Origin of the sequence: Hoeflea sp. TYP-13 (assembly GCF_040932035.1) — a bacterium.
Taxonomy (GTDB): Bacteria; Pseudomonadota; Alphaproteobacteria; order Rhizobiales; family Rhizobiaceae; genus Hoeflea_A.
Window position 1 is genome coordinate 231,758 of sequence record NZ_JBFRBB010000003.1, and the last position, 57,671, is coordinate 289,428.

The 57,671-nt window shown below is 55.3% G+C and carries 51 protein-coding genes, 1 tRNA gene and 2 pseudogenes (2 of these 54 running past the window's edge); 33 read left to right on the forward strand and 21 right to left on the reverse strand.

Annotated features, from left to right (window positions below; genetic code table 11):
• Both ABVT35_RS18210 and serA read left to right on the forward strand, forming a co-directional pair.
• Positions 1-1,119 carry the 3' portion of a phosphoserine transaminase gene (locus ABVT35_RS18210; protein WP_368468245.1) on the forward strand. 57 nt of this gene lie to the left of the window's left edge, so only the last 1,119 of its 1,176 coding nucleotides appear in the window; its start codon lies off the left edge, out of view; its stop codon occupies positions 1,117-1,119.
• Between the two features lie 72 nt (positions 1,120-1,191).
• A complete protein-coding gene (serA, locus tag ABVT35_RS18215; RefSeq protein WP_368468247.1) occupies positions 1,192-2,787 on the forward strand; it encodes a phosphoglycerate dehydrogenase in 1,596 nt (531 codons plus the stop codon).
• An 88-nt stretch (positions 2,788-2,875) separates the two neighbouring features.
• On the opposite strand, the gene ABVT35_RS18220 is transcribed toward serA, so the two are convergent.
• Positions 2,876-3,766 carry a DMT family transporter gene (locus ABVT35_RS18220; protein WP_368468249.1) on the reverse strand — a complete coding sequence of 297 codons (891 nt, stop codon included), beginning with the start codon at positions 3,764-3,766 and terminating at the stop codon, positions 2,876-2,878.
• A 234-nt stretch (positions 3,767-4,000) separates the two neighbouring features.
• Here ABVT35_RS18220 and ABVT35_RS18225 point away from each other — a divergent pair, with 234 nt between their 5' ends.
• Positions 4,001-5,299, forward strand: a complete 1,299-nt coding sequence (locus ABVT35_RS18225; protein WP_368468251.1) for an adenylosuccinate synthase — start codon at positions 4,001-4,003, stop codon at positions 5,297-5,299.
• A 130-nt stretch (positions 5,300-5,429) separates the two neighbouring features.
• Entirely contained in the window at positions 5,430-6,860 is a 1,431-nt protein-coding gene (locus ABVT35_RS18230) for a hypothetical protein (RefSeq protein ID WP_368468253.1), read from the forward strand.
• 43 nt (positions 6,861-6,903) lie between these two features.
• Here ABVT35_RS18230 and rpoH read toward each other — a convergent pair whose 3' ends face one another.
• A complete protein-coding gene (gene rpoH / locus ABVT35_RS18235; protein WP_368468255.1) occupies positions 6,904-7,806 on the reverse strand; it encodes an RNA polymerase sigma factor RpoH in 903 nt (300 codons plus the stop codon).
• Between the two features lie 217 nt (positions 7,807-8,023).
• Positions 8,024-9,052 carry an RluA family pseudouridine synthase gene (locus ABVT35_RS18240; RefSeq protein ID WP_368468256.1) on the reverse strand — a complete coding sequence of 343 codons (1,029 nt, stop codon included), beginning with the start codon at positions 9,050-9,052 and terminating at the stop codon, positions 8,024-8,026.
• Positions 9,053-9,084: 32 nt separating this feature from the next.
• Here ABVT35_RS18240 and ABVT35_RS18245 point away from each other — a divergent pair, with 32 nt between their 5' ends.
• Positions 9,085-9,465, forward strand: coding sequence for a hypothetical protein (locus tag ABVT35_RS18245; protein ID WP_368468257.1), 381 nt, complete (start codon positions 9,085-9,087; stop codon positions 9,463-9,465).
• Complete coding sequence (locus ABVT35_RS18250; protein ID WP_368468259.1) at positions 9,462-10,289, forward strand: TrmH family RNA methyltransferase; 828 nt, start codon at positions 9,462-9,464, stop codon at positions 10,287-10,289. The genes ABVT35_RS18245 and ABVT35_RS18250 overlap by 4 nt, the downstream gene beginning before the upstream one ends.
• Here the strand turns inward: ABVT35_RS18250 and ABVT35_RS18255 are convergent.
• Both ABVT35_RS18255 and ABVT35_RS18260 read right to left on the reverse strand, forming a co-directional pair.
• Positions 10,286-12,364 carry a hypothetical protein gene (locus tag ABVT35_RS18255; RefSeq protein WP_368468261.1) on the reverse strand — a complete coding sequence of 693 codons (2,079 nt, stop codon included), beginning with the start codon at positions 12,362-12,364 and terminating at the stop codon, positions 10,286-10,288. The genes ABVT35_RS18250 and ABVT35_RS18255 overlap by 4 nt on opposite strands.
• A gap of 188 nt (positions 12,365-12,552) precedes the next feature.
• Positions 12,553-13,101 (reverse strand): DUF1134 domain-containing protein, encoded by a 549-nt coding sequence (locus ABVT35_RS18260; protein ID WP_368468846.1) that lies wholly within the window; start codon positions 13,099-13,101, stop codon positions 12,553-12,555.
• 236 nt (positions 13,102-13,337) lie between these two features.
• Between ABVT35_RS18260 and chpT the strand changes: the two genes are divergently transcribed.
• Positions 13,338-13,973 (forward strand): histidine phosphotransferase ChpT, encoded by a 636-nt coding sequence (gene chpT, locus ABVT35_RS18265; RefSeq protein WP_368468263.1) that lies wholly within the window; start codon positions 13,338-13,340, stop codon positions 13,971-13,973.
• A gap of 191 nt (positions 13,974-14,164) precedes the next feature.
• Positions 14,165-14,530, forward strand: a complete 366-nt coding sequence (locus tag ABVT35_RS18270; RefSeq protein WP_368468264.1) for a PleD family two-component system response regulator — start codon at positions 14,165-14,167, stop codon at positions 14,528-14,530.
• Positions 14,531-14,899: 369 nt separating this feature from the next.
• On the opposite strand, the gene ctrA is transcribed toward ABVT35_RS18270, so the two are convergent.
• Entirely contained in the window at positions 14,900-15,601 is a 702-nt protein-coding gene (ctrA, locus tag ABVT35_RS18275) for a response regulator transcription factor CtrA (protein WP_136660945.1), read from the reverse strand.
• A gap of 434 nt (positions 15,602-16,035) precedes the next feature.
• On the opposite strand from ctrA, the gene ABVT35_RS18280 reads away from it, so the two are divergent.
• Positions 16,036-16,392 (forward strand): flagellar export protein FliJ, encoded by a 357-nt coding sequence (locus ABVT35_RS18280; protein ID WP_368468265.1) that lies wholly within the window; start codon positions 16,036-16,038, stop codon positions 16,390-16,392.
• A 144-nt stretch (positions 16,393-16,536) separates the two neighbouring features.
• Complete coding sequence (locus ABVT35_RS18285; protein WP_368468267.1) at positions 16,537-17,040, forward strand: paraquat-inducible protein A; 504 nt, start codon at positions 16,537-16,539, stop codon at positions 17,038-17,040.
• 93 nt (positions 17,041-17,133) lie between these two features.
• Here ABVT35_RS18285 and ABVT35_RS18290 read toward each other — a convergent pair whose 3' ends face one another.
• Positions 17,134-17,409 carry a DUF1153 domain-containing protein gene (locus ABVT35_RS18290; RefSeq protein ID WP_267988611.1) on the reverse strand — a complete coding sequence of 92 codons (276 nt, stop codon included), beginning with the start codon at positions 17,407-17,409 and terminating at the stop codon, positions 17,134-17,136.
• A gap of 253 nt (positions 17,410-17,662) precedes the next feature.
• Between ABVT35_RS18290 and mnmA the strand changes: the two genes are divergently transcribed.
• The gene (mnmA, locus tag ABVT35_RS18295) at positions 17,663-18,862 is read left to right on the forward strand and encodes a tRNA 2-thiouridine(34) synthase MnmA (RefSeq protein WP_368468269.1); all 1,200 of its coding nucleotides are present in this window, start codon (positions 17,663-17,665) and stop codon (positions 18,860-18,862) included.
• Here mnmA and ABVT35_RS18300 read toward each other — a convergent pair whose 3' ends face one another.
• The 4 genes from ABVT35_RS18300 to ABVT35_RS18315 form a co-directional block, all read right to left on the reverse strand.
• Positions 18,863-19,354 (reverse strand): hypothetical protein, encoded by a 492-nt coding sequence (locus ABVT35_RS18300; RefSeq protein WP_368468270.1) that lies wholly within the window; start codon positions 19,352-19,354, stop codon positions 18,863-18,865.
• Between the two features lie 33 nt (positions 19,355-19,387).
• Entirely contained in the window at positions 19,388-19,861 is a 474-nt protein-coding gene (locus tag ABVT35_RS18305) for a hypothetical protein (protein WP_368468272.1), read from the reverse strand.
• Positions 19,862-20,090: 229 nt separating this feature from the next.
• Positions 20,091-21,230, reverse strand: a complete 1,140-nt coding sequence (locus ABVT35_RS18310) for a DegT/DnrJ/EryC1/StrS family aminotransferase (protein WP_368468273.1) — start codon at positions 21,228-21,230, stop codon at positions 20,091-20,093.
• A gap of 267 nt (positions 21,231-21,497) precedes the next feature.
• Positions 21,498-22,457, reverse strand: coding sequence for a Gfo/Idh/MocA family protein (locus ABVT35_RS18315; RefSeq protein WP_368468274.1), 960 nt, complete (start codon positions 22,455-22,457; stop codon positions 21,498-21,500).
• Between the two features lie 146 nt (positions 22,458-22,603).
• On the opposite strand from ABVT35_RS18315, the gene ABVT35_RS18320 reads away from it, so the two are divergent.
• Both ABVT35_RS18320 and ABVT35_RS18325 read left to right on the forward strand, forming a co-directional pair.
• A tRNA-Met gene (locus tag ABVT35_RS18320) sits at positions 22,604-22,680 on the forward strand.
• Positions 22,681-23,117: 437 nt separating this feature from the next.
• Positions 23,118-23,213 (forward strand): annotated as a pseudogene (locus ABVT35_RS18325) (IS6 family transposase); the annotation flags it as partial.
• A 78-nt stretch (positions 23,214-23,291) separates the two neighbouring features.
• Here the strand turns inward: ABVT35_RS18325 and ABVT35_RS18330 are convergent.
• Entirely contained in the window at positions 23,292-24,521 is a 1,230-nt protein-coding gene (locus ABVT35_RS18330) for an ROK family protein (RefSeq protein WP_368468275.1), read from the reverse strand.
• Between the two features lie 129 nt (positions 24,522-24,650).
• On the opposite strand from ABVT35_RS18330, the gene ABVT35_RS18335 reads away from it, so the two are divergent.
• The 13 genes and pseudogenes from ABVT35_RS18335 to ABVT35_RS18395 form a co-directional block, all read left to right on the forward strand.
• Positions 24,651-25,406: a glucosamine-6-phosphate deaminase gene (locus ABVT35_RS18335; protein ID WP_368468277.1), complete on the forward strand. Its 756-nt coding sequence runs from the start codon at positions 24,651-24,653 to the stop codon at positions 25,404-25,406.
• Positions 25,399-26,607: an N-acetylglucosamine-6-phosphate deacetylase gene (locus tag ABVT35_RS18340; RefSeq protein WP_368468278.1), complete on the forward strand. Its 1,209-nt coding sequence runs from the start codon at positions 25,399-25,401 to the stop codon at positions 26,605-26,607. Before ABVT35_RS18335 ends, ABVT35_RS18340 begins: the two co-directional genes overlap by 8 nt.
• A gap of 35 nt (positions 26,608-26,642) precedes the next feature.
• A complete protein-coding gene (locus ABVT35_RS18345; RefSeq protein ID WP_368468281.1) occupies positions 26,643-27,620 on the forward strand; it encodes a TRAP transporter substrate-binding protein in 978 nt (325 codons plus the stop codon).
• A gap of 57 nt (positions 27,621-27,677) precedes the next feature.
• A complete protein-coding gene (locus ABVT35_RS18350; protein ID WP_368468282.1) occupies positions 27,678-28,202 on the forward strand; it encodes a TRAP transporter small permease in 525 nt (174 codons plus the stop codon).
• Entirely contained in the window at positions 28,199-29,491 is a 1,293-nt protein-coding gene (locus ABVT35_RS18355) for a TRAP transporter large permease (protein WP_368468283.1), read from the forward strand. The genes ABVT35_RS18350 and ABVT35_RS18355 overlap by 4 nt, the downstream gene beginning before the upstream one ends.
• A 31-nt stretch (positions 29,492-29,522) precedes the next feature.
• The gene (uxuA, locus tag ABVT35_RS18360; RefSeq protein WP_368468284.1) at positions 29,523-30,722 is read left to right on the forward strand and encodes a mannonate dehydratase; all 1,200 of its coding nucleotides are present in this window, start codon (positions 29,523-29,525) and stop codon (positions 30,720-30,722) included.
• A 314-nt stretch (positions 30,723-31,036) separates the two neighbouring features.
• Positions 31,037-32,473: a mannitol dehydrogenase family protein gene (locus ABVT35_RS18365; protein WP_368468286.1), complete on the forward strand. Its 1,437-nt coding sequence runs from the start codon at positions 31,037-31,039 to the stop codon at positions 32,471-32,473.
• A gap of 549 nt (positions 32,474-33,022) precedes the next feature.
• The gene (locus tag ABVT35_RS18370; protein WP_368468287.1) at positions 33,023-33,943 is read left to right on the forward strand and encodes a LysR family transcriptional regulator; all 921 of its coding nucleotides are present in this window, start codon (positions 33,023-33,025) and stop codon (positions 33,941-33,943) included.
• Positions 33,944-34,213: 270 nt separating this feature from the next.
• The gene (locus ABVT35_RS18375) at positions 34,214-35,380 is read left to right on the forward strand and encodes an alpha-hydroxy acid oxidase (RefSeq protein ID WP_368468848.1); all 1,167 of its coding nucleotides are present in this window, start codon (positions 34,214-34,216) and stop codon (positions 35,378-35,380) included.
• 290 nt (positions 35,381-35,670) lie between these two features.
• Positions 35,671-36,711, forward strand: a complete 1,041-nt coding sequence (locus ABVT35_RS18380; protein ID WP_368468288.1) for a TRAP transporter substrate-binding protein — start codon at positions 35,671-35,673, stop codon at positions 36,709-36,711.
• A gap of 84 nt (positions 36,712-36,795) precedes the next feature.
• Positions 36,796-37,329, forward strand: coding sequence for a TRAP transporter small permease (locus ABVT35_RS18385; protein WP_368468290.1), 534 nt, complete (start codon positions 36,796-36,798; stop codon positions 37,327-37,329).
• On the forward strand, positions 37,326-38,594 hold the full coding sequence (locus ABVT35_RS18390; protein ID WP_368468292.1) for a TRAP transporter large permease: 1,269 nt from the start codon (positions 37,326-37,328) through the stop codon (positions 38,592-38,594). Before ABVT35_RS18385 ends, ABVT35_RS18390 begins: the two co-directional genes overlap by 4 nt.
• Positions 38,595-38,766: 172 nt before the next feature.
• Positions 38,767-39,412, forward strand: a pseudogene (locus tag ABVT35_RS18395) (IS6 family transposase); the annotation flags it as partial.
• A 58-nt stretch (positions 39,413-39,470) separates the two neighbouring features.
• On the opposite strand, the gene ABVT35_RS18400 reads toward ABVT35_RS18395, so the two are convergent.
• The 8 genes from ABVT35_RS18400 to ABVT35_RS18435 all read right to left on the reverse strand — a co-directional run bounded on the left by ABVT35_RS18400 (position 39,471) and on the right by ABVT35_RS18435 (position 48,902).
• Positions 39,471-40,499, reverse strand: a complete 1,029-nt coding sequence (locus tag ABVT35_RS18400; RefSeq protein ID WP_368468293.1) for a YeiH family protein — start codon at positions 40,497-40,499, stop codon at positions 39,471-39,473.
• Positions 40,500-40,650: 151 nt separating this feature from the next.
• Positions 40,651-42,894, reverse strand: coding sequence for a molybdopterin guanine dinucleotide-containing S/N-oxide reductase (locus ABVT35_RS18405; RefSeq protein ID WP_368468294.1), 2,244 nt, complete (start codon positions 42,892-42,894; stop codon positions 40,651-40,653).
• A gap of 132 nt (positions 42,895-43,026) precedes the next feature.
• Positions 43,027-44,115: a 3-hydroxyacyl-CoA dehydrogenase NAD-binding domain-containing protein gene (locus ABVT35_RS18410; RefSeq protein WP_368468296.1), complete on the reverse strand. Its 1,089-nt coding sequence runs from the start codon at positions 44,113-44,115 to the stop codon at positions 43,027-43,029.
• Positions 44,112-45,305: a beta-ketothiolase BktB gene (bktB, locus tag ABVT35_RS18415; protein WP_368468297.1), complete on the reverse strand. Its 1,194-nt coding sequence runs from the start codon at positions 45,303-45,305 to the stop codon at positions 44,112-44,114. The genes ABVT35_RS18410 and bktB overlap by 4 nt, the downstream gene beginning before the upstream one ends.
• Before the next feature lie 32 nt (positions 45,306-45,337).
• Positions 45,338-45,790, reverse strand: a complete 453-nt coding sequence (locus tag ABVT35_RS18420; protein ID WP_368468299.1) for an OsmC family protein — start codon at positions 45,788-45,790, stop codon at positions 45,338-45,340.
• A 46-nt stretch (positions 45,791-45,836) separates the two neighbouring features.
• Positions 45,837-46,634 (reverse strand): enoyl-CoA hydratase, encoded by a 798-nt coding sequence (locus ABVT35_RS18425; protein ID WP_368468300.1) that lies wholly within the window; start codon positions 46,632-46,634, stop codon positions 45,837-45,839.
• Positions 46,635-46,648: 14 nt separating this feature from the next.
• The gene (locus tag ABVT35_RS18430; protein WP_368468849.1) at positions 46,649-47,764 is read right to left on the reverse strand and encodes an acyl-CoA dehydrogenase family protein; all 1,116 of its coding nucleotides are present in this window, start codon (positions 47,762-47,764) and stop codon (positions 46,649-46,651) included.
• Positions 47,765-47,969: 205 nt separating this feature from the next.
• Entirely contained in the window at positions 47,970-48,902 is a 933-nt protein-coding gene (locus tag ABVT35_RS18435) for a LysR family transcriptional regulator (protein ID WP_368468301.1), read from the reverse strand.
• A 239-nt stretch (positions 48,903-49,141) separates the two neighbouring features.
• Here ABVT35_RS18435 and ABVT35_RS18440 point away from each other — a divergent pair, with 239 nt between their 5' ends.
• From ABVT35_RS18440 to ABVT35_RS18470, 7 genes are all read left to right on the forward strand, one after another.
• Entirely contained in the window at positions 49,142-50,119 is a 978-nt protein-coding gene (locus ABVT35_RS18440; protein WP_368468302.1) for a tripartite tricarboxylate transporter substrate binding protein, read from the forward strand.
• A gap of 48 nt (positions 50,120-50,167) precedes the next feature.
• Positions 50,168-50,668 (forward strand): tripartite tricarboxylate transporter TctB family protein, encoded by a 501-nt coding sequence (locus ABVT35_RS18445; RefSeq protein WP_368468303.1) that lies wholly within the window; start codon positions 50,168-50,170, stop codon positions 50,666-50,668.
• A 4-nt stretch (positions 50,669-50,672) separates the two neighbouring features.
• Positions 50,673-52,190 (forward strand): tripartite tricarboxylate transporter permease, encoded by a 1,518-nt coding sequence (locus ABVT35_RS18450; protein WP_368468304.1) that lies wholly within the window; start codon positions 50,673-50,675, stop codon positions 52,188-52,190.
• A 41-nt stretch (positions 52,191-52,231) separates the two neighbouring features.
• On the forward strand, positions 52,232-53,962 hold the full coding sequence (locus ABVT35_RS18455; protein WP_368468305.1) for a thiamine pyrophosphate-binding protein: 1,731 nt from the start codon (positions 52,232-52,234) through the stop codon (positions 53,960-53,962).
• Complete coding sequence (locus tag ABVT35_RS18460; RefSeq protein WP_368468307.1) at positions 53,962-54,315, forward strand: hydroxyisourate hydrolase; 354 nt, start codon at positions 53,962-53,964, stop codon at positions 54,313-54,315. The genes ABVT35_RS18455 and ABVT35_RS18460 overlap by 1 nt, the downstream gene beginning before the upstream one ends.
• 34 nt (positions 54,316-54,349) lie before the next feature.
• On the forward strand, positions 54,350-55,780 hold the full coding sequence (locus ABVT35_RS18465) for an FAD-binding oxidoreductase (protein WP_368468308.1): 1,431 nt from the start codon (positions 54,350-54,352) through the stop codon (positions 55,778-55,780).
• Positions 55,781-56,028: 248 nt separating this feature from the next.
• Positions 56,029-56,646, forward strand: coding sequence for a LysE family translocator (locus tag ABVT35_RS18470; RefSeq protein ID WP_368468310.1), 618 nt, complete (start codon positions 56,029-56,031; stop codon positions 56,644-56,646).
• A gap of 607 nt (positions 56,647-57,253) precedes the next feature.
• On the opposite strand, the gene ABVT35_RS18475 is transcribed toward ABVT35_RS18470, so the two are convergent.
• Positions 57,254-57,671, reverse strand: the end of a protein-coding gene (locus ABVT35_RS18475; RefSeq protein ID WP_368468312.1) for a sensor histidine kinase. 992 nt of this gene lie beyond the right edge of the window; only the last 418 of its 1,410 coding nucleotides appear in the window; the start codon falls outside the window, past its right edge — the gene reads right to left on this strand; the stop codon is at positions 57,254-57,256.

Consider the following 57,671-nt stretch of genomic DNA (forward strand, 5'->3'; position numbering starts at 1 on the left):
CCTTGCACCAAGCGCCCCGGCTGGACGCCGGACGCTCTGCGCGACGCGGCTCTCGGCCGTTCACACCGCGCAAAGGTCGGCAAGGGAAAACTCAAACAGGCCATCGATCTGACGCGAAAGGTACTGCGCGTGCCGCAGGACTATCGCATCGGCATCGTCCCGGCATCCGATACCGGTGCGGTCGAGATGGCGCTGTGGTCGATGCTGGGCGCCCGCGGCGTTCACATGCTGACCTGGGAATCCTTCGGTTCGGGCTGGGTGACCGATGTGGTCAAGCAGCTCAAACTCGATGATGTGAAGGTGCTGGAGGCCGATTACGGGCTGCTGCCGGATTTGGGCCGGGTTGAATTTGACCGCGATGTTGTCTTCACCTGGAACGGCACGACGTCAGGGGTGCGTGTACCGAACGGCGATTTCATCCCGGCGGATCGTGAAGGCCTGACGATTTGCGATGCGACCTCCGCCGCCTTTGCGCAAGACCTGCCTTTCGACAAGCTCGATGTGGTGACGTTTTCCTGGCAGAAAGTGCTCGGCGGCGAAGGTGGGCACGGTGTGCTGATCCTCAGCCCGCGCGCAGTCGAGCGGCTTGAAAGCTATACGCCGGCTTGGCCGCTGCCGAAAATATTCCGCATGACCAAGGGCGGCAAGCTGATCGAGGGCATCTTCGAGGGCGCCACGATCAACACCCCGTCGATGCTGTGTGTCGAGGACTATATTGACGCGTTGTCATGGGCCGAAGAGGCCGGCGGGCTGGAAACCCTGCTTCGCAGGGCCGATGACAATGCCGGTGTTATTGCCGATTTTGTCGAAAAAACCGCCTGGGCAGACTTCCTTGCGGAAGAGCCTGACACACGGTCGAATACATCCGTCTGCCTCAAGATTGTCGATCCGCAGGTAGCGGCGCTGACACAAGACCGGCAGGCAGCCTTTGCCAAGGGACTTGCCGCACACCTCGAAAAAGAGGGCGTTGCGCTAGATATCGGCGCTTACCGCGATGCACCCGCGGGGCTGCGGATCTGGACCGGCGCCACGGTCGAAAAACCCGACCTCGAGGCGCTGATGCCCTGGCTCGACTGGGCCTTTAACGAGCAGTTTTCGACATTCGAGTCAGCTGCCTGACTTAGTTCTCGGGCCGCCGGATTGAGCGGCCCGCTTCAAGACAGAGATTTGCGACCCAAAGGGAGGCCTTTCATGGCACCGCGCGTACTTGTATCAGACAAACTTTCCGAAACCGCTGTTCAGATATTCCGCGACCGCGGCATTGACGTAGACTTCATGCCTGATGTCGGCAAAGACAAAGAGAAGATGCAGGAGATCATCGGGCAATATGATGGCCTTGCTATTCGCTCGGCAACCAAGGTCACAGCCAAACTGATCGAGGCCGCAGACCGGCTCAAGGTCGTTGGCCGTGCCGGTATCGGCGTTGATAATGTCGAGATTCCGGCCGCTTCACGGCGCGGCATCATTGTCATGAATACGCCCTTCGGCAATTCCATAACCACCGCAGAGCATGCCATTGCCATGCTGATGGCAGTCGCCCGCCAGATCCCTGCGGCTGATTGTTCGACGCAGTCCGGCAAATGGGAGAAGTCCCGCTTCATGGGCGTCGAGATAACCGGAAAGACATTGGGTGTCATAGGTTGTGGCAACATCGGATCGGTTGCCGCCGCACGGGGGATTGGGCTCAACATGAGGGTCGTCGCGTTCGATCCGTTCCTGTCCGCTGAGCGCGCGGAAGAAATCGGCGTCGAAAAGGTCGATTTGGACGAGCTCTTCACCCGTGCTGATTTCATCACGTTGCATGTGCCGCTGACCGACAAAACCCGCAACATTATCAATGCCGACGCGATTTCAAAAATGAAGAATGGCGTGCGCATCATCAACTGCGCACGCGGCGGGCTGGTCGTCGAGGCAGATCTTGCCGAAGCACTCAAATCCGGCAAAGTCGCCGGTGCGGGGTTCGATGTCTTTGAGGAGGAACCTGCCAAGGAAAGTCCATTGTTTGGTCTGCCAAACGTCGTGTGCACACCGCATCTGGGCGCTTCAACAAGTGAAGCCCAGGAAAATGTCGCCATTCAGGTTGCCGAACAGATGTCGGACTATCTGATCAAGGGTGCGGTTACCAACGCTATCAACATGCCGTCCATCAGCGCCGAAGAAGCGCCGCGCCTCAAGCCCTTCGTCAAGCTCGCCGAAGTGCTCGGCGCTTTTGTCGGGCAGGTGACCGAGAGCGCCATCAAGGAGGTGGAGATCCTCTATGACGGCTCGACTGCGCAAATGAACACCAGCGCGCTGACGAGTGCCGCATTGGCCGGTCTCATCCGCCCGCAGGTCCAGGACGTCAATATGGTTTCGGCGCCGGTGATGGTGAAGGAGCGCGGTATCATTTTATCGGAAGCACGCCGCGACAAATCCGGTGTTTTCGATGGCTATATCAAGCTGACCGTCAAGACCGACAAACAGACCCGCTCCATCGCTGGAACCTGCTTTTCCGACGGCAAGCCGCGCTTCATCCAGATCAAGGGAATCAACCTGGATGCGGAGGTGGGTGCCAACATGGTCTACACCACCAATGCGGATGCGCCTGGCATCATCGGTCTGCTGGGCACGGTTTTCGGAACGGCGGGTGTCAATATCGCCAACTTCTCGCTTGGCCGCAACAAGCCGGGCGGCGATGCGATTGCACTGCTTTATGTGGACGAGCCGGTGGACGAAAAGGTTCTCGATATGGTTCGCAGCCACGCGGAAATCGAATCGGCCAAACCGCTGGTCTTCGACGTCGCGTAGGCTGTTTTTCCGGCCTCCCAAGGCCAGACCGGGCTTTGGAGCGGGGTATGTCAGGTCGTATCCCGCTCCAGGGTCCGTTTTCTGTGTTCTAGATCTGTGCCCGCTGCGGCTTGCGTTCGGCCAGCGTGATGCCGCCGAGCACCAGCGCCAGAGCGATCAGGTGGAACATATGCAGTTCCTCGCCGAGCAGCGTAACCGCGAAGAAAGTACCGAATATCGGCACGAGGTTGATGAACAGACCGCCGCGATTGGGGCCGATCAGCTCAACGCCGCGTATGTAGCAGGCCTGGGACACGATTGACGGGAAGACGGCGGCATAGGCAAGCACGAGCCAGCCCTGCGTGTCGGGAAGGATGAGGCTGCCGGAGGCAAATTCCACAAAGGTGAATGGCAGCCCGCCGATGATTGCGCCGGTCGCAAGAACCGTCATCGAGCTGAGCCAGTGCAGTTTTGGCATCCAGCGAAGCGCAACCGTATAGGCGCCGTAGAAGGCGATCGATAACATCAAAAGCGCATCGCCATAGCCGATATCCAGCCGCAGAATGCCTAAAAGATTGCCGTTGGATGCGACCAGTGAAACGCCGACCAGCGATATGAAGAAGCCGACAATCTGCCCGGCACTCACGCGCTGTCCGAACAGCAGGAAGTTGGCGATGAAGACCAGAAGCGGCATGGACGCCTGCTCGATCGCGCCATTGATGGCGCTGGTATGATTCAGGGCCAGATAGTAGAAATTGTTGAACAGCGCGAAGCCAACGATGCCCATCCCAAGCAGGAAAAGAAGCTGCATGCGGATCGTCTGCCACTCGCGGCGCAGATGCGGCAGGGCGAAGGGAAGCAAAATGCCAAGTGCAATGATCCAGCGGCCGCTGGTCAGCAGCGCAGGACTGATGTGCCCGGCAGCAAGCTTGCCGGCAATGGCGTTTCCGCCCCAGCCAAGCGTCGTAATTGTAAGCAGCAGATAGGCTTTGGCCGCCATCGGTTATTCCAATTGGAAAAGGTGAAATCGGAAAAGAGGCCGCAAGATGGGCGCAGGAGGCGTGTGATGTCAATGCACAATAGGGATTGCTTCGCCTGCATCGGTACCGCGCTAAAGCTCTGTATGGGTGTCAAAAATCCGGCCAGGTGATTTCACTTGGATATAACATGCGCTATAGATGCGCCGGTTTGAAACGGAGGCGGCGCACAGCCGCCGCACAGGCAAGGGGAAATCATGACGAATGTCGTGGTGGTCGGCTCACAGTGGGGCGACGAAGGTAAGGGCAAAATCGTTGACTGGCTGTCGGAGCGCGCCGATGTGGTGGTGCGTTTTCAGGGCGGGCACAATGCCGGCCATACGCTGGTAATCGATGGCGTCAGCTACAAGCTGTCCCTGCTGCCTTCGGGGGTTGTTCGTCAAGGCAAACTCGCCGTTATCGGCAATGGCGTTGTCATCGATCCCCATGCGCTGGTTGCCGAGATCGACAGGCTGGGCGAGCAGGGCGTGGTTATATCGCCGGACAATTTACGCATTGCTGACAATGCGACGCTGATTTTGTCCCTGCACCGGGAACTTGACGGCATCAGGGAAGATGCGGCCTCGAATTCCGGCACGAAGATCGGCACCACTCGCCGCGGTATCGGCCCCGCCTATGAGGACAAGGTCGGGAGGCGTGCGGTGAGAGTTATGGACCTTGCCAATATGGAAACGCTTCCGGCCAAGGTCGACCGGCTGCTAACGCATCATAATGCGTTGCGGCGCGGACTTGCCCAGGAAGAAGTCTCCCATGACACGATCATGAACGAGCTCAAAGAGGTTGCCGGCCGAATTTTGCCGTTCCGCGAGACTGTGTGGCGGTTGCTCGACACAAAACGCCGAAAGGGCAAGCGCATCCTTTTCGAAGGCGCACAGGGCACATTGCTTGATATCGACCACGGCACTTACCCGTTCGTCACATCGTCAAACACCGTCGCCGGGCAGGCCTCTGCCGGATCCGGTATGGGGCCAGGCGCGGTCGGCTATGTGCTTGGCATTACCAAAGCATACACGACGCGCGTCGGAGAGGGGCCATTTCCGACGGAGCAGGACAATGAAGTAGGGCAATTTCTGGGCGAGCGGGGCCATGAGTTCGGCACCGTGACGGGGCGAAAGCGCCGCTGCGGCTGGTTCGACGCGGTCCTTGTGCGCCAGGCGGTAGCGACGAACGGCATAACCGGCATTGCCCTGACCAAGCTGGACGTGCTTGATGGTCTGGATGAACTGAAAATCTGTGTCGGATACAAGCTTGATGGCAAGGAAGTGGATTTTTTCCCGGCAAGCCAGGGTCAGCAGGCGCGCGTGGAACCGATTTACGAGACCCTCGAGGGCTGGAAAGGCTCGACGGTGGGTGCCCGCAGCTGGAATGATCTTCCTGCACAGGCGGTCAAATATGTGCGTCACATCGAGGAACTGATCGGCGCGCCGGTGGCGCTTTTGTCGACAAGTCCCGAGCGCGATGACACAATCCTTGTGACCGATCCGTTTGAAGACTAGGCTTAGGCCCGATAAAGAAGAATGAACGGGTTCGGGCTCACCGGACCGATATGTACAGAGCGGTTATATGGTGGATTTTGTAGCAGTTATTGAAAAAGCTGTTAACGGGTTGAGTGAAAATACGCCTGAGATGCGTGAAAAAGTCTACGACAAGGCTCGTGGAGCAATTCGCCGTCAACTGGAAAATATCGAACCTCCCGTATCCGAGGCAGTGCGGCACAAGCAACTGGCCAAGCTCGAGGAAGCCATACAGGAGATTGAGGACCGCAACACCGAAGCCCTGCCCGACATCGACGAGGATGCCTTTGCCGATATCCTTTCGGAGGGGCAAATCGACGAGGACGACATCGGTGAAGAAGAGGAAGTCGATGTTGCTCCGGCCGCTAAACGGCGAGCGCCGGCACCCGGGCCGGTCCGCGGACCGGAAATGGACGAACACGGGGACGATGAATCCTATGACGAAATCGGCGTCGATGATGCCGTAAAACCCGATGCACCGCGAATGCGCGAGGCCGAGGTCTCCGACTATCTGATGCCGCGCAAAAGCAGACCCGCCGGTCCGCTGATCGGTGCCGCCGCCGCTCTTGTGGTGATTCTGGTTCTGGGAATTGGCATTTGGACATTCGGCGGCAGCATAACGGCACTTGTGTTTGGCCCCTCCGATACAACCGAAACTGCGGGCGCCGTTTCTACCGGCCAACCATCGACCGAAAGCGGCGGACAGGAGGCTGCGACCTCCAGCCGGACGGCCGGAAGCAACTCCGAATCCGGATCTGGCGGGAATGTTTCCGAAGGGCCGCAGAAATTCACTCAGCGGCTGCTTCAGGACGGATCGGAAGTTGATGAAGGACCCGGTGGCAGTGCGGCGCCTGCCGGCGATACCGAGGGTAAATCCGTTGCCGCACTCGACCTGTCGCAACCCCAAACCGCGACATCCAGTCAAGCGCCGTCCGGCAATGAAGGCGCCGCAGCCACAGCCGGTCAGGCGAGCGCGCCGGTCGTCGGCCAGAAAATGTTCCTCTATGAGGAACGCCTTGGACAGCAGGCCCCAACGGCGGAGCAGGGTACGGTCGTGTGGAGTATCGTGCGCGAATCGCCAGGTGACAATCTGCCGCCGGAGCCGGCAATCGAGGCGCAAATCAACGTGCCGCAAAAGGGTATCAGCGCGATCATGACGATCAAGCGCAACGCCGACCAGTCGCTGCCGGCCAGCCACCTCATCGAGATTGTGTTTGCTCTGACGGAGGGATTCGAAGGCAATGGCATCGGAGCCATTCAGAATTTCGCCATGAAGCAGACCGAACAGGATACCGGAGATTCGCTGATCGCGGTGCCGGCAAAGATAACCGACAGCTTCTTCATGATCGCGCTCAACGACTATGTGGAAGCCGTTCAGCTTAATCTAAAGCTGCTGCGGGAACGAAACTGGATCGATCTGCCGATTGCTTACGGAAACGGCAGACGCGCGCTTCTGACCATGGAAAAGGGTTCGTCAGGTGCGGAGGTGTTCGATCAGGTGATCAGGGCCTGGGAGGCCCGTACGGCCAGCAGCACACAGTAATCTAGCGGCCGCCGGCCGTTATTCCGGGATCATGGCAAGGATATTACTGGGAAACCGTCTGCAGGGCACTGGCGCGTTCGAGCGCCGCCTTGCGAACGGCATTCTGGACCTTTTCGAATGCGCGCACTTCGATCTGGCGCACTCGCTCGCGGCTGATGTCAAACTCGCCGGACAGTTCTTCAAGTGTCAGCGGGTTTTCCGATAGCCTGCGTGCTTCGAAAATCCGCTTTTCCCGGTCGTTGAGGACATCCATTGCAGAGGCTAGCATTGCGCGCCTGTTTTCAAGCTCATCCTGCTGAATCAGCAATGTTTCCTGATCGTCGCTGTCGTCGACGAGCCAATCCTGCCACTGGCCGGACTCGCCTTCGGCTGCCTTTATCGGGGCATTCAGCGACGCATCGCCCGAAAGGCGGCGGTTCATCGAGACAACCTCTTCCTCGCTGACATTCAGCTTGGTGGCGATTTCCGATACCTGGTCAGGCCTCAGATCGCCTTCTTCGAGCGCCTGGATCTTGCCTTTGAGCTTGCGCAGGTTGAAGAACAGGCGCTTCTGGTTGGCGGTTGTGCCCATTTTAACGAGTGACCATGAGCGCAGGATATATTCCTGGATGGAGGCCTTGATCCACCACATGGCGTAGGTTGCCAGGCGGAATCCTCTTTCCGGGTCGAATTTCTTCACGGCCTGCATGAGGCCGACATTGCCTTCTGAAATGACTTCGCCAATGGGCAGGCCGTAGCCGCGGTAACCCATCGCGATTTTTGCGACGAGGCGAAGGTGACTCGTGACCAGCTTGTGGGCTGCGCCCGTGTCTTCATGTTCGTGATAGCGTTTCGCCAGCATGTATTCCTGCTGAGGCTCCAGCATGGGAAAACGGCGAATTTCTTCGAGATATCGGTTAAGACCGCCTTCTCCGGCGGTTACAGTCGGTAAGGTGTTTCGGGCCATGACAGCACCCCCCTTTCAATTTGTTTGAGGCTCCCTCTTGGAGGCAAGCCCGCTATGCCCCTTGTCTTCCAGGCATATACTAGTCTCAAATAGTCACGAATAATGGCGATATCAAGCCAGTACCGCATAAATCGATTTATGCGCCTGTTTTCAGGCGGTTTTCCGGCAAAATCGGAAATTTCAGCGCCCGTGGAGGAGCGCCTGCGGACTATAGGCGTTAAAGCGTTGAAAAAGCGGTAATAATTTTGCTCATATCCTCCGGAATCGGCGCCTCGAAACGCAATGTGCGGCCATCCCGAGGATGTTCAATCTGCAGTAGATAGGCATGCAGTGCCTGCCGGTGAAGTTGTTTCACGGCGGTGCCGGCCGGTTCGGGCAGGATATTGACCTTGGTTTTGAACGCAGAGCTATATTCCGGGTCGCCGATCAGCGGATGGCCGATATGTTCCATGTGGACGCGGATCTGGTGGGTGCGCCCGGTTTCAAGCCGGCATTCGACCAGCGATGCCAGGGCACCGGACCCATCTGTTTCACCGTATCGCTCGCGCACCTGAAAATGGGTGACTGCGTGACGGGTATCGGCGGTATCGCCGGTTCGAACCGCTCTTTTGGTGCGGTCGGCGCCGGCGCGGCCAAGCGGGGCGTCGATTGTGCCCTTCAGCTGCGCCGGGCGCCCCCATACAAGTGCAAGATAGGCGCGTTGCAGTGGCCCCGTGCGGCCATGATCCGCAAACTGGTCGGACAGATGGCGATGGGCAAAGTCATTTTTTGCCACGACCATCACACCGCTGGTGTTCTTGTCGAGACGGTGCACGATGCCTGGGCGCTTGACGCCGCCGATACCGGATAATGTCGAGCCGCAATGATAGAGCAGCGCATTCACCAGGGTTCCGGACCAGTTTCCGGCACCCGGATGCACGACGAGCCCCGCGGGCTTTGCTATGACAATGAGATCGTCATCCTCAAATAGAAAGTCGAGCGGAATGTCCTCTGCCTGCGGCTCTGCTTCCTCCGCTTCGGGCACAGTGATCTCAACCCGGTCACCCGGCGCAATTTTGTGCTTTGCCTCGTGAACCGGACTGCCGTTCACATTTACCACACCATCCCTGATCAGCGACTGGATGCGGTTGCGCGAAATCTGACCGCTCAATGCGGCCGCAATCCACGCATCGAGGCGGCCTGAAGCATCGTCATCTGCAGTGAGCACTTTCTTCTCGCCCGCTGCTTGGGTAAAGGGTTCAGTCATGAAACTGCAATCCGCTCGAAATAGGGGTCATAATGTCTAAGGTGGAACTGGACCAGGAAGAGGAAAAACCGCTCGATCCTGAAATGGAGAAGGTGCGGCGCAAGATGGTTCGGCTTCTGGTCGTTTCCATCGGCATTATGATTTTGGGTGTTATGGCGGTCCTTGCGAGTGTTGTCTACAAGGTCGTCGAACCCGGTGAAGAGCAACCGGCAGCAATGGCTGATACATTTTCAGTGCCGTCCGGCGCGCCGCTGCAGATGGCGGCCACGCTGCCAGCCGGCTTCACGGTTGAGACTGTGGCTCTCGACGGCTCACGGGTGCTGTTTTACGGGCGCTTGGCTGATGGTTCCAGCAGAGCGATCGTTCTGGATTATTCAACCGGCAACATCATTGCGGAAATCGATTTGAAATGACGATTTCGCCTGACCGCCTGATCCAAATTTCGGATGCGGACGATGACCGCATTGCGGATTTCCGCAAAATCCGGGAGCGCGATCTCGTCGGGCGCGAGGGGCGGTTTATTGCCGAGGGGACCGTGGTGCTTCGCATGCTGGCGCGTTCAAGTACATTCGAGGCCGAAAAAATTCTGCTGCTGGAAAACCGCGTTGATGGCGTTGCCGATCTCCTGGAGGAATTCGGAACCGACGTACCGATCATGGTTTGCAGCCGCGGGGTGATCGATGCCGTTGCCGGATTTCCGATGCATCGCGGCGTGCTGGCCGTTGGCAGGGCCCACAAACCGCCTGGCCTGCATGAAGCCGTCGACGGTCTTGGGGAGGATGCGCTTGTGCTCGTATGCAATGCGATTTCCAATCACGACAATCTGGGCGGCCTGTTGCGCAATGCGGCGGCATTCTCGGTCGACCTCGTGTGCCTCGACGCACAGTGCTGTGATCCGCTCTACCGCAAATCCATCCGTGTATCGGTCGGTACGGCACTCACCGTTCCCTATGCCCGTGAAGGCAATATCGAGGAGATCGTTCGCGTGCTTGACGGGGCGGGTTTTGACATTCTGGCGCTGTCACCCGAAGGTCGCGTGCCGATACAGCAGGTTCAGCCCGCGCGGCGTACGGCGTTGCTGGTCGGAACGGAAGGTGAGGGGCTTCCCAAACCGCTGTTGGAAAAGCTCAATACGGTGCGTATTCCGCAGGCTGGTGACCTCGACAGCCTCAATGTCGCGACGGCAGCCGGTATAGCCCTGTTTTGCGCAGCAAGCGCACAGGGGCGAGTGGATTAGCTCTCAAGCTCCGACTTGGCGCGACTTGCGAGGCTAAGGCGTTCGGAAGCGGTTTGCCGCTTAGCGCCGGCATCTGAAATGATCTTGTGAATGGGAGACGATTTTCCCTCACGCTGGCCCGACAGGCCGACGACGGCGGCCGCTATGGCGGCGATCTCTTCCCGCATGCCGGGATCGGCGCTTGAATCGCTTGTGTTTTTCAGCTTGTCGACAAGTGCTGTGTGGCGCTGGCGAAGATCTTCCATTCGTCCCCTGACTGCGCCGTTCAGGTCTCTTTTGGCCGGGTCGGCCTGCTGAGGAACCTGCTGTTCGGCGCCGTTGCTGTGCCTTGCAGAATCGTTGCGGTGCAATTTGCTGATTTCGTTGCGCATCTTTTTCAGCTGCTCTTTGAACTGTACCGATGTCGCGTGGCTCTGTTGGAGTTCGGTTTTCAATGTGTCAATCTGGTCTTCAAGTTCGGTGCCGCGCTTTTCGGCGGAGCTTCGAACCTTGTCCTTTTCAGCCTTGGCCCTGTGCAGCGCGTTCTCATGCGCGGAGACTTCGCCGAGCGCATCTTCCAGTTGACGGCCTCTTGCTGCCAGTTCCTGTTCCTTAGCCTTGAGCGCGGATTTGAAGTTCGTGGACTGCTCGCGTTCCTGGTTCAGGTGCTGTTCAAGTGTGCTGGCCAGCGTTGTTGCGGTCTTGATTTCCTTGTGCAACTGCTTGCTTTCCGCCTTGAGCTCGCTGAGCTTTTCGCGGCTTGCGCGTTCAGCGGTTCGGCTCTTTTCCAGAGCCGCCTTGGTGTTTTCGACGCGGCCGGCAAGGGCTTCTCCATAGCGCTGGGCTTTTCTCAGCTCCTGCAGGCTTACGCGGTTTGCCTCGTTTGCTTCGCGAAGCTGCTGGCGGTGCTCCTCGATTTGCTCATTGGCCTGGGCGATCTGCTTGATCCGATCTTCAAGCAGCGACTGCCTTGCCGTCAGCTCGATGCGCGTGGCCTGGTGGTCCTTTTGTTCCTGCTGCATGTCCTGTTCGAGTGAGCGGGTGTTTTGGGCTGCGACCTCTATTTCGCGCTCAAGGCGTTTGCGCTCAAGGTTCAGTGACTCGATTTCGATACCGAGCTGACGCCGCTGCTCTTCCATTTCGTCGCGGGCCTGTACCAGCTGTGTTTCGCGATCTGCCAGTGAAGACTGGACTGCCGCAAGTTCGGTGCGGGTCGCGTCATGTTCCTGCTGTTCCTGTTGAAGGCTCTTTTCAAGATCCCGGGCCGTTGCGGCTGCCGCTTCGATGTCACCGAGCAGCTTGTCGCGTTCCTGAAGATGCGATTTGATTTCGGTGTCCAGTTGGGCCTTTTGCTGCTCGATCTGATCGAATGTCTGTTCAAGAAGCGCTTCACGATCGGCAAGTGTTGACTGCACGGTCGCAAGCTCGATGCGGGCCTGGTTGTGGCTTTCCTGCTCCTTGTGCAGGTTCTGTTCCATCGACTGCGCTGCTTCAGCCACCGTTTCTATGTCGTTCAGGAGCTGATCCCGCTGCATATTGACCGAATCGAGCTGCGCCCTCAGGCTTTCCGCTTCGGCGCTGTTGGCGGCCAGATCGATCCTCATGCTTTCGACCTCGGTGGAGATCGTCATCAGATCGTTGTGCAGGCGCGCCAGTTCGGTGTTGTCATGCGTCTTGATCCGCTCGTATTGACGCACGGTGTCGGACAGTTTTTCTATCAGCTGCTGCTTTTTTCGGCCTTCGGATCTCAGATCACCGGCCTGGTTTACCAGTTCCTCGATCTGCTGATCCGCGAGCTTCTTTTCACCGGAAAGCTCTGCAATGTCGGATTGCAGCTTGTCGGCCTTGATGTTGCTCTCGGCGGCCTGCTCGCGCTCACTCTTGAGCTGCGACGTCAGTTTGGCTGTTTCGCTTGCAAAGCCGGCGCGCATCAGATCCGCCTTGCCTTTGATTTCGGCATGACTCAGCGGCACCGTGGCCTCAATGCGCTTTTCGGTCAGTTTGACGATCCTGCCATATATCGCCGGCGTAACCAGCATGGCTAATATGGCCGCCGCCAGAAACCCCAAAGCGAATATGAGAAGAAACTCAATCACCCTATGCGTCCGCGAATTCCATTGCGCTCATTGTAGCAGGCAAGTCCCCAACCTGATAACAGGCAAATCCCAGTCCTGCATTAAGCATGGTAACAACAAAGGGTAAAGAGTATGTGGCCACTTGCTGCGGTCACACTTGGTTCATCGCCGGGACACAATTTTTGACAATTATCCTTGCAGAACAAGGATCAGAACGGGTTCCACGTGGGTCGGGGCGTCATTTTTAGATACCCGATATTGACACCGATCCGCGCGCCTATGCCGGTGCGGATGGGTACGACAACCACATTGCCGCCCTGGAGCACAGTCATTCCTGCGCCGGCAACGGCATAGGCCTGTCCGCTGACGCCCGCAAACCGGCCATAGATTTCCCGGGTGCTCTGAAGGTCGTAGACCAGCATCATGACGCGGCTTCCCTGACCACCATAGTCAAAGCCGAGTGACGGTCCCTGCCAGAAAACCGGATGCTCGCCGGCATTTTTCGTATAAAGCTGGCCTTCGCCATAGGTCAGGCCGCCGACGAACGCACCGGAAGCTTCCTCGCCCAGAACGTAGCCGTTGGGCAGGCCATAACGTTCGAAGGCCTGCTCCACAACCCTGGCGAGACCATCCGTTGCCTGACCGAAATACTGGTGCCCCTCGTCGATCATCTCCTGCATGGTGTAGTGTTCCGGACCGGCCGGCTGAGACTGCTGTGCAGACGCCTGGGAATGGCCGGCCGCGATCAGCAGGGCCATAGCCAGGACCGACTTGATCGCCGCCGTGAAAACGCTTTGCGAGCGGTTCATCTCGTAACTCCGTGTTGGCATGATCAGCATTATCGCGATGCTCATACAGAATCGCTATAATCAGGGCAGGACGTTAACAGTCGGTTTACCAAATGTGGTGTCTTTGTGGCGCATATTGGATTAATGATGTAGCAACGATCCGAATTTCGGGCCCAAGGCCTTGCATGATGCAAAAGGAGTGAAACATGGCTGCAAACCCCAATCTGACGCTTTCTGGGCCTGACCTGGCGGCGCTACTTTGCAGCCGGGTATGTCACGACGTTATTTCTCCGGTCGGAGCCATCAATAACGGGCTGGAATTGCTGGATGAGGGGGGCGCGGACGAAGACGCCATGGATCTGATAAGGGCCAGTGCACACAATGCATCGGTCCGTCTGAAATTCGCCCGGCTTGCATTCGGTGCATCGGGGTCGGTAGGTGCGTCGCTTGATACCGGCGAAGCGGAAAAGGCCGTTCAGGATTTTGCCAGCGCAGACAATAAAACTGAAATCGCCTGGCAGGGCCCGCGCGCCATAATCGCCAAAAACAAGGTCAAACTGCTTCTTAATCTTTTCCTGATCGCCTACGGATCGATCCCTCGGGGCGGAAACATAGACATCGTTCTGGAAAACCTGGAGACGGAACCGAAATTCACTCTGACCGCACGAGGCAAGATGGTCCGCGTACCGCCGAAATTCCTGGAGATTTACAGCGGAGAAAGCAGCGAAGCGGTGGATGCACATTCGGTTCAACCCTATTACACCGTTCTGCTGGCCGATGAGGCGGGCATGACGATCAGTTCGACGGCGGGCGCCGATGAGGTCACTTTCACGGCGATCTGACCAGGAAAAGATCATTTTCAACTTATGATAGTGCCTTAATCAGAAATTAAGCGTATCTGCTAACCAAATCTTACGCTCTGCGACCTATCATTCCTTCATGACGGGGCACATGCCAAACGCCCACTCCGGTGTAATCGCAGCCGAATTTCGGTGATTTTATCGGAACGGGACTGTTATGGGGAGTTACGACGATGCAGCGGCTTATTTTGGTCGATAAATCGGTAATCATTCGCAAGGTAGCGAAGCGGATTCTGTCCGATCTTGGCTATCTGGTTTCGGAGGCTGATGACGCGGAAGCGGCGATGGCGATCTGCAAAGGCCGGCTTCCGGCGATCATGATCGTTGATGCCAGCCTGCCGGGCGCTACGGATCTTATTGCAGATATCCGTAAGATTCCGGGCGGCGACGACGTCAAAATCTACTACTGTCTGGTCGAGGGCAAGCTGAAGCACATGATGCAGGGCAAACGTGCCGGTGCTGACGATTTTCTGCTGAAGCCTTTCGACAGGGATATTTTGACGAAAGTGTTTTCGAACCCGTCCAAGACAGCGGCCTGATCGCATCGGGCACGCGTTGACTGTGCCAGATCCGCCTTGCCGCATGGCGAGGCGATACTCGGCCGGTTTCGCTAACATGCGCTGAATCAAGCCCTTTTCAGGTGAGCCGCAACTGTGCGGCCGTTCCGTTATTGCATAACGGGAACGATGGTTTCCACATCGCTCCCGGCCGTTAAATCCCTTCACATTACAACACATTGCCCGATTTGCTGTGATTGCACCCGGCTCGGATCCGGTTTTCAGCGTGGAGCCAGCAGTAGGGTGTAGTGTATTTATTTGTCCTTCTTAGCAATGCAGACAAGGAAAACCCGCCGGAAGCATGTTGCTTCGGGCGGGCTGGGAAACTGTGCTGAATTGTTTCGAAGCGGATCAGGCGCTTTCGAGAATTTCGCTGTCTTCCGGTTCGCGCAGAACATAACCGCGGCCCCACACCGTTTCGATGTAATTGCGGCCACCGGCGGCTGTCGCCAGTTTTTTGCGAAGCTTGCAGATGAATACGTCGATGATTTTCAACTCGGGCTCGTCCATTCCGCCATAAAGGTGGTTGAGGAACATTTCCTTGGTAAGAGTAGTGCCCTTACGCAGGGAAAGCAGCTCCAGCATCTGGTATTCCTTGCCTGTCAGATGGACGCGCTGACCGCTAACTTCCACGGTTTTGGCATCCAGGTTGACCAGCAGGTCTCCGGTGGTGATGACCGATTGGGCATGTCCCTTGGAGCGACGCACGATAGCGTGAATGCGGGCAATCAGCTCGTCTTTGTGGAAGGGTTTGGTCATGTAGTCGTCGGCACCGAAACCCAGGCCCCTGACCTTGTCTTCAATACCCGCCATGCCCGAGAGAATAAGGATTGGTGTCTTTACTTTGGAAAGACGCAAGGTGCGCAGAACCTCATATCCGGACATATCCGGAAGGTTCAGGTCCAGCAATATGATGTCGTAATCATACAGCTTTCCCAGGTCCACACCCTCTTCACCGAGGTCGGTGGTGTATACGTTGAAGCTTTCAGACTTGAGCATCAACTCTATGCTCTGCGCCGTAGCGCTATCGTCCTCGATCAATAATACCCGCATGAATTTCCCCTTTTCCGCCGCAGAAGGATGCAACGGCCTTCTGCACCCACCGGATCGAGTCGTTGCCTGCCAAAAACCTGCCATCAAATGGTTAACAAATTCTAATTCGGTATGGCAACCCTTAATTGTCTTTTCAGTAGATAGACCTAATTCATTGAATCTTAATGTGAATTAAAAAATCATTAGTTAATCCAGAACATTAAGAAATCCTTACAACCGACTCGCTGGATTCGCGAAAGAAATGTTGAATCAGGCGACTTTCATTTACTCGGTTTTAAGCGATTGGCCCTATGATTAACGATGTCCGTAAACGAAAGGTTACCAAATTCACCGAATGGGCAGTTTCCCGGGCTTTTGGGAACGTTGATCGGGGTTGCCGGAAAGACGGATGAGAAACTGGTTTGCCGGGATCTCGCGTCACGGGAGTAATGCGTATGAAGTCTAGTGAGAGCCTTGTTCGTCTGAAGGAATTTCAGGTCAACGACAAACGCCGCCAACTGAATCAGATTCAGCTGATGATGTCCGAGTTCGAGCGCATGGCCGCCGAACTGGAGTATCAGATCGCGGCGGAGGAAAAGAAGGCCGGGATCTCGGATCCGACACATTTTGCCTATCCGACCTTTGCAAAGGCGGCGCGCCAGCGTGCCGACAATCTGCAGGGATCGATCCGCGAATTGCGTGTTCAGCAGGATGCTGCCGAACTTGCAGTCGAAGAGGCGGAAGCGGAGTTGGAAAAGGCCGCGGCGCTCGAAAGCCGTGACGCCGGCACCCGCAGTTCCAAGGCCGGATAATCCATCGGCCCCTCCTGACCATCAGATAGAAAGACCGGCTAGCCTGAGCGGCCGGGATGTGCTTTTGTGTGTCCGGCCGGTTGATCCCGGCAGCGGACGCTTCTGCTTGTGTGCTATGCGACCGCGCTGAAACCGATTGACAGCATGCGAGCATTCAAAGCCGGGGTGTCATTGCCTTACCATTTCATTTTGCCGCCGTTGCTGTTTGCCGGACCGTTTTGCCTGGCACTCGGCCTGACCTTGCCGCTGGTTCGCTTTGAAAAGCTGTATTTTTTCGAAGAGACCCCTTCGCTGATCGGCATCATTGCGACCTTGTGGCGTGACGGCAGTTTGCTGCTGGCCGTATTGGTGGCACTGTTTTCAGCCGTTTTTCCGGTGGCCAAGCTGCTGGTGGTGTTTTACGAGGCGGCGGCCAAACGGAACGGAGAGGCGACTGGAAAGGGGCTGTTGAGCAGCTTTATTCCGCTGCTCTCGAAATGGTCGATGATGGATGTGCTTTTGGTCGCGCTGGTCATTGTTGCGGCAAAATCCAGCGGGGTTGCCAACGCGTTTACCCAGCCGGGGCTGTGGTTTTATGCCGCATCTGCGCTGACAGTAACCGTAACGCACTACCTGTTGCAGTTGCGTGGATCGACGGTCGCGCAATAAAAACGGCCCTCAAAGTATCGGGCCGTGATCGAAACTGGATTTGGAGAAGTGGCAGCGCGGATTTGGCAAGCGCCGGCTACAGCAGTCAGGCACCTAGTGACGGTACTGCTGGATACGGGTGGTGCGCAGGCCGGCAAGACCATGTGCGTCAATCGAAGCCTGCCAGGAGAGAAACTCCTCAACAGTCAGCGTATAACGCTCACAGGCCTCTTCAAGACTTAGCAGTCCGCCTCTGACAGCTGCAACGACTTCCGCCTTGCGACGGATTACCCACCGTCGCGTGCTGCTTGGAGGAAGATCGGCAATTGTCAGCGGACTGCCGTCCGGGCCAATCACATATTTTATTCTCGGTCGTACCATTTCGGTCATTGGACTCTCTATACACACTCAAAGACCTAACTCCCCACACCATACCAATTGAGGTTTAAAGATTGTCTAAACAAACCGGCACAACTTTGTATAACGTTGAACTAGTAGGTTCGTGGACCGGTGCGGACAGGGCATTTGCACCGAATCATCAACTGTGATGACCGCGGAACTTGCCGTTGCAAGGGCAATTGCATATATCAGGGCAGAAGCTTGATTGGCGCCTTTAACGCCTTTGAACGCGGAAACCGAGACCTTGAACACACTAGATATAAACAAGAGACCTGAGGACACGCGGGTTGTCGTCGCCATGTCGGGCGGCGTGGATTCGTCCGTAGTGGCGGGTCTGCTCAAGCGCGAAGGCTACGATGTCGTCGGCGTGACGCTGCAGCTCTATGACCATGGAGCGGCTGTGCACAGGGCCGGCTCGTGCTGCGCCGGGCAAGACATCGATGATGCGCGGCGCGTATCCGAGACACTGGGCATTCCGCATTACGTGCTCGATTACGAGCAGCGTTTTCGCGAAGCGGTTATCAATCCGTTCGCCGAAAGCTATGTGGCCGGCGAAACGCCAATTCCCTGCGTTGCCTGCAATCAGACCGTCAAGTTTGCGGATCTTTTGAAGACGGCGCGTGAACTCGGCGCCGATGCCCTGGCAACCGGGCACTATATACGCTCGCGCACCAACGGCGCGCACCGCGCGCTCTTCCGGCCGATCGATTCGGACAAGGACCAGAGCTATTTTCTGTTCGCGACGACACAGGAGCAGATCGATTATCTGCGGTTTCCGCTCGGCAACCTGTCGAAGGCCGAAACCAGGTCGCTAGCAATGGAAATGGGTCTGAATGTTGCCGACAAGGCGGAAAGCCAGGACATCTGCTTTGTGCCACAGGGCAAGTACAGCGATGTTATCTCCAAGCTGAAGCCGGAAGCCGCGCTCAAGGGCGAGATCGTGCATATAGACGGCCGGGTCCTCGGCCGGCATGACGGCATCATGCATTATACGATCGGCCAGCGCCGCGGTATCGGCGTTGCCATCGGCGAGCCGCTTTATGTTGTGCATCTCGATGCGGGCTCGGCGCGCGTTGTCGTCGGGCCGCGCGAAGCGCTGGAGACACACAGGCTGCATTTGCGCGATATCAACTGGCTCGGGGACGGGCCGGTGTCGGGCCTTCCGGCAAGCGGCTTTGCGTGTTTTGCCAAGGTGCGTTCGACGCGCCCACCGCGGCCGGCCACGGCCTGGTGGAAGGACGATACACTGATGGTCGAACTGACTGAAGGCGAGGCGGGTATCGCGCCCGGCCAGGCCTGTGTTCTTTATGCAAGCGATGGCGATAATGCCCGCGTTTTTGGCGGCGGGTTTATCGACCGCACCGAACGCACCGACGAGACTGAACGGCTGCTGCAGACATTGCTTGCGCAGGAGACATCGCAGCCAGCCGTTCACCCGGCCTAATCAGGCCGGCTGGCCGGACCCGGCGCCGATGCGCTGGCCGATAAAGTCGGCTGCAAATGTGTGGACAGGCTGCTGCGTCGCGGCGACGGGGTTTTGCCCCTCGTCAAATGACTCGCCCGCATAGGAGCCGGCAAGGCTGCGGTACTTGCCGTCCTGCAGATCCGAAAACGTCAGATCGTAGACAACGCGCGTGGCGCCATCACCGCCGTCCGTCTCCTTGATATCGTGGTTGAAGTTGATCACTACCGCCCTGACGGTGTCCGGGCCGGTCGGCGTCCATGTGCCGAGTCCGGCTGTAAAGCCGATCGACGCTTCCTGGTCACTCACCTGCGAGACATTGCCGCCCGGGGCGAAGGACAGCACGCGCTTGTGGGCGTTGTCCTGGACAAGAAGATAGGATCCTTCAAAGGTTGTACTGTCGGCGGCGAGGGCAGGGCCGGCACCCAGCAGGGCGACGGCCAGTGCGGATGACATGAGTGTATTGCGGAGCATGAAAACCTCCTTGTTGGCTGTTTGACTGGATGTTTATTCGGCGAGGATCCGTGTTCCCTCAAATCGTGTTCCGAAGCTCCTGACGTGGGGCTCATCTGGCGATTGAGGGTTCTGGCCGGCATTGTAGGCCTGACCTGTGAAATAACCGGTCACCTTCTGGTATTTGCCGTCAACCGGTTTGGAAAAAGTCAGGTCGTAAACGATCATTGCAGCGCCCTGTCCATCGGCAGCATTTTCGGGATGATTGAAGTCAACGATGCTTGCCCTTGCGCTGCCGGGCCCTGTCTTGGTCCACGTGCCGAGACCGGACGTAAATCCGACCGTGTTCTGCTGGTCGCTGATCTGGCTGACGGTTCCGCCTTGCTCAATAGACAGTACTCTTTGGCGCTCATCGCTCTGTCGCAGCAGATAGGCTCCGTCGATGGCAGTGCTGTTGGCAGCCAGCGCAGCGGGCGAAAATGCCAGTGCGGCGGCCATTGCCGGAATCATGAAGGGTAGTTTTGTCATTACCGAGTACTCCGTATGGGTGTTTGTTCGCCCCCGGACGGTTCGGTCGGTTACATTGGCAAATGTGGTGATGAAATATGCCCGGTTTTAGACCGGTGGGCTTAGACTTTAGGGTCATAGATAAACTGTCCACGGCCAGCCCAGCCGATGCATCGCCATTTGATGAAGCGAAATGTGCACAAAAAAACCGGCCCTGAAGGCCGGCTGTTTCCTGTCCATTTAAGGGTCGTTACTCGGCAGCCACAGCTTGGCGTGCCGACGTAAATTCGACGATCGTCTCGATGATCCGGTCCTGATCCGAGCGTTCAAGATAGGGGTGCATCGGCAGGCACAGAATGGAGTTGGGCAACTGCTCGGTCACCGTCAATTCGCCCGGCCCCTTCGGATAGTGAGCATAGGCGGGCTGCTGATGCAGCGGCTTGACGTAGTATATCACTGACGGAATGCCTTTTTCGCCGAGATGGGCTTTCAGGCCGTCCCGATCGACGGTCTCAATGGCGAACTGTGCCCATGCGGAGCGCATGCCCTGCGGCGTGTGCGGGACGCGGACATGGTCCTTGAGATTGTCGCAATAGTAACCGGCTATTTTCTGCCGGGCTTCCAGCTCCTCGTCGAAGATGGCCAGTTTTTCGAGCAGGATTGCCGCCTGGATCGTATCGAGGCGCGAATTCATGCCGATATGAACGTTGTCGTACTGGCTTTCTCCCTTGCCGTGGAAGGCATAGGAGCGCAGTCGTTCCATCATCTCATCGTCGTTGGTGAACATGGCACCGCCGTCGCCGTAGCATCCAAGCGGTTTTGCCGGGTAAAAGCTGGTTGCGGCAACATCGCCAAACGATCCGCAGGCGCCTGCGGCGGTTGTGCCGCCAATGCTCTGGGCGGCATCTTCAAGAACCATGATGTCGTGTTTCCTGCAGATGGCTTCGATCGCAGGATAATCGGCCGGCGTGCCGAACAGGTCGACCGGAATGACCGCCTTGGGATTGAGCATGCCCCTGGCCTTTACATCCTGGATGGCATCTTCAAGGCAGGACGGGTTCAGATTGTAGGTTTCGTGGGCGATTTCCACGAAGACGGGTGTGGCGCCGGTCAGGGCGACAACCTCGGCGGTGGCGGCAAAGGTGAAAGAGGGAACGAATACGGCATCGCCAGGACCGATTTCACGGGCCATAAGCGGAAGAAGTAATGCGTCCGTTCCGTTGGCGCAGCCGATGGCGTGCTTGACCCCGACATATTCCGCGATTCTGGCTTCGAATTCGGAAACTTCCGGGCCGAGAATATAACGGCCTTCGCCCAGAACCTTGGAAACGGCCTGCTCAAGGCGACCGCCAATGCGCGCTCTTTGCGCAGCAAGATCGATGAACTGCATATTTACTTCTGTCCCCCTGCGGAAAACACTGATGGCCGCCTGCGGTATTGTCAATCGGCGCTCAGCGATTCGCGTGATACATGCGGCTATCCGGTTCCCAACCACCCGAACGTCCGCACCCTTACCAACAATAACGCTGAATTCCTTAGAATCTAGCTAATACGCTGTCATTACACATATTTCTACCCCGGTGTCTTCACACAAACACGCATCGTGTAACCGCAGGTGATCGGCATTTTAGGGAATTTTACATCCCGGATTTCCGGTTCAATCGTGGGTGACGGTGCCGGCTGAGAGGATTTTGATGACGGCAAGGCCTTCCTCGGCAGGGGTTCGAGGCGGGTTGCCGGTGCGGATGCAGTCGATGAAATGCGCGCATTCCTTGGTCAGCGGCAGGCCGTCGGACACGGAGACATAACGCGGTTCGGCAGTCTCGAATTGCAGGCCTGCGTCGTTTTTCCACACTTTGTGGTCATAAACCGCCAGTTTCTCATGCCACGGCGCGACATCGTCGAATACGGCCATTGCCTTTTCGCCGATGACGGTCAGCCGCCGCTCGCGGTAGGGGTTCAGGCGTGAAGCGAAGACATGCGAGCGGATGCCGCCCGGAAATGCCAGATGCAGATGGGCAAAATCACTCAGATGATTGAGCACGGCGGACCCTTCGCCGCGAATGTCACTGGGCTCTTCGCCGGTCAGCGCCAATATCAGCGACAGGTCGTGGGGCGCGATGTCCCAAAGTGCATCGTTTTCGGTGTGAAACTTGCCAAGGCCGACGCGGTGGGAGTGTATGTATTGCAGCTTTCCAAAGGCGCCGTCCGACGCCATCTGGGCAAGGGTCTCAAATGCCGGGTGAAAGCGCAACACATGACCAGTCATCACCGCGACGCCGGCCCTTTTCCCGGCTTCAACCACCCGCGTCGCATCGGCAACGTTAAGGGCGATGGGCTTTTCAACAAGCACATGCTTGCCGGCGGCAATCGCCGCAAGCGCGGTCTGTGCGTGAAGTTGCGGCGGCAGGGCAAGGACGACGGCGTCAATGCGCGGATCCGACAGGGCGGCTTGCGGATCGACCGTCTCCACGCCGAACTCTTCGGCAAGGGCGGCGGCGCGTGCGGTGTCCTGGTCGGCGACGGCGAAGAGCGCGCCCAGTTGGCTGAGCGTCCTGACGTGGTTACGGCCCCAGTATCCGCAGCCGATGACGGCGATGGCCGGATTGGTTTTCATTGCTTTTTTCTGCATTGTGCTGGTTGCTTTGCCGTTGCCATATCGGCCCGGAAGAGGGCACGCAAGTGGCCGGCTGCATTTTCTGCAAGCTTTTGCTTGACACCAGCGATTGTGCGCCATTATATCGCGCCGTTCCTGACTGGTCCGGCGGGGTAGCTCAGGTGGTTAGAGCAGCGGAATCATAATCCGCGTGTCGGGGGTTCAAGTCCCTCTCCCGCTACCATTTTTTATAAATAAAATCAGTGTCTTGAGTTGATGATGGTGCCAGCTTGCGTTGAGGCTTGGCTTGCGGTGTGGCAACCGGCGTACTGTCGGCATGGATTTTCAATGATATTGGATTACGCAACCGTATCAGTTGATCGAGTGATGGACTGGCCGAACAAGCTCGAGATCTCAGGTGGTTAGAGCAGGGGCTCACCGAATTCCGTGCGCGGAGGGATCAACAAAGTAACACGATGATCCAACGCAAATCTTGCGAGTGCTGAGAGTTTGGTTTCGTTCGGCGAAGCCGGCAACGTGTTATCCGCCTTTTGTTTGAAGGTTTAAATCCTGCCCCTGCAACCAACACCATCAGCACGCTGACTGCTGTGCGTCTTTCGAAGCGCGCTGCTCTGATGGAAGCCCCGCCTGAAGCAGGCCCTGTAATCCCTGAATAAGATCTTCAACGTCCAGCGCCACCTAATCTCCCGAAAACCACTACGCCAATTTCGCAATGAAGCGATGAGCGCATGGAAGGCTGTGACAGTCGCAGCATGAGCATGGCTGCGGGCCAACTTCACGCGGCAACCGTTCTGCAACGTGACAGCGCCCAAAGACGAGCGCACCACAACCCCGTCAACTTTCATGGGGCTGATTAGACTTATTACCGCAAAGCAAACCAATCGCGGGACGAAACAGGTCGGAGGCCGCTCCGATTATTTCGTCACTCTTGCTGCGGCGGCTTGAGACAACCGCAGGCCGGCGACCTTTACTGACCAGGGACCGTTCGGGCAATATCTGCTCGAATTCATCCAGCAGGAGCTGAAACGTATCCGGGCTTTGGACAAACGGTCCGGTAAGGACAATCTCGTCAGGCATAAGCGTCAGTGTCAAATTGCGCAGTGTATGTGCCATCAGCAAAATCGGGCGCTTCAGAAAGCTTTTATCCGAGCACATTTTAAGAAACTCCTCGAACTTATGCTCGTCGATCGGGATCGGTTGGTTTTCTGATTGGGTCGCCAGCGCCCACAGGCCAGCTTCAGCCTCCATGCATCCGATCATACCGCACTTGCAATGAGCTGTGCTTTCCGGATCGAGAACACAGTGCCCGATTTCACCAAATCCATCGCCGAAATCCAGTTCTTTGCCGTTGCTCGCGAACGCAGCTCCAATACCTATGCCCCAGTGAATAAGCAGGGTTTTCTTGTTTCTGATGCGGGCGTGGCGGGAGATCCGCGCCCTCAATTCGCAATTCAGGTTCTTTCTGACGATAACCTGAGACCTCAATATGTCTGACAAGATGTTCAGGTCGAAATCAGGCAGCTTCGGCCAATACGCGGAATAAACCCAACGCTTGCCTGGCTCATCGACAATTCCCGGTAAAGATAGTGCAAATCCGCAATGTTCCGCTGCTTTGGGAATGTGTGGCCGGCTTTGTGCCGACAGACGCTCAATGACATCAGTAAAACCGTGCTTGTCTATTCTGTCTGCGTGCACTTGCTCCTTAGCCTCGAAGTGAATCCTGCCGGAGAAATCGACTACGGCGCAGTGAATCGTGTGTGAAACTGCATGGAACACGACAGCACAAAGACGATTGGATGCGGGGGAGAGGAGTATTTCGGGCCGTCCTTTTTGCAATGCTTGTGTCGGTCGCGATTCAATGACCAGACCGTCCCGAATCAACTCCAAAACCAAATCGGAAACCGTCGCGGGCCTGAGTGCCATGTCTGTGGCGATCTTCTTTCGGGTTGGATTGTCGCCATGGCAGATGGCGGACAATATCCGTCCCTTACGTCCGGCAGGAAAATCAACGCCGTCAAGTTCGTATTGTCGAAAGTAGTAGTCGCTCATCGGGATCGAGGTCATTGGCCGGTCTGTCCTTTTGAATCAGATCATATGGAAAAACTACAGGTTTTCCAGGCGCTTTTGCCAGATGTGGATATTTTATTGACATTTTTGTATTTAAGTACATAATTGTAAAAAAATGGAGCGACAATGAAGATTGCCATTGACAAAACCCGGACGGAAGCGAGCAAGCGGGCTGCTGATTGTGGAGCGGTTTACATCCAGCGTGCCCTTCGAGAGCGGGGTACCGTACGAGTTATCCTTGCTACAGGCTCCAGCCAGTTTGATGTGCTGAGGAATCTTGTCTCAAGAAATGATATCGACTGGTCGAAATGCACGGTTTTTCATTTGGATGAATATATCGGTCTGTCCCGTTCACACAGGGCGAGTTTTGTAAATTACTTGAGAACTCGCTTTGTAAATTTGATTCCCGAACTGGGCCACTTCGAAGCGGTCAATGGGGAAGCGGATAACGTTGACGCGGAAATTATGAGACTGAGCGCGGAGGTGACCAAAGCCCCCATCGATGTTGCTTTTGTTGGCATCGGGGAGAATGGGCACTTGGCATTTAATGATCCGCCCGCTGATTTTATGACCGAAGCTCCCTATCTGCGGGTCACGCTCGATCAGCCGTGCCGCACTCAACAAATTAATGAAGGCTGGTTTGAAACCATCGAGGACGTTCCCACTGAAGCAATCACAATGGGCATTCGCCAGATTATGAATTCAAGGGCAATCATCTGCACGGTGCCGGACGAACGCAAGGCCATCGCAGTTCGCAATGCGGTTGAAGGACCTGTCAGCAATCTGTGCCCAGCTTCCATCCTGCAAAAGCATGGCGAAACAAGGCTGTTTCTGGACAAGTCCGCTGGCGGTCGGTTGACTACGGGGTGCGGGCGTGGGTGAGTTTCAATCATTTCCTGCTGGCATTCGCACGCGTTCAGAGCCAGTTCCGATCGAGGTGCACCGTACCGCTGAGGGGAAATTCGTCTCTCTGAATCTGTTGCCCAATGGCAGCTTGGTTCCACGCGGGGACGCTGCACCAGAAGGCGAAGTCGCAGTTGGATTTGACGGCAAATTTGCTACTCAGGGATTGATCGACCTCCAGGTTAACGGCTTCGATGGGCTGGATTTCAACCGGGGCGAGATAACCGGCGAGCAACTGGATCAGGCCCTTGTGAGTTTGGCCAAAACCGGCGTCACGGCCCTTTTGCCGACGATAATTACCGGCTCGCCTCACCGCATGGTCAGTACACTGCGCGAACTGGACAAGGCGGTGTCGACCAGCCGGTTAGGACCGCACATGGTCGTAGGATACCACATCGAGGGCCCATTTCTGTCACCAAAAGACGGGTTTAGCGGGGCACACAATGGCTCGCATATGACAGCGGCGGACCTAGTGCTCGTCGATCAACTTCAGGCGGTGTCGTCACGGAAGATAAAGCTTGTGACCATTGCGCCGGAAGTCGATGGCGCCATTGAAATAATCCAAGCGCTTACGGAACGCGGAACACAGGTTGCGATCGGCCATTCAGCGGCGAACGCGGACCAAATTTCTGCGGCGGTTGAGGCTGGCGCGCGATTATGCACGCATCTTGGCAATGGCTTGCCGCAGATGCTGCACAAAACCGACAATCCAATTTTCTGGCAATTGGCCGACGACCGGCTGACGGCAATGTTTATCGCCGATGGCATTCACGTGCCGCTTCCAGCTCTGCAAACGATGCTGCGGGCCAAGGGGCCCCTGCGTACAATCCTGACAACAGACGCAGTCGCCGCCGCCGGGCATAGTATGTGGCCCGGTCCCTATACGCTGGGAGATGCGGCGATCGAGCTAGCGGAAGATCGTTCCGTGCGTATTCCCGGCTCCCGCTATCTCGCGGGATCGTCGGTCACTATGGACCAGATGGTTCGCAACATGGCGGTCTGGTTTGATCAAACTGTCCCAAATTTGTTGCAGCTCATGCGGGAAAATCCGTTGCGCTTCATCAGCGATCAGCACGAAGCCGTTCCATTGGGCGCTACAGACGGTGTTGTCGAATGGGAAACCAGATCTGACGAGTGGTTTGTCAGCAATACCCATATCGGTCCGTTCACAATTGAATGAAACCACAACTTTGTCGTCATCCAGGGAGGAAACCAATGACACACATGCACTTGAACAAAGGACTATTGCTTGCTGTCTGCATGATTTTTTGCAGCGCAGGACTGGCGACTGCGGAAACCGTTTTGCGCCTGGCTGAAAACCAGCCGGAAACGAACCCGGTGACCGTAGCTATGCATCGTTTTGCCGAACTGGTCGGTGAATACACCGATGGCGAGGTGAAGGTTGAAGTTTATTCGGGTGCCCAGCTGGGTCAAGAGGTCGAGAGTATAGAAATGACCCAGGCCGGGGTTGTCGACATGGCGCGCGTTAATACAGTGCCTTTGGCAAATGTTACGCCGTCGGTCGGGGTTTTCACCCTGCCGTATATCTTCAGTAGCACTGAACATAAATACAAAGTTCTTGATGGCAAAATTGGCCAAGGCGTGCGCGCTGATATGGCACAGGCCGGACTGATCGGATTTGACTTCATGGAAGCTGGCTCGCGCAGTTTTTACACTCGTGAGGGGGCACCGGTATCCAGCATTGACGATCTTGCCGGCTTGAAGATCCGGGTACAGAATTCACCGATCTCGATCCGCATGGTAGAACTGCTCGGCGGCGTGCCGACGCCGATGAATTATGGCGAGGTTTTCTCGAGCCTGCAAACCGGCGTGATCGATGGGGCGGAAAACGACTTCGTCAGTTTTCTAACCTCGGGCCATTACGAGGTGGCGCCTAACTACGTCATAGACGGCCATCTCAGCCCACCGGCGATTCTCATTATGAACAAGGCTCGCTTCGACAGTCTTTCCGCCGATCTGCAGGGTGCAATTTCGCGGGCTGCGCACGAAGCCGCAATGTACGAGCGCGAACTGATGTTCGCCGCTAACGATGAAGCCCGTGCCAAGATCGAAAGTGCCGGTGTCACCGTCCAGGAAATCGACAACGGACCATTCCAGGAGGCAATACTGCCGATTTATGAAGAATTTCCGCATTTGGGCGATCTGATCGTTCAAATTCGAGCCGCAAACTAGATAGGTTCACCACGGCCGGGCGATTGCCCGGCCTCCAACACGACAAGGAGAGCGGAATTGTTAGCGCTGCCTTCGGCCATCCAGAGCCTCGCAAGGTTTGTCGACATGCTGAACCGTATCGCACGCTCAGCCTGTAACCGGCTTCTGGAATTGATTGTTGCTGTTACTTTCATGCAGGTTGTCCTACGTTACATATTCAACAGCCCGACAAAATGGTCTGAAGAGGCGGCTATGCTGTGCCTCGTCTGGTATGGAATGCTCGCTACGGCGATTTGTGTCAGGGATCATCATCACATAGCCATCGTCTTCTTTCGTGATTTGCTGGGAAAGACGGGCGGGTATGTTTTGGATGTGTTCGCCCATTTGATTATCCTATGCTTTGCGCTTGTTCTGCTTTTCAGCGGTTCAAAGCTTGTTGACTTGGCCGGCGTTGCGCTTTTGCCTGCCTCCGGCATCCCGAAATATCTTCTCTATTATTCGGCCTTTACAGGCGGAGCGCTCATAGTGCTGAATGCCATAACCAACATTGTGACCGGCTCGCTTCGGCCTGATGAATTTGCCGAACCCGAGACAACATCATGACCGAACAAGGTGTTGGGATAGCATTGCTGCTTGGCGGTTTTCTCGGGCTGATGATCCTTCGGGTGCCGGTGGCTTTTGCGTTGGGAATGTCCTCGGTTGTTACCGCGATTTACCTTGATCTGCCTATACTGATGGTTGGCCAGCGGATGGTGAACGGGCTGTTCAGCTTCACTTTTCTGGCAGTGCCTTTTTTTATCCTTGTCGGAAATATCATGACGGAAGGCGGTATCTCTGACCGACTGGTGAAATTTGCGGAAGTGCTTGTCGGACGCTTCCGCGGCGGGCTTGCGCAGGGCAATGTCGTGGCCAGCACCTTTTTTGGTGGTATTTCCGGATCCTCGGTGGCAGACGTCGCCTCGATAGGGTCTTTCCTGATTCCCGCAATGAAAAAGCGCGGCTATTCCCCGGAATACTCAGTTGCCGTCACGGTTACCTCGTCGGTTCAGGGCGTGTTGATTCCGCCGAGCCAGAACATGATCTACTACGCGCTGGCCGCCGGCGGATTGCCAATCGGCAAGCTTTTTCTTGCCGGCTATGTGCCTGGAGTACTGCTGTCGATAGCGCTGATGATCCTTTGTTGGCTGGCCGCCGTGCGCCAAAATCACCCGACCGGCGATACCTATGGGCTGTGGAACAGCCTGGGCATTGTCGGGCGTGCCTCGGTCGGATTATTCACCATCGTGATTATTATCGGCGGTATCGTTGGTGGAGTATTCACCGCGACTGAATCCGCTGCTGTTGCTGTTGTTTATGCTCTGCTTGTGACAGTGTTCATCTATAGGACCATGGACAGGCAAAAGATGCGCCGAATAATGGCGGGTACACTGGCCTCTCTAGGCATGGTTGTTGCTATCATCATGACCTCTTCGGCATTTGGCTTTCTGTTGTCGTATCTGAAGGTGCCAACCATCTTGTCGGATTACATCCTGAGCCAGTCCTCAAACCCCGCGACCATTCTGTTGATGATCAATATCCTGCTGCTGGTTCTTGGCATGTTGATGGATATGGGGGTTCTCATTCTAGTCATGACCCCCATTTTGCTGCCTATAGCCATCAAGATCGGTGTTGATCCCATCCATTTCGGCATAATCATGATCCTGAACCTGGGGATCGGAGTTTGCACTCCTCCGGTCGGAACATCCTTGATGGTTGGATGCGGTATCGGCGACGTAAAAATCGAAAGGACGCTGGCCGCCCTATTACCGTTTTACATGGCAATGGTCGCTGTATTGGTACTGGTGACCTTCATTCCCGCATTGTCGCTGGGTTTGGCTAATTTTTTTGAATGATTACTGAAACTGGAAATAGAAAGCTCGCCGCATGAGACAAGCTTGGCGCTGGTATGGACCGACCGATCCCGTTTCGCTCGACGATATCCGCCAAGCGGGCGCAACTGATATAGTTTCAGCTCTGCACGACATTCCCATTGGGGAAGTCTGGGGTTCACAGGAAATCGATTCCCACAAAGCCAAAATCGAGATGCATGGAGCGCCGGGTGCGATACTGCGTTGGAGCGTTGTTGAGAGCATTCCCGTGCATGACGCGATAAAACGGGCTGATCCAGCCGGCAAACGGTTTGTCGATAACTATATCCAAACTCTGCGCGCGCTCGCCAAGGCCGGAATCAAAACGATTTGCTATAATTTTATGCCCTTACTGGACTGGACCCGCACCGACTTGGAGTGGATTATGCCGTCCGGTGCCCGGGCGTTGCGGTTCGATGCGACAGCATTTGCGGCATTTGACCTGTTTATTCTAAAACGTCCGGATGCGGCGGAGGATTACGATACGGCCCGGAGAGATAGCGCTGAAGCCTACTATTGGGCGATGGGCGCGGGTGATGTCGACACGCTTACCCGAAATATACTTGCGGGATTACCGGGAAGCACGACAGAAGCCAGTACACTTGAGGGGCTTCGCAAGGCAATTCGCCGTTACGACGGTATTGGCCGCAAAGAACTGCGCGCCAACCTTGTTGCATTTCTGCATCAGATTCTGCCAGTGGCCGAAGACCTGGGAATCAGGCTGGCAATTCATCCCGATGATCCACCCCGCCCGCTTCTGGGTTTGCCGAGGGTGGTTTCAACTCGCGATGATCTGGCAGCACTGTTTTCCGCCGCATCCAGTGATGCAAATGGTCTGACATTCTGCTCCGGAAGTTTGGGGGTGCATCCGCAAAACAACCTGCCGGCAATGGTTTGCGAATTCGGACATCGAATCTATTTTGCTCATCTGCGCGGTACCCGCCGTGAGAGGGATGTCGAGAGTTTTCATGAGGCCCAACATCTTGACAGCGATGTGGATATGGTTGCCGTCATCCGCGAACTACTTGCAGAAGAGCAACATCGCCAGCGAGCCGGCCGGTCCGATTATGCCATCCCGTTTCGCCCCGATCATGGGCACCAGATGCTGGACGACCTCCGTAAGGTGGGATTAAACCCGGGCTACACAGCGATAGGTCGATTGAAGGGCCTGGCGGAACTGCGCGGAGTCATCACCGCGTTGGAGTATCGGCAATGATCGCCGGAATCACCCGCGCAGGCGGAACCTTCGCCGGTGCCGGTCTGTTGCGTTGTCCGGAAATGTGTGGCCACCGGGAAATGCGAATTAAGCGTGGTCAGCTGTGGTGTCACATGTTGGCTCGCACGGAGCTTTCGATTCATTGCTCGTGGTTATGGATCCAGAGAAACTGATCCATGAACAAAACGCAGCGACAGATGCTGACGGATCAACTCACTGAGACCGACCTGCCATGATCGATCTGGCGGTGCGATTTACGGGCAGTCAACGGTGCATGCGTTGAAATCCTGCAGCAAAGGGGAAGGGCCATTGCCGTGAAACTGAGCAACCGGTTGCTGAAACACCTATCGATAACCAAACCTGACTACGACCGCAACGCGGTCAGGCCCGGTATTGTGCATCTTGGCATCGGCGCCTTTCACCGGGCGCATCAGGCGGTATATGTGGATGATTTATTGGCAAGTGACCCTGGCTGGGGCATTGTTGGAGTTTCTCTGCGCCGCCCGAATACTGCCAAAGCGCTTGTCCCCCAGGATGGGCTTTACACTGTTATCGAGAGGTCACAATTTCGTACAGACTATCGGGTGATCGGCAGTGTGATCGACACCCTTGTCGCTTCAGATGAACGCCATGATGTGCTCACGGCAATGGCGCGTCCGGAAACAAAAATCGTGTCTTTGACGATCACTGAAAAGGGGTACTGCCACGATCCGGCGACCGGTCAGTTGAACCCCCGGCACCCTGACATTGTCGCTGATCTTGCTGAACCGCATTGTCCGAGATCTGCGCCGGGGTTCCTTGTTGAGGCGCTGCGTCTGCGCCGTGAAGCGGGGCTGTGCCCATTTACAGTTCTTAGCTGCGACAACCTACCGTCAAACGGCGCAACATGTCGGACTGCGGTTCTAGGCTTCGCGGAACTACTTGACTCCGAACTTGCAGCTTGGATTGCCGATATGGTTGCTTTTCCGTGCACGATGGTCGACAGGATCGTTCCTGCGACGGTTCCGCAAGACAAGTCCGTGCTTATGAAGGATACCGGCATTTGTGACCGGTGGCCCGTGGTAACTGAACCGTTTCGGCAATGGGTAATTGAAGATAATTTCTGCGCAGGGCGCCCGGCATTTGAAAAGGTCGGTGCGCAACTGGTTTTTGACGTGGCTCCTTTTGAGACGATGAAACTGCGTCTGTTGAATGGCAGCCACACGGCACTAGCCTGCTTGGGACTACTTGCCGGGTACGAAACAGTGTCGGAGGCTATGGCCGACCCAAAGCTAGCTGACTTTACGCGCCGGCTGATGAGCGACGAAATGGGGCCGACGCTGTCTATGCCCCTAGATGTAGATCTAGCCGAATACCAGGATATTCTGATTGGGCGGTTCTGCAATCCGGCCCTCCAGCATCGGTTGATCCAGATTGCGGCCGATACGTCTCAGAAGTTGCCCCAGCGGATATTGGAGCCGCTGCGCGAGCGGCTTGCGGCGGATTTGCCGGTTGACCACCTTGCAGTCAGCATCGCGTCATGGATCCGGCTTGTTTCCGCACGGGATTGCGACGGATATCGCTTTGAGTTGAACGACCCGCAATTGGCCGCTGTTCGGGGTGCAGCCGAAGGATGTGGAGGCGATTCGTCCGCGTTGGTCGCAGCCATTCTTGCGCAAACCAGCATCTTCGGAGTTGATTTGCGGCACATGGACCAACTCGTGCGAAACATGACTGCTGTGCTTCAGGACCAAGGTCTAAGTACCAGCTAAATTGGCGGGCGGAAGAAGCTGAAGAACCGCATCCTGCTCGAAAACCACTTACTACCGCAACACCATCAAACAGCTGCGCTTGCTACAACGAAAGATCGCACTTTAAACAAAAACTCTGATGAGCCAGAGCCTCCATTAGTTCAGACCAAAATTGGTCTCAAAATCCCTGACGACGGGCAGTACTGGCTGCTTCATCCGGCAGGTTAAGCTCAGCCAATTTCACCCGCGGACACGTGAAGTGGCAGGGCGAACAACACCATTCGTGCTGCATCGGCTGCTAGAAATTAGACGTCATGCCGACACCTTGGTGGTGACGTGCAAAGGAACAACCCGCAAATGAAGTGATGTAATGTCGGGATTGCGCGAACATTCGGACATCAGCGCAACCAGGGATAAATTCAGGTCCGTACGTCGGCAACCGATTGTCTAGTTGGTGTGACAGAACCCAATGAAATGTGTCCAGATGCTCGACGGCATCATACTTAGTGTTTTCAAATGTGGATATGAGATATATGCACGCAGTGCATCAGTTTAACCCGGGAGAACACAGTGAATTTGCGTCAACTTGAGGCGTTTCGGGCAACCATGCGCTGTGGATCCATCACCGAAGCCGCGGAGATGCTGCATATATCGCAACCGAGTGTTAGCCGATTGATTTCAGACCTCGAACGCTCTGTCGGATTCGAGTTGTTTACGCGCGTTGGGCGGGGCCTTGCTCCCACAGTTGAGGCGCGGACTTTCTACGGAGGTGTAGAGGGTATGTTTGTCGGGATCGATAGGCTGCAAGAACTGGCAACATCGATCCGCACGACAACTGGGGGCGAAATCTCCATTGGTACCATACAGTCAATAGCGACAATTGAGTTGCCCAAGGCAATCAACCAGCTTTATCGGCAATACGCCGATATCCGGTTCATGATACACTCCCGCAATACCCCGGCCATACTGGACGCCGTTCAGTTGCAGCAATTTGATCTCGGGATTGTGGGACGACAGCCTCCATATAAAGGTGTTGAAGTCCTCTTTCAGGCAAGCGCCCCATATGTTTGTCTGATGCCGGAAGAGCACCCGCTCGTTGGAGAGGCAGGCAGCGTGGATTTGGCGCATCTTGTTAACGAAGAGCGTTTTGTGACATTTGGCGGCGCATATCCGGATGAAATGATGTCGATAGACAGTGAGCTATCCACTGAAATGCAGCGCCGATCACGCTTGTCAGCCACCAATATGCCTGTGGCGGCCTCTTTGGTGCGTGATACAGGTGTTTTTGCGATTGCCGATCCCTTTTCGGCAGAACAGGCGGTCAGACTTGGTGGCGTTGCGTTCAGGCCTATCAAACAAAACCTGAAATATCATGTTGCACTTATAGCTTCGGGTCGCGAACGCCTCTCCAAACACGCGTTGGAGTTTGCCGATTTACTTGCCCAGCAACTCAAGAACAGGTTGGAAGAAGTCAGCCGGTATTCGGATTGAGTCGTTCTGGCAAGAAATTGGTCGGTTATCCACGATCATCAACAGTTTGAAATAGTTGCGTCATCATTATTCAAACTGAAATTGCCGCCGCCTTGAGCATGGCTGACTAGCCTCCCCGATTCATAGATTTTCCAAATAGGTCCCGGTTTTTTTTCAATTGGAGGCAACAAAGGCCTTCAAAGTAGGTTGGATTGATCAATCGCAACCAACTTATATTGGGGCAACAAAATCGTTTATCTTCCAGAAAATCGCGTCCACGCCAGTAAGAGGATTTTCTCCACTGAGGACGCCCGCAAACTTGCCCGCAAGAAGCTTCCCCGGTTGGTTTTTGACTTTGTTGAAGGTGCTGCGGGAAAGGAGGTGACATCGGCACGCAATGAATCGTGCTTTGATGAAATCCTTCTGCAACCACGGGTGATGGCGGATGTGAGCCAGCGTTCGCTCGTGACCCGGTTTCTGGGCAGGGACTATGATTTGCCGTTTGGTGTTGCCCCAATGGGAATGTGCAATCTCGTTCGGCCTAGAGCAGACAAATTGGTCGCAGAGGCTGCCCGTCTTCACAACATCCCAATTTGTCTTTCCTCCGCTGCGTCTAGTCCGATCGAGGACATGCGCAAATGGGCCGGTGAGAATGCGTGGTTTCAGCTTTATGTCGGCCATTCGGTCGAGTCGTCTCTTCAAATGGTCGAGCGCGCAAAGTTAGCGGGATACGAAACCCTGGTTTTGACAGTGGATGTCCCACAGTTGTCCCGGCGCCCGCGCGATCAGCGAAATGGTTTTGACATGCCATTTCGAATTGGTCCTAAACAGTTTTTTGATTTTGCGACGCACCCGGTTTGGTCGCTGACGAGCCTAATATGCGGTGTGCCAAAGCCACAGAATTTTATTTCTGAGGACGGAGACGACAAATTTGTGCGTCGCGCCAGCAGGGCAGGTGCCGACTGGCAATTTCTGGATCGGCTGCGGGATATCTGGCCGCATCATCTAATTGTGAAAGGCGTCATGTCGGCTGACGATGCACTGCGCATTCAGCGCAGTGGAGCAGACGCGATTTACGTGTCCAACCATGGCGGGAGGCAGCTCGACAGCGCACCATCAGCCATCAGTACCGTCTCGAAAATACGTGCGGCGGTTGGTCAGGGCTTCCCTCTGATTTTCGACAGCGGAATCCGTGGCGGTGAGGACGTCATCAAGGCTTTGGCTTCGGGTGCTGATTTCACGATGCTGGGCCGACCGATTCTTTATGCACTTGGTGCCGAAGCCCGGGTTGGATTGAACTCGCTTATTAAGTTGTTCGCCGAAGACATGAGCTTGGCAATGGCCCAGTTGGGTGTCGCCAATGTTGAGGACATCAATGAGAGCGTATTGCTCGAACGGTCGCCCACAGTTGGCGAAAAACTCAATACTTCACTTCAATTCGCAAGCAGCCAGGCCTGATGGTCCGGGGATCCGAATTCCCCACGAACGGTGGGCCGGGCGAAGTCGCATCTGTGCGAGCTATCTGGCCTGCCGAGATGCAGTCCAGCTGCTCACATAGGATTTTCGAATATGTCGAATAATATTTGATCATTGTTGGTAGAGCGGCAGGTTAATAGGTTCACACCAGATCACAAAATCTGGGCTGAATTTGACCGGTCCAGACGACGATCAGGCGGTGACCGGGAGTTTACCGTCCAACACAGCTAATTCCTCATCAGTGATAATTGACGGGGTAAAGGGAGGAATGAATGACGAATTCATCCATACGAACTGTCACGCGCAAGGTGATCGGAAAAGTATTCGCCAGCCTGGCTATTGGCGGGCTGATAACCATTCAGGCATTGCCGAGTTCTGCAGATGAAATAGTAGCTCGCATGTCCGTGCATTGGGGACCGACCCATCACAGTGCCATTCATGCAAAGATGTTTGTAGACGAGGTCAACAAACGGGCCGATGGCCGGCTGCGTATCGAATTTTTTCCGGCAGGTCAGCTTTTTGGCATTCGCGAACAGCTGGGTGCCTTAACGTCCGGTGCGATTGAAATCGGCGGAATTGTACCGATTGTCAGCTTCCCGCCGGTCAACAAGAACTACAATGTCGCTGCCTATCCGGGCCTGTTCGAATCCTACGAGCAGCAGCGCGATTTCTTTATGAATACGAATGCTGGCCGCGAGATCTGGAATGACATTACCGGCAAATCCAACACGACCTTGCTGATGTTCGATCCAGTTGGTCCGGTGATGACTTTTAGCGCTGCCCGTGAGTTGGATAGCGTCGAGGCGATGCGGGGGCTGAAAGCCCGCGCTCTGATCCGGAGTGAACGGCCTTTGTGGGAGGCACTTGGCGCAAATACAGTGTCATTGCCCACTCGCGAGGTTTATACCGCCCTTCAGACGGGCATGATCGACACGATCAACAGCCCTCCAGGCAGTATCCGCTCCTATAGCTGGTGGGAGTATTTGCAGTATGGGCAATTGCCTTATCAGTATTTTTCGGATGCTTACCTGATGGCGAATGCGGACTGGTTCAACGGTTTGCCGGAAGACCTGCAGCAACTGCTTTTGGATGTTGGCCGTGAGGTTGGCATGGTTTCGACCGCGACGATCATGAATACGGGTGAGGAAACTCTTGCTCAATTCGAAGAACGTGGCGGTGTCGTGACTGTTCTTGATGGCGATGCAAAGGCAGAATTTGATGTGCTAATTGCCGAAGAAGTGTTGCCGGGTATGGCTGAGCTGATTGATGCCTCGGTCCTGAAGGCCGCGCAGGCCTACGTCACGCAGCAGTAGACCGGTTAACCTACAGCGGCGGTTGCCAAAAATGGCGACCGCCAAGATTTAAAACCCTCGAAGCACTGAATCAGGATCGCGCCAATGTCCGTCATCCTTTCTGTCCTGCGTGCCATCAACACGCAGCTTTCACGCATTGCTACGATGTTAGCGATGTTAATAGTCGCCATAATGGTTGCCGCCCTGACAGCGAGTGCTGCAACGCGCTTTGTTTCCGGCACCGGGTATGACTGGCTCATAGAGCTTCCACCGGCGCTTGTTCCCTGGTTGGTGTTTCCTCTGCTTGGTCCGCTGTTGCGAACTGGTGAGCATATTCAGGTGGACTTGTTGCCGACGTTCCTGCGGCCACGCCATGCACTCTATCTCAGCCTATTTACCTATTCTGTGATGCTGATTGGGGCCGTCATATTTATGCTCGCAGGACAAGAGGCCGTCACCTTGTTCAGACAACTTGGACAAATTATGGAGCTGGAATTTGAAATCCCAATCTGGTGGATGTATCTGGCATTTCCAGTTGGATTCGGCATCCTCGCACTATTCGCATTCGAGATGTTTCTTGCAACGTTACAGGCACTTATCTCTGGCGATCTATCGGAGGAAGGATGTCAGTCAGCATGAATATCCTCGCCGTCTTCATATCCGTCGTTTTGCTCATCATGTCGGTTCCAATCTTCATGGTCTTTGGATTGGGTAGTTCAACCACTGCAATCTGGGGGATGAACCTGCCCTGGTCTACGTTGATACAAGTTTCGTTTGGTTCCATGACCAAGCATGTTCTGATTGCAGTACCGCTTTTCATTTTCACGGGAATGGTGATGTTGCGTGGTGGTGCGGCTCATCGCTTGGTTGCATTTGCAACGGCTCTGGTTGGGCACTGGCCCGGTGGGCTTGGCATCGCGATGGTTCTGGCAATGGGCTTCTTTGCTGCATTTTGCGGATCGATCCTTGCTGCAATCACTGCCGTTGGTACAATCATGATGCCAAAAATGGTGGAGCAGGGTTACCCGAAGCCCTTTGTCATTGTGCTTGCCGCCTCTGCTGCATTTCTTGAATCTCTAATACCGCCTTCCAATGCTGCAATCCTCTTCAGCGCCCTGACAGATGTGCCGGTATCCAGAACATTTGCTGCAGGGTTTGTGCCAGGGCTGGTGCTATTGATCCTGCTGACAGCCGTGGTGAGTTGGCGCTGCCGCGATCTGCGCAGTCCGGTTCGCTCGAGCGGCGCCGAAAAACTCAGCGCATTTTGGAATTCACTCCCCGGCCTATTTACGCCGGTCATCATTCTGGGCGGAATTTACGCCGGCCTTTTGACCCCGTCCGAATCTGCAGCCGTGGCGGGCGTTTGGGCTATGGCGATCGGGTTCTTTGTTTACAAAGAACTCACGCTAAAAGGATTTATGGATTGTCTGAAGCAAACAGCGATGATCACCGCTGTAATTTTCGCAATCATTGCCATGGCAACTTTCCTTAGTGTTGTTCTCACCTACTCGCAGGCACCTCAGAAAATAATTACATTTTTTACCGAAATGGGTGGAACACCTTTGATGTTTTGGTTCGCGGTAGCCGCAATCTGCCTGATCCTTGGAACTTTTGTGGAGATCGTACCAGTCTTCTATCTGACAGTTCCGATCTTCGCTGCACTGGCGTTGTCGCTCAATCTCGACATCCTTCACCTCTATATTGTCTTCGTCGCCTTTGCGGGGATCGGAATGATCACACCGCCTGTGTGCGTCGGGGTCTATACGGCCGCCAGCGTGGCAAAAGAAAGTCCGGAAAAAGCTTTTCGGGAGGTTCCGCTCTTTGTCGGCGTTGGCATTGTATTTGGCCTTTTGATGGTTTTCTTTCCTGCGGCAGCCACCTGGCTTCCGTCTGTCCTGCAATAGGTTTGGTGCCCATGTCTGATATTGACCTGCCGTTGACCAATGCCCATTGGGGACATACCACGTGGAAGTCGCGGACGGTGAGGTCAGAGCACTTCATGCTTTCGGCGAGGTTCTGATCCTTCGCCCATCGGTCAGGGGTCGGTCGGTTCTGTCACCCTAACCGGATGATTGGATACCGACGTCTCGGTACTGTTGTCGGACGCAGAAAGTCTCCTGTGTCCGATACCGATTTCCGTCCTTGATCATTCAACATGCCGTCTGGTTGTATTTCTGTTTCCCCGTCAGCTTTGGCGATGTCGAGGATCTCCTCGCAGAGCGCAGTATTGATGTCTCCTATGAGGCCGTCAGGCGTCGGGCCTTGAAGTTCGGGTTGATCTATGCCGACAGGCTGAGGAGGTATCGCCCCGAACCGCCGCACGCTGGCATCTCGATGAGGTCTTCGTCACAATCAATGGCAAACGGGTGTATCGTGGCGCGCTATTGATAGCGGTGGCGAAGTGGTGAAAATGCCGGTGTAATCGCGCAGAAACAAGAAAGCCGTCCTAAAGTTGGTGCGCAAACTGCTGAGGAAGCTTGGTTACACACCAGACGAGGTGGTAGCCGACAAACTCTCGTACTTCCGGGATGCACGGCAAACAGTCACTGGCGGGAAAATACGCAACAGTACAGAAAACACGCACGTTCCGCTTTGTCATCGCGAGAGAAGGGTGCAGCGGTCTAAGTCCGTCGGATCGGCTCGGAGATCTCTCTCAACACACGCCGCCGATTACAACACCTTTAATGTGCAACGCCATCTGATTTCTCGAACGACACTTCGCCAAACCGTCCAACCAAACACAAATAGCAAGAAGATCCTGACGGCAGCAAAATCTGGGCTCAGTCCCATCCGTCCACGACGGCGACTCCCACCAGAACAAATGCCGCGATGAAGACGGTCTCGGCTATTATGAGTATAATCGCTTGCCCTCCGACATCCATCAGGCGCCCGAGCGAGGTTTTCATACCGACCGCCGCTATCGATATCAGCAAGGCCCATCGCGACAGGCTGGTCATTGCTGAAGCGGCTATCGGCGGGACGAGCCCCAGCGAATTGAGCACTGCAAAGATGATGAAACTCAGCACGAATAATGGCAGGACCGGTGGCTGATTCCCATCCGCACGGCCTCTTTCTGCATAGCTTCGCACGAGGAATGAAATTACCAGAACCACCGGTGTCAGCATGGCCACGCGGATCAGTTTGACCACGGTTGCCACTTCGCCGGTTTGTTCGGATACGGAAAAGCCCGCGCCCACGACCTGCGCTACGTCATGGATCGTGCCGCCCAGAAACACGCCGGCAATCCAGTCGTCAAATCTGAGGGTTTCCGTCAGGATCGGATAAACGATCATACCGATGGTCGACAGCACGGTGACGCTGAGTACAGTGAAAGTGAGATTCCGTTCCGAATGCTCATTTTTGGGTAAGACAGCGGCTATCGCCATCGCTGCGGAGGCACCGCATATCGCGACCGAACTGCCTGTCAACAGGCCAAAGCGCCAACCGCGCCCGAGAAACCGCGCCCCAAGCAGCCCAAACAATATAGTCAAGAAAACCCCGGCTATCACAAGCGCGATCAATTTGGGGCCGAGACCAGCAATCAGTTCAATGCTGATCCTGGCCCCCAAAAGAGCGACACCGAACCGCAGGACCGACCGCGCCGTGAATTCGATTCCGGGTCTGCAATTATCCTCCTGAGTCAAGAAGTTGAAGGCAATGCCTAAAAGCAGCGCCATCAGCATGGCGGGCGATCCGTAATGTTCCGACAAGAACTGAGCAGTGATACCCACAACCGCGGCAACGAGAAAGCCGCGGCTGATTTTGCGTAAATCGTCAATCTGCTCGGCAAATAGTGTCACGGATCGCATGAGTGGGTACCTTTTGCAGCCTTGTCTCGTTGACGTAAGCGGTTGTTTGGTTGGAATTGAAGGGTGCGACTTCAGTCCACCTTTCTACTGACGCATCGCCTTTTGGTGGACGTTATTCGCAACGGCAATCGGTGGTCGCTCGGATCTGAAGTCACTCAATCCGTTTGAGTTCAACCAGACAAGAATGCGCTGAGGGCCCTTGACCCAGGTTGGATGTTCCCACGTCTGGTGTCAGGACATTCGGGTTCCCATTGATGCATTGTCCATCCTGATCGGGACGAAACCAGGCTCCTGTGCTCATCTGCACTACACCCGGGCGCAACCTGTCATCCACCACGGCCGTTGCCACGCATGCGCCGCGGTCATTATGCAATCGAACCTTGTCTCCATTGGAAATGCTTCGTGCCTCCGCATCCCCAGGAGACACGACGACCGGCTCACACCCGTTGATCTTGGATGCCTGGCTGATCGTACCGTGATCAAGCTGGGAGTGCAGCTTGTTGTGCGGTTGCACGCAGATGAGATGTAGCGGGTAGGCAATATTATTGCGCCCCAGCCATTCCTGCGGTTCGCGCCAGACGGCGCAGCCGGGGCAATCGGGGTATCCGAAGCTTGCGACCTTTTCGGAAAACAACTCGATCCGGCCGGACGGGGTAGCCAGCGGTGCTGCAGCGGGATCATGGCGGAAATCCTCGAGCATCACCGTTGGGCGGTCAGGCATGTCAATCTTGAACCAGCCATTTTGTCTCAGGCTGTCCAGCGGTGGCAGTTCCAACCCAACCTCGGCGAACCTTTGACGTGAACTTTCATAGATCCATCTTTGCCATTCTTCTGCTGTACGGCCTTCCGTGAATGCCAGTTCGCAGCCCATCCTGTCCGCTATTCCGGCAAAGATCGTATAGTCGTCGCGCGCTTCGCCCTCCGGTTCTATCGCCTGTTCCATTGAAACGACATAAGGATCACGCGGCGACAGGGCCAGGTCGGTTCGCTCAAGCGGTGTTGTGCACGGCAGTACAATATCAGCGCGGGATGCGGTTGCGGTCCAGCACCATTCATGTGTGATGATCGTTTCGGGGCGCTGCCAGGCGCGCTGCAGACGGTTCAGATCCTGATGGTGGTGAAACGGATTTCCGCCCGCCCAGTAAACCAGTCGAACGTCGGGATATGTGTATGACTTCCCATCATACTCAAAGCGCGCATTCGGGTTGAGCAGCATGTCCGATACCCGGGCCACCGGAATAAAATCGTGAACGGCGTTTTTACCTTGCGGCAGCGACGCATAGGGTAACCGTTGGTATTGCGCACCGATCCCGTTCGTTGCGCTATATCCAAATCCGATGCCGCCGCCCGGCAGACCGATCTGGCCCAGCATGGCGGCCAATGTAATTGCGGCCCAATAAGGCTGTTCACCATATTGCTGGCGGGTCAGTGACCAACTGACCGAAATCATTGTTCGCTCTTTGGCCATGCGCCTGGCGAGAGTTCGTATCGTTTCCGCAGGCAGTTCACTGATTTTGGCAGCCCATTCCGGCGACTTCACAACACCGTCGATCCTGCCTGTGAGATATTCGCAAACCTTTTCGTATCCGACCGTGTAGTCATTCAGAAAAGCCCCATCCGCGAGGTCTTCAGTCAGGAGCACATGGGCTAAACCCAACATGATCGCTGCGTCCGTACAAGGCCGGGGAGCAAGCCATTTCGCGTCAACTTCCTTGGGAATAGCCGCCCGATCGGGATCGATGTTGATGAATGTTACGCCCGCTCGTGCCGCGTCGACGATACTCTCCAGCTGCACATGCCGCCCAACTCCACCATTGTCGATCTGGCCATTTTTGATCGGTACGCCGCCGAACGCCACGAAGAGGTCAGTATTGGCAATCACCGAACTCCAACTGGTTACGGAATTCACGTATTTTCTGAAATCTCCCAATATATGGGGCACGGCCACTTCGGCTGCGGCAAAGCTGTAGGTATTCACGGATCGAGTATAGCCGCCGATGCAATTTAGAAACCTATGGACTTGACTTTGAGCATGATGAAAGCGCCCAGCGGATGCCCAGCCGTAGGAGCCACCGTAGATTGCGCTATTGCCGTATTTTTTCCTAACCCGATTCAACTCATCCGCTACCAGCACCTCCGCGTCATCCCAACTGACCGCTACATACGGATCGCTACCACGTTGCTCCGAATTTGCGCCCGGGCCATGTTCTAGCCAACTTCGGCGAATCATCGGCTGGCGGATACGGTTTGCATCGGTCAAAGCTTCGACGATGCCCTCGCCAATGGGGGATGGGTTGGGGTTTTCCTCGAACGGGTGAAGAGCTACAATCATGCCGTCCCTGACCTCGACACGGTAGGTGCCCCAGTGCGCACTGGTCAAAGGCATTGAGGTCATGGTTTGGGTTCCTCAGCGTGCTGCAATTTTAACTCGATTGCTGCGATCCGTCGGCAGGCGGGCGCATTCAGCACTGCCCGTCTGGCCTTAAGTGTTGAAAGGGCGCACGGAAAAAGCCGGCAAATCACGAAACTAGACTTTTCGGAACAGCGCTCTCGTGAGTGTCGCGTCACCGTACTTGACTTGATTGATCAGCCGGGCCACTTCTCCAGGACCCATTTCCTTCATCATCTCAACCGGGCCCTTGGCGAAGGTGAAGGCTTCACGGGCGCCTCTATCGATGGCGTCCGGAGCTGCAACACCCTCCGAGATTTCTTCAAGCACGGCAAAGAATATTGCGCCTTGCAACCGTTCTGCTATGAGCGCGCAGTTCTCTTGGGACAATGGCGTGTTGCCATGCGAAAGGTCCCAAGCTTCATCCGCCTCTCCACAGGTTACCAAGCTTGCGGCGGGCTCGTAGAACGGACCGAGACTGACAAGGCTTCGCACCGCGGCCAAGTTGATGCGGGGTTTAACGATGTTCATGACGAAAAACGGTCCGGCGGAGACGCCAAACACTTTTTTGGCCACCGCGTCGATCTGGTCTTCGTCGCCCAGGCCGTCATCAAGACAGCGGGCTGCCTCATTTGTGTAAGGACAGAAGAAGCGGTTCAACGCAAACCCGGTGCGGTCGAGGCATTCTATGGGTGACTTACCGCAACGACGAAGGAAAGGGAGCACGTTTGCGACGGTTTCGGGTGCCGTGGTTACGCTTTTAATCACTTCAACCACTGGATTGATTTCCGCAGGGCTGAAATAGTGAATGCCGCACAGCCTTTCCGGGTGCCTCAAATCGGTGCCGATATCGCTTACCTTAAGTGCACTGGTGTTTGTTGCCAGCGTCGTGGTCGGGCTCACGACGGACTCAAGTGCGACAAAGACATTGCGTTTTACGTCCAGGTCTTCGAATACTGCTTCAATCACCAATTGAGCGTCCGACGCGTCCCGGATATCATTTGAGAAGCGCAGGCGCCCAAGTGCGCCCAAGGCCTGCTTCTCGGTCATTCTTTTCTTTTGGACCTGACGATCCAGATAATCTCGAACTCTTGCCCGCGCCTTTTCAACGGCTTCCTTGGCGGTATCCAGAAGGGTCACATTTACACCGCCAATAGCGGTGGAGATGGCTATGCCACCCCCCATCGTGCCGGCGCCGATGACGGCGACATCCGTAATATTCCTCATGAGCGGGCCTCCGGGTTTTCCACGACAACGGCAATTCCCTGACCGCCGCCAATGCACATGGTCGCAAGCCCGTAACGACCATTGACCCGGCGCAACTCGTAGATCAGCTTGATCAGAATGATGGCGCCAGACGCGCCGACGGGGTGCCCAAGCGCGATTGCACCACCATTCGGGTTGGTGATGTCCTCTGGAAAGCCCAGGTTTTGCGATACAGCACACGCCTGTGCGGCAAACGCTTCATTGGACTCGATAACCGACAAATCAGCCACATCCAGTCCTGCCCGCTTCAAAGCCACCCGGACTGCTGGAATTGGACCAAGTCCCATGACATCAGGCGCAACGCCGCTCACGGCCGATCCCCTGATTATCGCGAGTTTCGGCATGTCTCTGGCGTCGGCTGTTGTCTCAAGCGCCAGAATAAGCGCCGCCGCGCCGTCATTGATCCCCGACGCATTGCCGGCCGTGACCGAACCATCCCGCTTGAACACCGCGGGCAGTTTTACCAGATCCGCTTCGGAAATTCCCGGACGCACATGCTCGTCGGTATCGAATACCGCCTCCTTGCGACCCATTTTGGTGGTCACTGGAAGGATTTGTTCTCTGAAATAGCCGGCCTCGATCGCTGCTGCAGCCCGTTGGTGGCTTTTCAGTGCAATTCCGTCCTGGGTTGGGCGATCGATTCCTTCCCGTGCCGCTACGTTTTCGGCAGTGACGCCCATATGCCCATTGCCGAATGGGTCGGTTAGTGCGCCGGTCATCATGTCGATAGCGGTGATATCGCCCATTTTGGCGCCAAAGCGCGCTGCATTGATCATATGCCCGGAGCGGCTCATGCTCTCGGCGCCTCCCGCCAGAACGACCTCGGCATTGCCCAATTGAATGGCTTCGGTTGCGGTTACAACGGCTTGCAAACCACTTCCGCATAGCCTGTTCAATGTCAGGGCCGGTGCGGTTTCAGGAACACCGGCATTGATGGCCGCCACCCGCGAGAGGTACATATCGCGCGGCTCACTGTGAATCACGTTGCCGAATACTGATTGCTCAATGTCAGATGCTTCGATCGCGGCGCGTCTGATGGCTTCCACCGCCACCTGACTTGCGAGTTCGCATGGGGGGATCCCTGCCAACGCACCGCCGAAATCTCCAATCGCAGTACGAACACCTGAGGCAATAACCACATTTTCGGTCATTTTATTGTCTCCTGAAACCTGTCCAATAGAGGTTAAACTTTTGGTTTTATCGTCATTTTCGCTGATATCGAGTTTGCGACGAAGCAGTAGCGGTGCGCGCGCTCATGCATTTGCAGGAGTTTTTCCGGCGCGATGTTGAAGCCGGTATCAAAGGTGATGCGGGGCGCCAGTTTCAGTTCTGTCACGGCCATTTTTCCTGAGTTCGTTTTCCCAAGGAGTGCCATGGCACGGTCGGAATAGGTGGCAATGGGCCATCCTTCCTTCGCTGCAAGTGCGAGGAACGTCATCATGTGGCAGCTAGACAGGGAGGCCGCCAGTGCCTGTTCCGGGTTCGTAGCCTCTGGGTCTCCGCCCCAATCCGGGGCTGCGTCGCCCGGCAACGTGAAATCCGTGTTGTATATGATGTCGTGGCCGGTATTGTATTTCCCCGGGGCAAGCGATGGCGAGTTGCGTATCCAGCTCACGTCAACGGAAAGGTCGGACATGGTTTTTCCTTTTGTTCTTGAGGTAAAGTGACGATCCAATCCGGCGTCAGAGGCTGCCCCAATTGGGCGCGCGTTTTTCGATGAAGGCTTGAATGCCTTCCTTGGCATCCGGTTCCATCATGTTCTGCACCATGACGTCCGCCGTATAGACATAAGCCTCGGACAGGGACATCTCGTTCTGGCGATAGAATGCTTCCTTGCCGATGCGTAGCGTCGCAGGAGCCTTGCCGGCAATCAGGGTGGCAAGGGCCTGGACCCTTTCCTCCAACTCGTCTGGCGCGGCAATGCTGTTGACGAGCCCGGATTGCAAAGCTTCTTCGGCAGAGGCCGCGTTGCCGGTCAAAAGCATCTCCATGGCTTTCTTGCGCGGCACATTACGTGACAGGGCAACCATCGGGGTGGAACAGAAAAGGCCGATATTGACCCCCGGGGTGGCAAATAGGGCATTTTTGGATGCAATCGCCAAGTCGCAGCTGGCGACTAGCTGACAGCCTGCCGCGGTGGCAATGCCATGGACGCTGGCTATGACGGGCTTGGGGCAGGTGACGATGGCCTGCATCAGCCGCGCACACTTGGCCATTGTTTCCTCAAAAAAGGCGCGGCCACGGTCATCGTTTGCGCGGGCCGCGGTCAATTCCTTGAGGTCATGACCGGCACAAAAGGCAGGTCCGTTTGCCGCCACAGTGATAACATGCACGCCTTTTGCAGCACCAAGCTCGACAAATAGTTCGTAGAGTTTTTCGAGCATTGCCAGGGAAAGGCCATTACGAGCCTCCGGGCGGTTCAGCGTCAGTTTGGCAATTGCGCCCTGCTGCTCGCTGATTACAATATTCTTCGTATTCATGGAAAGCCGCTCCATCAATCCCGCAACAGGCCGCGTGCGATCACAACCTTCATGATCTCGTTTGTTCCTGCGTAGATGCGCTCGATCCGGTTGTCGCGGTACATGCGTTCCACGGGGTATTCGCTCATCACGCCATAACCTCCAAAGAGCTGCAGGCAACGGTCGATGATTTTTGCTTGCAGGTCGGTCAGCCAGTATTTGGCCATTGAAGCCTTTTCCGTGGTCAGGCGGCCTTCCAGATGCTCGGCGATGCAATGATCCAAAAAAACCTTGGCGATCGTTGCCTCAGATACACATTCTGCCAATACGAATTGGGTATTCTGGAAACCGGCTATCTTCTTGCCGAAGGCCGAGCGCTCTTTGACATAGTCAAGCGTGACTTGCAGAGCCCGCTCCATGCGCGCAACCGCATAGACGCCTATCAACAGGCGTTCTTGGGGAAGTTCCTGCATCATCTGGGCAAAACCCTGACCCTCCACAGAGCCAAGCAGTGCTGATGCAGGCACACGCATGTTGTCAAAGAACAGCTCCGACGTGTCGTTGGATTTCATCCCAAGCTTGTCCAGGTTGAGCCCGCGCCGGAAACCTTCAACCTGGTCCGTTTCGACGAGGAATAGCGAAATTCCCTTGGCTCCACCGGTCGGATCGGTCCTGGCTGCCACAATGATCATGTTGGCCAGTTGCCCGTTGGTGATGAATGTCTTCGAGCCCGTTATGCTGTAGTGATTGCCGTCTTTTCGCGCGGTCGTTTTTATCCCCTGTAAATCCGATCCGGCACCCGGTTCGGTCATCGCGATGGCACCGATTAACTCACCGGAGACCATCCGCGGCAACAGGTTTTTCTTTTGTTCTTCCGAGCCGTAATGGATGATGTAAGGAATAACGATCGAGTTGTGCAATCCGCCGCCCCAGCCGTCGATACCGGCGAGATTGCCTTGATAAGCAATCACCGCGTCATGGGCAAATGTGCCGCCTGGCCCACCATACTCCTCGGCAACTTCTGCTCCCAAAAGACCCATTTCCCCGGCCTTAAGCCAAAGCTCCCGCCCGACGCTACCGCGCTTTTCCCAATCTTCGTAGTGGGGCTCGCATTCGCGCTGATAGAATTGCTTGCATCCATCTTCCAGCATTGCCAATTCGTCATCCATCCATGGAGAGCGTGGAAAATTGAGGTTTGCCATACAGTTCTGACCTTCGTTGGAGACGAAAACGGGCAGAACCTAGTTCAAACGAGCATCCTAAAACTAATCCTTTTTGGCGATGCAAGTGATCAGAACTTGGTATGGGATTTTATTGAGGTCTGGTTGATCTGTGTTGCGGGCCACACGGACGTTATCATTCTTCAACGACCAACTGGCCCTTCCAATTGCCGTTAGAAACCTCGTCGATCAGGACCTGTTGAACGATCTCATAAACGGCGCGCGATGCGCTCGTCAGAGGTCGCGTGGTGGGAACAGCCAGAGAGACAATGCGCGAAAGGGTGGGATTGACGATGCGGCGTGCATCCACATCGCCAGTTTCCCACACATCCGCCATTGCGGGCCAATTGAGAACCGTCGATCCGACTCCTGCGCGCACCATGCTGCGAATGGTAAGCAAGGATTGTTGTTCGTAACTAATCTCAAGATTTCGTCCGGTCTGCATAAACGCTTCTTCGAGACTGCGCCTGACATGCACCTTTCGGTTCGGCATGATCAGCTTCATGTTTTCGAGTTCAATCAGCGGAATGTCCGCGGTATCGGGTGCCGCACCCTGCCGCTTTGAAAACAGGAATATACTCTCCTGAAGTATTGGCTGAAGCGTTACATTCTGAAGGCGGCCAACATTGGGAATGATGCCAAAATCCACCTTTCCCGCATCAATTGCCTGTCCGGTCTGAAATCCCAGTCCGTCCTCGATCGTTACGGTGATATCTGGATACAGCTGTTCGACTTTCTGTACGATCTCCGATGCCAGAAATCCCGCTATCCCAACAGGTATGGCTATGCAAATCTTGCCAACCAAATCTCCTGAGCTTCTGCGCGCGTCCGTTCTTGCTATTTCAACCTTTTCAAGAATGGAGCGTGTGTGGTGGTAGAATCTCAGTCCCGCCCCGGTGACTGTGGTGCCTCCCGGACCACGGTTCAGCAAATCAACACCGATCTCCGCCTCCAGCTCAACAATTTGGCGACTAAGGGCAGGTTGAGCAACGCTCAAATCCTTTGAGGCGGCAATGAAACCACCATTTTCAACAATGCTAGCAAAGTATTTCAGTTGTATTAGCTTCAAAACGCTGGATCACTCGTTCAATAAAGTCATGCCTACATGATATGACGGCGTTTCAAAAAATCAAACGAAACTAGCCGTGCTGGTAGTGACTGATACCCGATATGGGCTGATTTAACGCTCGATCAAGCGACCAAGGACCTCGCGAACCGAACTGCAATGCCGTTTGGCGATGACGTGCATATCCTGAAAGAATTAGCCTTGATGGAGCAAACGCATAAACTGTTCCCTATGTTGGCGATATGGCCAAGAACTGGGAGGATTCCATGAAGTATTTGACTTTGTTCAACAAACTGTTTTTCACAGCTACCGTTTGTTTGAGCCTGATAACAGGCATGGCCGCTGCTGATGACTATCCAACAAAACCGGTCGAAATGATCATTGGCTTCAAGCCAGGTGGATTTTCGGATGCCATGGCCCGCAAGCTCTCCGAGCCGCTGACCGAGGCGTTGGGCCAGACAATCGTTCATACCTACAAGGGTGGGGCTGGTGGCAGTATCGCGGCAACTGCAGTCGCCGGCCAGCCCGCAGACGGCTACACATTAGTCGTCGCCACCAGCCTGACCTTTGCGTTCAATCCGCTACAGGGCAAGGTAACCTACACTAAAGACGACTTCGATTATTTGCTGACTATGGCGCGTTTTGAAACCGCGTTCGTCTCGCTGGCGAGCAAGCCATGGACGGATTTTCCATCCATGATCGAATACGCAAAATCGACGGGCAAACCGCTACGTTACGGCACGCTTGGACCGGCGGACCGCACGCAAATGGAAGCTGTTGCCGCGGCAACAGGAGTTACCTTCATTCCGCTTCCCATCAAAGGCGGTGCGAACATGATGCAGTCCATACTCGGAGACCACGTTGATTTTGGCATAAGCGGTGGACCGCACATACAATATGTGAAATCCGGCGAAATGATCGTGCTCGCGGCTTCGGGTTCTGATCCACTCAACTCGACGCCCGATACGCCAACCATGACCAGCCTTGGATTTCCGGCTGTCAGCTACAATTCAGTAATCGCAGCACCAAAGGGCTTGCCAGACGATGTGAAAGCCAAACTTGAGGCGGCATTGATCAAATCTGCAATTGACCCGAGATTTCAGGATCTGGTCCAGCAACGATTTGTCGGTATTACTCCGATGGGTACGGAAGAAACTTCAGCTTCAATCGACACGATTTCAGATGAGATGAAAGCTATTCTTGCAGCGAAGGGAAACTGACGCCCATCCGTCGAAATCGCTACTATGTTATTGAAGAAGCCGCACCCGATGACAATTACAAACAGAAACACTGTATCGATCGTAATCGTTTTGCTCTGTGGGATCGCTCTGTGGATAATCCCGGGACAAGTCGAAGACGGTGAAACCTCTTTTGCAACGGGTGCGGCATTGCTTCCAGATCTGGCAGTCAGTCTGATCCTGATTTTCACGCTGTTAGATCTGCTCATCTCATTTGGAAAATCCGTGCAGTCAGCGGCTAACCGGAAAATGGCAGTTGCTGGTGATATCGCACTGAAAGGCGCCCAGTTCTCTGGTGTCGTGATCGTTGCGGGCGTCATGGCTCTCTATGCATTTGTGCTGCTACATCTGGGCTATTTGGTATCCTCAACGCTTTTGTTGGCGTTTTTGATGACCTGCACAGGCGCGCGGCATTTCAGCAAGCTGGCTGTGATCACCGTGGCGGCCGTGTGTGTTCTCTACCTGGGCATGCGATATGGATTTGGCGTCCATTTACCGGTGTTGCCGGATCTCACCGTATTGAAAGGGTGAGAACATGGAAGCGTTGATTGCTGGCATTCTAACGGTTTTTACTGTCGGCCCGTTGATCGGAATTGTTGCAGGCGTCGCCGTCGGCATCTTTATGGGCGCGATACCTGGCCTGACCGCGGCTATGGCGATAGCGCTGCTATCTCCGGTGACATTCGGCATGGAGCCCATCACGGCGATTGCTTTCCTGACCGGCATCTACAAGGGCGGAACCTTTGGTGGTTCTATCTCCGCCATTCTGCTCAACACACCCGGTTCGCCAGAGGCAACAGCAACCGCATTTGATGGATATCCGCTTGCAAAAGCCGGTCAGGTGAAACGGGCGCTGCAAATGGCACTGTTTGCCTCCGTGGCGGGTGCCGTGCTGGCAGATGTGCTGCTCTATCTGGTTGCTGCTCCGTTTTCCAAAATCGCTCTAAAATTCGGCCCGACGGAAATAACATTCGTTGTTCTGTTTGCGTTTACATTTGTTGCAGGGTTGACAGGGCGATCGATGTTGCGCGGCATGTCCGCCTGTGCTTTTGGTGTGCTGTGTGCCATGGTCGGCCTTGACCCTATGTCGGCAACGCCACGCCTTAATTTTGGGTTCATTGAGCTGCAAGACGGCTTGCCGCTTCTTCCCATCGCTATCGGAATGCTGGGCGTTACCGAGGTCATGCTGGCCGTCGAACGCAGCATCGAAAAGCGCAGGGGCAACAGTACAAACGCGGTCAGCTCCATCAGCGACACAAGCGGACCGCCACTGCCGATAACCGAGTTTCTGACCTACTGGAAAACCATATTGCGTTCGAGCCTGATCGGTTCGGCAATTGGTGCGCTACCCGGCATCGGCGCATCCATGGCGGCTTTTATTGGTTACGGGACGGCTCGCAAATATTCCAGGGAACCCGAACAGTTTGGCAAGGGCAGCCTGGATGGTGTTGCCGGTCCTGAAGCGGCCAACAGCGCTGTGGTCGGCGGCAGTTTTGTTCCGTTGCTGACGCTGGGCATTCCGGGCAATGTAACCACAGCTCTGCTGATCGGGACCTTCCTTGTCCACGGTATTGAACCTGGTCCGCATGTCTTCAAGACTGAGCCGGCTCTCATCTATGGCATTTTCACAATCTTGTTCGTGGCGAATTTCTTCAATTTGGCGGTCGGACTGCTGGGCAGCAGCCTCTATGGTCATATCGTCAAGGCACCTGAATATGTCAGCTATTCGATCGTTGGGCTAACCTGTCTTACCGGCGTTTACGCTTCTTCAAACAGTGTATTTAGCATCTATGTCATGATCGTTTTTGCCGTCATTGGCTATTTCATGAAGAAATTCGACTATTCATTCGTGGCGTTTCTGATCGGTTTTGTCTTGGCGCCCGAGTTCGAAATCGCCTTCAGGTCGTTCCTTCTTATCGCGCAAGGTGACCCTGTCGGCTTGCTTCTCAAAAGTCCGATTGCCCTTCTCTTTTTCACGCTCACCGTTGTGGCTGTTGTGCGGATTGCCTGGTCAGAACATCTCAATACCACAGGCAAAAAACAACGAACCTGATTTGCATGAATGCTGACATCATTACTAGACCGGAGATTTGTATGAACATCGAACCAAAAATTCGCGGCGGCGCATTACTCGCTCGCGCATTCAAGGAAAAAGGGGTTGACCACGCCTTCACTCTGGCTGGCGGGTTTTGTAATCCGGCGCTGGAAGGGTTCATGGAATGTCAGATGCCTGTCATCAACTGCCCGCATGAGCAGGTGGCAGGGCATCTCGCCGATGGCCATACCCGTATTACCCGCAAACCATCCATATGCTTAGTGGGGCCCGAGGGTTTTGCCAATGCAGTGCCGGCGATGCTTGAGGCATGGGGCGAGCGTTCTCCGGTGATTTTCGTAACCGGATCATCGACTCTCAAACGCCAAGGTTCTGGCGGATTCAAGGAAATCGACGATGTGGCGATTGCGGCGCCACTAACCAAATACTCCATCCAGATCACTGACGGCGAACGCATCAGCGAATTTGTCGACCGCGCCTGGACGGCGGCAACAACCGGCTATCCTGGACCGGTTCATCTGGCGTTGCCGGTGGATATCATGTTCTCTTCATTTTCTGAGACGGCTGGCCGGGAAGAGCGTCCATTCGACCGGACCGATCGTCCGGTGCCACGTGCCTGGCCGGACCCGACCGCGCTGAAAGAAACAATGGATCTTGTGCGCAATGCTGAGCGCCCGCTGATCATCGGCGGGCACGGCATCTGGTGGTCGCGCAACGAAGATAAGCTTGAAGTGGCGGGTAAAACCTTGCGTATGCCCGTATTCAATGTGCCCTATCATCAAAAATTGCTGGGTGAAGAGTGTGAGGCCTATATGGGTCTTGCGGATTTCCACCAATACCACCCGTCCAGAAAGGCGATCCACGAGGCTGATCTCGTCTTGATGGTTGGTTGCCGGCTCGATAACCAGATGAATTTCGGTAACCCTCCGTTCATTCTAGAAGGAACCAAGCTTGTCTGCGTGAACGGCAGCCACGAGGAACTCGATTACAACCGCGCGGCAGATGTCTGCCTGCTGTCGGATCCGGGAGCTTTCCTGGATGAGTTGGCCACTGTCGGGAAAACATGGCCTGCATGGTTCGACCTGCAGCGTGAACGCCGAGCCGAGTGGGTTGCCGAATGGTCTGCCCATATTGCCGCTGAAACAGCAACTGACCTCAAAGAAGGCCGCAAGATGCACCCGCTGCAGTTGTCGCTGGATGTTCAGGCGGAAATGGGTGACGAAGACTGGCTGGTCTTCGATGGCGGCAATACCCATTTCTGGAATGAAATCGCGGTCAACATGGCAGGCTGGAATGGCCAGAAGCTGGGCGGGACCCTGCATCCGGGCAACTACTCTTTGCTGGGTGTAGGCGTCTCGTTCGCCCTGTCCGCCAAGAACATTAATCCGGACAAGAACGTGGTGCTGATCACCGGAGATGGAGCGTTCCTGTCAGGCGGACTTTCCATCGAAGCAGCGTTCCAGGAGGGGCTGCCCATCGTGGTTGTGGTTGACAACAACAACGGCCTCGACTGCATCTCGCAACAGCAGGAGCGACTTTTCAAAACCGGCACCCACTATGCGACCGATTTCCGTGACATTCCCTTCCATACCATGTTCGAAGGATTGGGCGGTCATGGCGAATTGGTCGAAAGCCGCGATCAGCTGGCTCCGGCAATCCGGCGTGCGATCGCCAGTGGCAAAACTGCTTGTGTCAATGTCAAGTGCCGTGGAGTGATCAGCCCGATTGTCGCAGCCACTTCAGACAAACGCGACAAGGCGTCAATTGAGTGATGGCTACGGTTTCTTCGCACATTTTGAATGGCGTGGATGGAACGCATGCAGGCGGAATTGCCGTCAGTCTGTCACGGATCGGTACACAAGGTTCAACGCTGATATTTGCAACCAGAACGGATGATGGAGGACGCCTGTTGGAAGAGGTCGATCTGACCGGTGCGGATATCGACGCGACCTACGAGGCGATCTTTGCCACCGGTGCCTACTGGGCCAACCGAAGCATCCCCTCGAGCGAGAGCCAGATCATGCAGGAGATCGTCCTTCGATTTCAGATGCCGGACCCAGGAAAAAAGTACCATATGCCCATAATCCTCTCCCCAAACAGTTATTCAGCCTGGTTATCAGGCTGAATAACGAAACCTGAACTCTAACCGGATTTATTTCATGCCACCTGCAATTCCTGACTCCTCATTCCTTGATCGGTTGAAATCGATCGTCGGATCAAAGGGTTGGATCGCCTCCGACAGCGCTGGAAAGTACTTTGCAGATCCTAGAGAGCGTTTTCATGGGAGCGCCGCGCTGGTGGTGCTTCCGTCCTCAACAAAGCAAGTCTCTGATGTGGTGGCGGCCTGCAATGAAACCAAAGTCGGTATTATCCCGTTTGGCGGTGGTACCGGCGGTGTTGCCGGACACATAGAAATTGACGGCAAGTTACCTATTGTCCTGTCACTGGAGCGTATGTATGCGGTCCGCTCTTTCAGCAAAGACGATAATTCTATTATCGCAGAGGCCGGGTGCATCCTGGCGAACATTCAAGAGGTCGCCCAAAACAACAATCGCCGGTTCGGTCTGTCGCTGGCTTCCGAGGGCAGTTGCTCCATCGGCGGAAACCTCGCCAGCAATGCTGGCGGTATACAGGTGCTTAGATACGGCAATAGCCGCGATTTGTGTATGGGGATAGAGGCAGTTATGCCCGATGGCTCTGTCCTCAATGACCTTAAGCCGCTGCACAAGAACAATACCGGTTATGACCTGCGGCACCTTCTGATCGGCTCCGAGGGTACACTGGGCATAATCACGGCTGCGGCTTTAAAACTCTCTCCTCAACCCGAGGCATCCGTCACCGTGATGTGCGCAGTAGCTTCACCGGCTGCTGCTCTAACGCTGTTGCACGCAATTCGCGACAAGCTTGGCGAGACGGTGACGGCCTTTGAACTGGTGTCCGGTTTGGGGGTTGAACTGGCAATCAAACATTTTGAGGCGCTGACAGATCCGTTCCATTCGCCTTTTGATTGGTATGTTCTTGCCGAAGTCGAAGGTCACAAAGATATTCGACGGCAGCTTGAAGAAATCCTTGCAGGAGAATTGGATCGAGAGGCCCTCGTCGACGCAGTCGTCGCGGTGTCTGAAAAACAAAGCCGATCGCTGTGGGATCTTAGAGAGCTTGCTTATGAATATAATCTGAAGGAAGGCGTGTTATGCAGTTCCGACACTTCCGTTCCAATCAGCCGGATTGAAAATTTCATAAATCTGACCGACGACGCTATTTGCGATCTGGACCCGAATCTGCGCGTCAACCGCTACGGACATATCGGTGACGGCAACATCCATATAAATATACTTCCACCGGAAGGTGTATCAAAGCAATCATATTTGCAGAAACACCCGGACTTCCGGGAATCAGCACGAATGATAGTCAATGAAACCACGCATCAATGCGGCGGCTCAATCAGCGCGGAACATGGAATCGGCAGGCTGAAAATAGCGGATTTGCAACGCTACGCTGATCCGACCAAGCTCGCCACCATGCGGAATATAAAGAACGCTATTGATCCAAATGGCATCATGAATCCGGGGGCGATGTTTGCAGCATAGCGTTTGAATGCTGAGGCCCAATACAGCCCGTGAGAAAGCAATTGGAACCCACTCTCGGCTGCCCCTACGGTTTCGCTGAAGATCAGTCGACCCAACTACGATCAACTTAGGACAATTATCCGGACGTCGTCGAAGGTTCGGACTGCAATCGAGGTTTCTCATGTGTCAAAGCCTGGTTATCCGCACCATCCATCCACAGGACGTTTTTCGAAGGGCGATTTGAACTGAAATAGACCTTGGAGGAAAAAATGGATTGGTCCGACTGGTCAGCTTTTGCTCTGATTTCGATGGTAACTATAGTTACGCCGGGTCCTGGAAATATGAACACAACGCGCAGAGCGGCACAGCTCGGACTGCTAAGGGTTTTTCCAGGCATATTGGGAAACACACTCGGTCTGGGGTTGGTTGGCACCATTTGCGCCGCGGGGCTAGTGACCTTCGTTCTCCAATCTGGCCTCTTGTGGAATATGCTTCATTGGTTGGCGGCGGGTTACCTTGCTTGGTTAGGTTTGCGGTTCATTCTGAAAAATGAAGCGATTGAGCCGACCGGTAATTTGACGCCTGGTGTGTCCGGGAAATTTCTGTTCGGCGAAGCTTTTTTGCTCGCATTTTCCAATCCCAAAGCCATTCTATATTTTACTGCGCTGCTGCCACAATTCGTCAATCCGGCCAGGCTGCTCGCGCCACAAATGGCCATCATGCTCTTAACTTGTTGTGCAATTTCGGTTGCCTCACAAACCGTTTATTCCACCTTGGCTTCTCTATTGCGAACGCATCTTCACACCCCGAACAGATTTTTCGTATTCAGGGCTGTATCAGGCTTCATTCTTCTCGCATTTGCTGGAAAGCTTGTGCTCGGCTTTTGAGTATTGGGCGCATTGAAGTGCTTTGTCACGCTAGCTGAATGATCGGTTGCCGGCTCTCCGGTACTGCTGCGGGATGCAGAAAATCTCCCGTGCCTGATAGGGCCGCCGCCTCTGGCGGGCGTAACCCTTTACAGTCCGGTGCGGCCCAGCAGGCTTGCTCGGGAGCAGAAAAACTCTCCTAATTTCCCAAAAGGTCATTCGCTCACCAATCACTTTGCAGATAGTTATGGACTGTTACTTGAAACGGGGAGGGTGATCCAGGTATGGAGCGTCCGCATTTCGCGGGTGATCTATTACAGTAAAGACAATGTTGCGAGGGCTGTGTGAGCGAACAATCGGTGAAAGTCAGATTCTGACCACAATTATTCGTTGTAAAACCGGCAGTGTGAGCCGCCCCTGTCACACTGCCGGCAGGTGCGCACCGCGCCAGGAAGCATTGGAAACATGCGCACCCTATCTTTCCAGGAGTCGATCCAAGGCTAATTGGCCGGCAAAAGTGGGTCGAAGGCCGTCCAATTCCATTGTTGTTCTGCGGATAAACTCCGGACTTGAGATTCGTTTTAGAACCTGACGTGGAGCTGACGATATTGTCGAAGCTAAAAACAATTTATCCGTCATCGCGAGGGGGGCTACCGGGGAAGCTCTCATCTGATTTGAGTGTAGGCAGTATAACATGAACTGTACTACCCGAACCCGGCAACACGCGTGCTTCACCACCGCGATTGCGCGCTATCTGCCGTACAATAGTGAGCCCGAGACCCGCTCCGGGAGAATTTGGAGTTCCTTTCCGGAAGCGGTTGAATACCTCTTCCCTGAGTTTTTCTGGGATACCTTCGCCCTCATCATGGACCTCGAGGGTGGCCCCTGATCCATCGGCGCCTGATCCCGGGCTAAGGGTCAAGCAAATGGTACCTTGGCCGTGGGTTAAGGCATTGTCGAGGAGATTGACAACCAGGTCGCGCAGATCGTCTCCTTGACCATGAACTGCCACGATTTTCGGTGCGATCACATCAAGAGTTCTTCCC

Bases quoted from the DNA above. Each gene is read 5' to 3' on its own strand.
- ABVT35_RS18245 (WP_368468257.1), top strand. From the start codon at position 9,085: ATGTCTAAGGTGGAACTGGACCAGGAAGAGGAAAAACCGCTCGATCCT.
- rpoH (WP_368468255.1), bottom strand. From the start codon at position 7,806: ATGGCCCGAAACACCTTACCGACTGTAACCGCCGGAGAAGGCGGTCTT.
- ABVT35_RS18410 (WP_368468296.1), bottom strand. From the start codon at position 44,115: ATGAGGAATATTACGGATGTCGCCGTCATCGGCGCCGGCACGATGGGG.
- ABVT35_RS18220 (WP_368468249.1), bottom strand. From the start codon at position 3,766: ATGGCGGCCAAAGCCTATCTGCTGCTTACAATTACGACGCTTGGCTGG.
- ABVT35_RS18385 (WP_368468290.1), top strand. From the start codon at position 36,796: ATGTCCGTCATCCTTTCTGTCCTGCGTGCCATCAACACGCAGCTTTCA.
- ABVT35_RS18405 (WP_368468294.1), bottom strand. From the start codon at position 42,894: ATGACCTCAATGCCTTTGACCAGTGCGCACTGGGGCACCTACCGTGTC.
- ABVT35_RS18300 (WP_368468270.1), bottom strand. From the start codon at position 19,354: ATGCTCCGCAATACACTCATGTCATCCGCACTGGCCGTCGCCCTGCTG.
- ABVT35_RS18425 (WP_368468300.1), bottom strand. From the start codon at position 46,634: ATGAATACGAAGAATATTGTAATCAGCGAGCAGCAGGGCGCAATTGCC.
- ABVT35_RS18465 (WP_368468308.1), top strand. From the start codon at position 54,350: ATGCCACCTGCAATTCCTGACTCCTCATTCCTTGATCGGTTGAAATCG.
- ABVT35_RS18470 (WP_368468310.1), top strand. From the start codon at position 56,029: ATGGATTGGTCCGACTGGTCAGCTTTTGCTCTGATTTCGATGGTAACT.
- ABVT35_RS18250 (WP_368468259.1), top strand. From the start codon at position 9,462: ATGACGATTTCGCCTGACCGCCTGATCCAAATTTCGGATGCGGACGAT.
- bktB (WP_368468297.1), bottom strand. From the start codon at position 45,305: ATGACCGAAAATGTGGTTATTGCCTCAGGTGTTCGTACTGCGATTGGA.
- ABVT35_RS18315 (WP_368468274.1), bottom strand. From the start codon at position 22,457: ATGAAAACCAATCCGGCCATCGCCGTCATCGGCTGCGGATACTGGGGC.
- ABVT35_RS18460 (WP_368468307.1), top strand. From the start codon at position 53,962: ATGGCTACGGTTTCTTCGCACATTTTGAATGGCGTGGATGGAACGCAT.
- ctrA (WP_136660945.1), bottom strand. From the start codon at position 15,601: ATGCGGGTATTATTGATCGAGGACGATAGCGCTACGGCGCAGAGCATA.
- ABVT35_RS18345 (WP_368468281.1), top strand. From the start codon at position 26,643: ATGACACACATGCACTTGAACAAAGGACTATTGCTTGCTGTCTGCATG.
- ABVT35_RS18330 (WP_368468275.1), bottom strand. From the start codon at position 24,521: ATGACCTCGATCCCGATGAGCGACTACTACTTTCGACAATACGAACTT.
- ABVT35_RS18400 (WP_368468293.1), bottom strand. From the start codon at position 40,499: ATGCGATCCGTGACACTATTTGCCGAGCAGATTGACGATTTACGCAAA.
- ABVT35_RS18260 (WP_368468846.1), bottom strand. From the start codon at position 13,101: ATGGCCCTGCTGATCGCGGCCGGCCATTCCCAGGCGTCTGCACAGCAG.
- ABVT35_RS18290 (WP_267988611.1), bottom strand. From the start codon at position 17,409: ATGACCGAAATGGTACGACCGAGAATAAAATATGTGATTGGCCCGGAC.
- ABVT35_RS18440 (WP_368468302.1), top strand. From the start codon at position 49,142: ATGGCCAAGAACTGGGAGGATTCCATGAAGTATTTGACTTTGTTCAAC.
- ABVT35_RS18430 (WP_368468849.1), bottom strand. From the start codon at position 47,764: ATGCTGGAAGATGGATGCAAGCAATTCTATCAGCGCGAATGCGAGCCC.
- ABVT35_RS18310 (WP_368468273.1), bottom strand. From the start codon at position 21,230: ATGCAGTTCATCGATCTTGCTGCGCAAAGAGCGCGCATTGGCGGTCGC.
- ABVT35_RS18445 (WP_368468303.1), top strand. From the start codon at position 50,168: ATGACAATTACAAACAGAAACACTGTATCGATCGTAATCGTTTTGCTC.
- ABVT35_RS18450 (WP_368468304.1), top strand. From the start codon at position 50,673: ATGGAAGCGTTGATTGCTGGCATTCTAACGGTTTTTACTGTCGGCCCG.
- uxuA (WP_368468284.1), top strand. From the start codon at position 29,523: ATGAGACAAGCTTGGCGCTGGTATGGACCGACCGATCCCGTTTCGCTC.
- ABVT35_RS18355 (WP_368468283.1), top strand. From the start codon at position 28,199: ATGACCGAACAAGGTGTTGGGATAGCATTGCTGCTTGGCGGTTTTCTC.
- ABVT35_RS18390 (WP_368468292.1), top strand. From the start codon at position 37,326: ATGAATATCCTCGCCGTCTTCATATCCGTCGTTTTGCTCATCATGTCG.
- ABVT35_RS18380 (WP_368468288.1), top strand. From the start codon at position 35,671: ATGACGAATTCATCCATACGAACTGTCACGCGCAAGGTGATCGGAAAA.
- chpT (WP_368468263.1), top strand. From the start codon at position 13,338: ATGGCTGCAAACCCCAATCTGACGCTTTCTGGGCCTGACCTGGCGGCG.
- ABVT35_RS18455 (WP_368468305.1), top strand. From the start codon at position 52,232: ATGAACATCGAACCAAAAATTCGCGGCGGCGCATTACTCGCTCGCGCA.
- ABVT35_RS18285 (WP_368468267.1), top strand. From the start codon at position 16,537: ATGCGAGCATTCAAAGCCGGGGTGTCATTGCCTTACCATTTCATTTTG.
- ABVT35_RS18225 (WP_368468251.1), top strand. From the start codon at position 4,001: ATGACGAATGTCGTGGTGGTCGGCTCACAGTGGGGCGACGAAGGTAAG.
- serA (WP_368468247.1), top strand. From the start codon at position 1,192: ATGGCACCGCGCGTACTTGTATCAGACAAACTTTCCGAAACCGCTGTT.
- ABVT35_RS18280 (WP_368468265.1), top strand. From the start codon at position 16,036: ATGAAGTCTAGTGAGAGCCTTGTTCGTCTGAAGGAATTTCAGGTCAAC.
- ABVT35_RS18420 (WP_368468299.1), bottom strand. From the start codon at position 45,790: ATGTCCGACCTTTCCGTTGACGTGAGCTGGATACGCAACTCGCCATCG.
- ABVT35_RS18335 (WP_368468277.1), top strand. From the start codon at position 24,651: ATGAAGATTGCCATTGACAAAACCCGGACGGAAGCGAGCAAGCGGGCT.
- ABVT35_RS18305 (WP_368468272.1), bottom strand. From the start codon at position 19,861: ATGACAAAACTACCCTTCATGATTCCGGCAATGGCCGCCGCACTGGCA.
- ABVT35_RS18270 (WP_368468264.1), top strand. From the start codon at position 14,165: ATGCAGCGGCTTATTTTGGTCGATAAATCGGTAATCATTCGCAAGGTA.
- ABVT35_RS18240 (WP_368468256.1), bottom strand. From the start codon at position 9,052: ATGACTGAACCCTTTACCCAAGCAGCGGGCGAGAAGAAAGTGCTCACT.
- ABVT35_RS18230 (WP_368468253.1), top strand. From the start codon at position 5,430: ATGCGTGAAAAAGTCTACGACAAGGCTCGTGGAGCAATTCGCCGTCAA.